Genomic DNA, 57671 nt, shown 5'->3' with positions numbered 1-57671 from the left:
TTTTCATCGTATCGGCGGTCGCTACCGCTCTGATGATGTAAGTCGTCGTCTTGTATTTGGCAGCGGCCACAGTGACGACCAGTTGATGTTTATCCGGTTTTCCCGCCAGATCAAATGGTGTTTCCGGGGTGTAAGGTTTGCCATCAATCAAGACTGTTACCTTCGCCAATCCGCTTCCATCGTCGTCTTTGATTTTCCACGTAATTTGAAGAATTTCCGAGTCCGGTATGTTCATATCACCATTTAAAATTTGTCCGTTAATGAATATATCCGCCTCCGGTGCCGGGCTATTGTGGACGACGTATGTTCCGTTTAAATATTGATACAGCCAGTCATACATTAAACGCAAACTTGGATCCTTGCTTACTCCTAAGTTGTAAACGGCATTATTTCCTTGGTAATAAGCTCTAAAGCCATTTTGCATCAAGCCGGTTGTGGCACCGCTGTTCAAATAGTCGATAAAACGCTCGCGGAGTACGGCGTCCGTCAGCATACCGTCATCAAACTCGATTTCATTCCCCATCCCGTACCGCTTTGCATTATTCGCAGCATCCTCCAGACGGTCAACATCCATTCCACCGAAGAAGTAATTCGGCTGATAAGCAGCAGCATCTATTCCAACGTCTTTCCACATATACATTTTGTATGCCAAAGAGTGAGGAATCCAGAACACCTTCAAATTCATGGCATGTACTTTTTCACTCATCATTCGAGCCGTGTCTGGTCCCGTTTCACCTATATCGATTTGTTCTGGCAGCCAGTACATACCGACAAGCTCAAGATTTGAATAGTTCGCAGCATCCCATCTTTGCTGGACCTGATCGAGCCACCATTGTATCGCTTTTCCCCTGTTTTCAAGCGCTTTATCTCTACCGACAACGGATTCGTTAAAATTCAAGGAACCCGTACCGTCAATGTCGCCAAAATCGGTTAAGGATCCCCCTGGATCCGGAATCATTAACACAACCTTCTCTTTATGATCAGGCTGGTTCAGCTTGGCTCCGACTTCCTTGGTAGCCTCATTCAAGTTCTGCATATCCCCCGTGGCCGCAAAAGTTTTATCTAAATACCATTTCCAGTCTTCTAAGTTCGTTTGCCCTAGGCCGTAATCGCGGCCAGCAGGTGAAGCAAGCCCGAGATATAAAATGCCATCAAAAAGCCAATCAGTAGGCTCGCCATCCTTATTCACATAACTGATGTTAGGAATAATCCGCTCCTTGCTCCAATCACCCAAACCATTTGCATACTGTCCGTTATACAGCAAATTCAGATTCCGGATCCCAGCTGTCGCTTCACCCGGCTCCAGAAAATGAGGCTGCTCAGTAGGAACGGTTACTGCCCCGTCTACCTTGCCGTCCGTACCCGTTATTTCAACTTCGTCAATGTATTCCCATTGTGAAGGATGCATCGTAAAGATGACTTTCACGTAACGGGCATAAGCCAGCCTGCCTTCCGTTTTCCCGCCATTGATTCCGTCTCGGCTCCCGTCCCATATAAAGGTCTCCTGTCTAGGCGGCCCTGACCCCCAGAGCAGCTGAGTGGCGTTATGAGAGAGCAATCCCCAATTCTCCTTATCGTCGGAGACATACATCGATACCTCTAGCGGTACGAGGATAGAGTTTGTGGGGAAATCCTGAAAAAAGCGGGCTGATATCTTGCCGATCGACTTTGCCTCGCCCAAATCGAACACGACTTCACGTGCTTTTCCGCGCACATGTCCTACCCACGCTGGGTAATTCCTATCCAATTCTCCATATTTTCCATCCGTAAGCTTATGGCCGTCGTCCGGATGCGATGCGTCCGGCTGTTCAGACCATTCATAGGGAATACCTAGCGCGAGATTGCGGAATTTCGTCTGATCCTCTGATGATGCTGCTTTTTGATGTACATCCTGTGTTTGATTTGCCTGATCCATTGCCGGCCCTCCGTCATCCGTTGATTGTTCCAATAATTGTGAATTTCCCGCATCATTCCCTTCTGTCTGGATCGCATCTTCCGTCTCTGTTATGGTCACTGTCGGAACAGTTGACTTCGCCTGTGCCACAGAAACTGAGGTCAGCAGCAATACAGCTGCAATCAGGATCGATCCCCATTTTTTATTCAAATTCATTAATCCAGCTCCTCTTCTTATATTATTAAGTGCAGAAATTGCAGAAACCTTTACACCCCTTTCTCTGTTCTGGATGAACTCTCGATTTTTGATCCCTCCTTTCGCAGCATCCGGCATAAACCATTTGGGATCACCTCCAGAAAAAGGAACCTAAAATCCCCAAAACGAGTGAGCGGTAGCTGAGTAAAGATGTACCTGCGTATCAGCCTTCCAAAAACAGTGCTTAGTTAGCGCTTTCAAAATAGAAGGAGTGTTTCGCCTGTTGATCATTTGGAACGCGATCATGGCCCTATACATTGGAATATGGCTGAAAATTGCTTCCGCATGCGTTCATGATAGAGGGGGACTTGCAGGAGAACAAGCAACATAATTTGATACACTGCGCAATTTTTTTCATACGCCATACGAGAACTACTGTCTGTAAAAATACGAAAACTGATATTTTAAAAAAGGCCGGGTCCGAACTGGACACGGCCTATAAGAACCTATATCATTCCACGTGAACTCATTGATTTGACTCAGGCACAGTCACTTCTGTTTGAAGATCCTCATCGTTTATCTTTGTATGAATTTCGGGAGCAGTGTTGTTGTCAGCAATAAATTGGGCGTCCGCCCAATCTCCGTGATCATTGCCAATTCCATCGCCAGCATCGGTAACGATTAACTTTACTTGTTTCTTTCCACTAATATCAACATCAACAAATTTGGCTGGAGTGTCTCGTCTCATCGTCCCGCTGTCAAACAATTTTTCACCATCGGCCCATACTTGAAAAACTATGGATCCGCTATCGTTATTGTGTGATTCGTGATCAAGGCCTACGTAGCTTTGAAAGCGATCATACCCTTTCCCGGCAATGTCGTAAATGATTTCTGAATTCGCATGCGTTCCAATTCCTTTATCATAGGTGACAATGCCCGAATCAGTTAACAATTTAATCGGGTTCCCTCCGACACTAGCATCTCGATGAATCGTTCCCCAGCCAGTCGTCGCATAAATCCACGGAAGGTCGCTTACATACAATTGTGGAGTGATTTTAAAATGAATCTTATACGTTTTCGTCACTGATCCATCTGCCGAGGTTACCGTAATCACGGTGGTACCCGGAAGTTGATCAGCTGGTGAAATATTTACCTGAACATCGCTATTGGCCGGAATGACTTCCACCGTAGGCACATCCGTTATCGTGCCTTCCAAAAATGTCATGTAGTAATCTTGCGTTACCTGATCAAAGCTTGTGAAAGATTCCCCGTTGATCCTGATGTCATCTACCAACACCTCTTTCAACAACTTAGCTCCCGCCCAATCAGCATGTGTTGCACTATTGCCGACAGCACCGTCTATTACTTCCAACGTAAGAACATCGACAGTAGAAACATCAATATTGATATGCTGGGGCTCCGCATTATCTTTTATTACACCACTATCATAGAGCTTTTGCCCGTCTCCCCACACTCGAAAGATGACAGAGCTCCCTTGAGTTTCACTGTCTAGGCCAATATCAGAGATAAACCTTGCAAAGTGTTTGCCAATATAATAGGAAACTTTAGAGTAAGCATGGACGCCTAACCCTTTTTCATACCCTTTACCGTTCAGCGTAATCATATTGCCATCTCCTTGACCACTCCCGCCAACACTTGTATCCTTTTCAACCGGACCCCAACCGTTTGTAACATTGCCGAAAAACTGCATGTCGCTAATAAACGCATCGTCCGTCGGAGGAGAGGATGGAACTTGCACGGAAAATCCTGAGCGTACATGCCCCTGATTTCCGCCACCAGAATTGAACACGGCATCCGCTGAAAGGTGGTTCCAGCCAACCACAGCGTCTTGAGGAGCCGTCACCGCCCAACTCACCGTAACGGAACTGTTATTGCCTTGCGGTGGCATGTTATTAACTGTGGTGGCCGAACTGGGGATTGCTTCCCATCCTGCTGGCACTTGCAGGTTGAGATTCAGGTTATGGACAGCAGCCCTTCCATAATTGGTCATCGTTGTTGTGATCGTTTTGGTCTCACCTGGGGCAATAATCGAAGGTCCGTCAAACGATATACCAACAGCGGAAGGCGCCTGGTTCGGTGTTCCCGTTGCAACACGGTAGGTAACCGCTGAAAATGGTGCAACGTCGGAGACAATTTTGCTGGCGTAACTCATTTTTTCACCAGTCCAATCGTCTTCAGCCAAGTAAACCGGAGCATGTTTGAAACCTAATTTTTCCGGTTCAGCAGTGATTGTTGTCGCTGCAGTAGTCCGGTTGACCAATGTAATCATTTTGCTTCCATTAGATAACGATTTCACCCAAACTTCCTTGCCGTCATTATTGACAACACGCTCAAACCCGTCCGTTGAAATCACATTGCTCGTTTCAGGACTGATGCGATACATCATAATCCCGCGAGCCGGGACAGAAGCACTGATTTTGTCAGTGGTCGTTGTTGTTTCATGTGCCCAAAGATCTCGAACCGTGTAGGTTTGATTGTCTACAGACGGGGTTATGCCCAATTGGCTCAAACTTATCTCCATATTTGTCGGAGCACCATTCGCGTTGAAGAACAATACGGCTTTGTCCCCATTAGCCATCGGTTTCAACAATACATAAGTACCGTCGTTTTGCTGCTTGATGGGACGTCCCTGGAATCCGATTGGATCCTGATTCACCGCAGTCACTTCACCATTGGCGTAAATATCTAAAATTTCTTGGGGGGCATTCAGTAAATCGGTGCCCGAGAGCAATGGCGCAGCCATTATGGACCAAAGACCAAATTCGGTTCGATATTCTTCTAGATTCTTGCCCCCGTTGCCGATTTCCAACATATCGGGATCATTCCAATAGCCCGGACCGGCATACGGATACAGTTCCATATTCCGAAGGATATGGACTAACATTCTTTCATACGAATCACTGATATCACCAGTAACCCGCCACAGATTGCCTACTTGCTTGCCCCATTCCCACGGATTTTCGTTTCCTCCAACGCTCATACTGAAAACAATGTCCCGTCCTGTAGCTGCAAGCGCATCGCGCATCTTCACATAGCGTTCCTGTAGCGGTTGACCCAGTGGGTCGCCACAATTATCATATTTTAAATAGTCGATTCCCCATTCGGCAAAACGTTGGGCATCCTTCTCTTCATAATTGAGACTCCCCGGATACCACGCACAAGTCCTATTCCCTGCGCTTGCGTAAATGCCCATTTTCAGACCGAGAGAGTGAACATAATCGGCGACTTCCTTAATCCCGTCTGGAAACTTTGCCGGATCGGGAACCAAATTGCCGTTTTCATCGCGCTCACTAAGCATCCAACAATCATCGAGATTAACGTATTGGTAGCCCGCTTCTTTCATCCCGGAATCAACCATCTTTTTAGCCGTTTCCTTCACGAGAACGGCATTCACGTCACAATGAAAGGCGTTCCAGCCATTCCAGCCCATCGGAGGCGTTTGCGCAAGCCCATTGTCAAGCGCAAAGGCTTGCGAATAATTGAACCCTAACAAACCAATGCACAGCACAAACAAAAACAAAAGCTTTACTAACGACTTTCGTAACCAAGGGTTGTTCATTATAACTATCATCCTTTCTTTTTTCTTGTCCGGATTGCCAAATGCAACAGTCGGTATAAGAACAGACCAAGCCCCCTTTCTTCTTTACAACGATTTTCTCTGTCCGGGCAAATACTCGATTTTGATCCCCCTTTCATGAAATCCGGAATAAAATAATTTGTAAGCGATTTCAAATTTTTCTTAAAGATGATAGTTAGAAATCAAGTGAGGCAGGTCGGTGATGCAGACGGGTAAAAGCATAGTTGCTAGTTTCCTAATCCTTCAGACGTTTAAGAGAATTTCGGCCATCAATCGCATCGCCCACGCTCCAAATAGCAGGGTGAAATGTGACAACGATCGGACCCATTTCACTGGAAGTTGAGTGAATTAGGTACATGATTGGCATTTCACTCGCGGTAATCTGGTAACTACTGTATATCCTATACGATTGTATAATTAATGATCTGGTAATATCGTTCGTGTTATTCAGCTTATTTTCCGTTATTATTAGAACATGAGCTTAAAGAGAAGTAAGTTGTAATGGCTGCTGTAGAACGAACTATAACTATTGGAGGGGGATTTTTTATAAAAAGAATGTAGCACACTCAGTTGAATCGAATAATAAAGCAGTGCAGATGTATCTTGATTGTGGATTAGGATATAAACGAGTTACAAAGGATTTGAGTATTTCAGAGGCCTTAATAAGACGCTGGGTTAAATATTATGAAAATGAAGACATATCTGGGCTAGAAGAGAAACGTGAGAAATCAAAAAGTTTGATCAAAGGTAGGCCGAGAAAGAACCCACTAAGGTCTGAAGAATTATTTAGACTAAGTGCGGAGAATGAATACTTAAAAAGCTTTGTGCGCTTCAAAAGTCGGAAAGAAAACCGTAAGCAAAATCGCCCAATATGCCGTTATGGAGCAACTCTCAGTCAAGGAATATAGCATCTCAATGCTTTGTGAGATCGCCCATGTATCCAGAAGTGGATGTTACAAATGGCAGCGAAGACGTGGTACGTTTCATTTAAACAACTGGAAGATCAATTATTAAAGGAAGAAATATTAGAAGGGCATCACCGCTTACGTGGTAATTTAGGACATCCACGAATGCAAATTTGGTTGAAGAAGACGTATGGTATACACCAAGCAAATCTCGTAGTACCTTGAATAATAGCCCCTTAACCCTACACTATCACCAATAGATCCATGTCTTTCCTAGTATATTATTCTCTAAAAAAGATTGACCCTATTATAGCAGGTGCGATCCCATATTTTCTTGCGTACTGTTTAATATCTCTGCTATTACTTCTTAAAGCACCTGTCGCATCATTCATCAAATATTAGGAATATTTTACTATGTCAGAAACTCTGATCGAATCATACTCAGTGGCTTATTATTTGCATAGCTATAAACAAATTCAGGAATATAAGTGGAATTAGTTATATTTCTGCTACCCCACATAATCACAAGCACCCAAGTAACACCCTATAATTTCATACGAGGTTGATGAAGGTTTAGTTCTTTCGAGACATGCCGACCGATTCATTCGGCACTGGATGGGGGACACAATCAAAAAAAAGGAAAACCACATGGAGTTGTTACACTCGCATGTGGTCATATAGATTCAACTATTTACCATATTGCTCTAATTAATTTTATCAAGTCATAGTCATAAATACTGAGGTAGCTATTTGGCGTAAAGTAATTTCTAAAAGATGCTCTTCTGATTGGATATACTATTTCCCATTTATCCACATTAAGATCGGCATATAAAACATTAGTTTCCTTATCTTCTTTGAAATGTTCAACTTCACCAATTAGAAGGAATCTGTTCTCTACTTCAAACCAATTAAAATCAAACTCCTTATTAGCTAGGTACTTATTGGGACTATTTCGGAATACCATTACAGCAAGATCTTCTTCTAAATGTGAATTAGTATCTGTTTTTGCAATCCAGCCTGTTTCAAGCACATATTTAGATTCTGTTACACAAATATAATTTCCGGCTTCTAATTTTTGTTGTGCATCTTCGAGTTTAACTGCAAATTTTATTGGAATAAAGTTCAATAAAATTGATATTGTTAATACAGATAACGTTATAGAGAATACTACCCTCTTCACTCCCCTAAATTTATCCAACACCATAACATCACCCTTATCTTGTAAACTTCAACAAAGTCGCTCCGCTATCAGCTTCAGGGTATCGTACAGAGCCAGTTCTGGAAAATCCATATGACTCCCTCGCTAATTCAACAAATTCAGCGTAATCATACCATTTACCGACAAATAATCTGTTGAATTTTGCGTTCCAAGTAAAATATTCTCTTGGATACATCATATATTGATATGTTGTTTTACCTTCATATGCCTGAGTTCTCCCACCAACTTGGTTAACCCAAGCTTGAGCGAAACTTTTACGTCCACCTGTTGCTGTATTGCATGAGTAAAACCATGATAAAGGGGTATCGAACGCTTTGCCATTAATGTTTTTAATATTAGCTACTGTTAAATCCAAATTCGCATTGTATGAAGAGCTATAATTATATCCTAGTGGTATCTTGCCTTTAAGTCCATGTGAGAACAATGTAAAACTGGTTATTTTATCGTTCATCCTGCTATTACCACCAGTTTTTTTGTTAATGTAATTAATGAAATCGTCCGAACTGCTTAACCTAATTGTATTTACATTCAGCGTGCTAACAGCTTTTGAAAAGTTAGCCCAATCTCCATCATTCCACCCTTCATCAGCAACAAGCCATGCAATTGTTTCATTCGGATTACCTTTTCTTAGTTCCCATATCTTTTTAAGTGCCGGTTCGATGAAATTATATTTATATCCTCCATGGGAATCGACAGCATAATTTCCACCCGATACGACTATTCCTTCGTGCCCACTCGGGTCAGTATACCCTATGGGATTATTAGTTACATACGTATAAAGGTTTTGGCTCAACGGATTCGCAATTTCCCCTTCATACGTATCCTCTGTAGTAAACCTCCCTATGTTCGGGTTGTACCAACGGGCGTTATAGTCCATCAACCCCGTCTTCGGATCGAGAATCTGGCCAGTATAGCCGATCGTGTTGTATTCAGGCGTAATCGGGGTCATCAGGCTTCCGAAAGCATCGTAGCGATATTGCTCCAGTGTCTCGCCCGTGCGGTCCGTGATATGGGTCACCGATCCTAGTTGATCGTTCAAGTAATACGTCATATCGCCGCGCAGCATTCCGCGTACCTGCGGTCGGCTCCGCTTGTTCAACGGCACGTCAATGTTGTCCCGACCCGTGTATTGGAACGCTCTTCTGGATATGATCTGACCATTCGCTTCATAATACTGTGCGATAGGCTCCAGATTCTCCCCGTATTCCTTCATCACGTTCAATCCATCGTTAAGGTAGTACATGCGCTGCTTGGTCAGAGCTTCTTCTCGCCCCGCCTGCTGGCGTGGGTCGATTAAGGATTCGGTACGGGCGATCTTTTGCAAGAAAGCGTCATATTCGTATTCGACTTTGGAACGGTCGTCATACTGCACGCTTTTCAGCTTATCGTAGCCTGTATAGCTGTACGTGACATGGCCTTGCCCGCCTCCACTTTGCTCGATCAAGTTTCCGTTAGCATCATACTTGAACTGTTCTTTACCCGCTTGGATCATGCGACCTGCAGGATCGTACTTATAGGCTGTCATCTTACCGTCTTCACTCATCGTCAGGCGGTTTCCGTCTTTGTCGTAGGTGTACTCGACCGTTTGTGACGGAGTCACCATCGCATTGCGGTACGAGTAGGGCGACCAATTACGATATGCTTTCTTGAACGGCAGATCGTAGATTTTCAAAATTTCCGCGTTCTTCGCTTGCGGATATTCAACTTTCGACACACGATCCAGCGGATCGTAGGCGTAGGTCGTTCGTGCACCATCTTCTTCAACTTGAGATTTTTTGTTGCCGACCTTGTCATATTCATAGGTGAAAGAATTATGTGTAAAGTCCCCGCGATTCTCAAGGCCCGTCATCCAATGGTTGGCATTGTAGGTATACGTAGTGTTGATGCCATTCGGACGCTCGATGCTCGTTAGCGCACCTAACTTGTCATACGCAAACTTTGTTGTAAAATCATCCGGATCCGTCATTGACGTGAGTCGGTTCAGCACGTCGTACGTATACGTTATGGACCGTTTTTCTGGATCGGTTACTGCTGTCCGATTGCCAGCGGCATCGTAGGCGAATTGAACTGCTTTGTTCCACGTTTCGTTATTTATTTTTGTGACGCGGCCTAATGCGTCGTAGGAAAGCGACTTCTTGTCCTGCAAAGTGTCGGCCCCTACGAGTTGCCCCCGACCGTCATAGCTGTAATTCAGCAAATTGCCGTCCGGCAGTTTTATTCCTGTAACCGCACCTCGTTTATCGAACGAATAGGTTGTGGTGCGACCAAGCCCATCTTTCTTCTCTGCTAGCTCTGCTGTTGAGCTATAGCAGTACTTCTCCGTTTCGCCGTTCGGATTCGTTTCTTGCGTAAGACGGCCCAGCAGATCGTACGTCCATTGCGTTTTCGCTCCGGAGCCTGTTATTTTTTTCGATAGATTTCCTAATGCATCATAGCTATAGCTCGTTTCCTCGCCCAGAGCATTGATTACTTTCTTGAGTTGCCCCAATGCGTCGTAGCGGTATGAAGTCTCGTGATTGTTCGCATCTATTCTCTTGAGCAGTCGTCCGACTGCATCGTATTCATGCTTCGTCGTATTCCCCAACGGATCGGTGATCGAAATGATCCGTCCGAGTGCGTCGTAGCTATATTTCGTCTCTGCGCCCATGGCGTCTTTGGATGCAACAGCGCGGCCAAGCTCATCCAGCTGAATTGTCGTCACGCTGCCCATCGGATCGATGATTTCCGTCAAAAGCCCACGAGCATCATATCCCATTCTCCAGATCGCTCCGCCAGGCTTAACCGTCTGTTTCAAGCGGCCGACTTTATCATACTCAAACTTGGTTTCTTGCCCAAGCGCATCGGTAACCGTAGTCAATCGGTTGAGTTTGTCGTATGTATACGCCGTCGTTGCCCCAAGCGGGTCGGTTTCTTGTGTCAGGCGTCCGAGCGCATCATGCGCATAGACAGTCACCGCGCCTTCAGGGTCTGTTACCTGCGTTGGCAGGTTGCGCTCATCATACTGAATTTGGGTGATGCCACCGTTCGGATTTTTCTGCCATTCCAAGTTGCCATTCGCATCGAATCGATACTCCGTTACGTAAGCATGCTTCACGCCATGTTCGTCTGTATAATGCTCCCTCATCGTCTCGGTTCGGGTTTTATCGTTATAGCTATACGTTGTCACGGCCCCGTTTGGCGCAATTGTCCTCTTTACCCGGCCGAGCTGGTCATATTCATACGTCGTTTGATAACCCAGATGATCGGTTACCGTATGCACTTTATTGAAGGCGTACGTCATCGTTGTCTTGGAACCGGATGCATCCGTGTACGAAATCAGGTTGCTGTCCTTATCGTAGCCAAAATGCTCGCGATTCCCAAGTGCATCGATCCGCGTTTTGACGCGATCCCGTTGGTCGTATTCCAATTTGGTGATTTGGCCTAACGGATCGATCTGTTCTTTCACACGGTGGAGACCATCGCGAAGCGAGCGCTGCTTAAACCCTGCCGGATCCGTCACATATTCCGCGAAGCCCGCAGAATCATTTCGCAGCTCGACCTTCTCCCCTTGCTCATTCACAATACCGCTTAGCACGCCGTCCGTATCCCGAGTAAAGACGGACTGCTGTCCGAGCGCATCTGTCATGCCGATCGTATTCCCATGTTGGTCGTAGGAAATCGTTGTGACGTTGCCAAGCGCATCTGTAATCGTCTCTGGCATGTTGAATCTGTTGTAGGTGGTGACAGTCGTATGTTGTAAAGGATCGATTGTCTTCGTCAAATTTCCTTTTTCGTCATACTCGTATCCCCAGTTATTCCCTTTCATGTCTACATGAAGGGTCATGTTGTCGTTTTTATCGTAGGCGAACCGTTCAACCGTTCCGTCCGGATAATGGATAGCGGTCTGGCGAAATCTATCATCGTATTCGAACGTTTTCTCTTGACCTAGCGGATCGGTCGTGATTGTCTTCCGTTCATTCAAGAGATATCGAACTGTTCCTGTATTTCCGTTAAAATCTTTTTGTCGGATAACCCGCCCATTATCGTCATATGTATTAACGAGTGTGGAATTCCCCTCTGGGTTCGTCATCTCGGTCATCTGGTGCTTATCATCATATTTGAAGCGAATCACAGCGCCGTCAGACAACTCCATCGAGATTAGGTCATGCGTGTCTTCATCGTACTCATACTTGACCTGACGCCCCGTTTGGTCGGTTACGGTTGCGATTTTTCCTCCCGGACCGTAATCGAACGTCATCGAAGCTCCGACTGTCTCTACTTTTTGTAATACAGTATTTTGGTAAGTCAGTTGGGTCTGGTTGCCGTTATGGTCTGTGATCGAATAGAGCAGTCCGTCTTGACGGAAAATATATTTCCAATTCTGAGGCGTCTCCATGAGATACGTGCCATCTGCCTGCTTGATGAGCGTATTGTAAGTTCCATCGGGCGTACGGTAATGGCCGTCGCTTGTCGGCTTATAGGTGTATTTGGCCCCCTCTGGCGTAACAACATTCACGATCGTCTGATCTTCACGTTCTACACGCCATTCCCACGAATGGTGCCACCCGTATCCGATAGATCCGTTATAGTCGTCCCGGCTATGGTACGTTGCCGTGAAATCGAGCGGCATCTTCGCTTGCAACGACATGTTCGTATGCCTGAAATCGAAGTTGCCCGTTGCCAAGTTGATGGGATCCCACCAGGACGGGTTAGGAAAATTACCGCGTTTTGCAATAGCTTCAGGTGTTAAATCACCTAAAAATTGCTCTAAAATATTCCCTGCCAATTGCAAGTCGTGTTGTTGATTAGCCGGATGATCCTGAAGAATAAGGTTCCAGCCTTTCTCCATTCTCTGTGGGCAAACCACATTTTCCTTACAGATCCCTAGAGGAATAAGATTGTCATTCGCCATCTCTATAATCTTCTTGTCCATCATGGCGATGCTTGTCGCTTTATAATAATACCCTGCCAGCGCACCCCAGCTAACGTCCCAGGCGGGTGCCACAAAACGCTCGACACGCAAATCCGAATAACCTCGCACATCAAAAATGCCGGAACTGTTCGTCAATTCAGATTTATTCGAAGCAGGGTTGTTCGTATTATAGAACGGATTACTTGGCAATCTTTCGGTAGTAGCCGTAATGTCTGCTAGTTCATATTCTCTCAGCTCAATCGGAAGCTGCCACTCCCGTACGTATTTAGCCGGCTTGTTATCATCTCTTTCCGGAAAGTCCGTGAAGTATTTGCTGTAATCAAAATCCTTCGACCATGTCAAGTGCGAGCCGTCGTTCTTCCCATTGTCGTCGAACGGTACGTCGATTTCGTAGTTTACTGTATCACCGCGTACCTGATCATACTTGTTGCCATTTTTCTCTCGTTTCGTGTACTGAATCGACAAACGCACTTTTGTGCCTCGCTCAGCAACCCCTCGAATGATGTGGGACGTCGAATCCAAGTTAGGCAAAACTTGCAGATGAGCAGGTTTAGGAGGAGCAGGGTTATCGATCGTCACATTAGCAAAAGAAAAATATTTCTCTGCTCCGCTCGGAACAACGCATATCGTATAAGATTCGTTCGTGGCTGCAAGCGGCTTATTGTTCACATATCCGTTCCAGCTCTCCTTATAACTTTTCTGTCCGGTATCTGGAACCGTTCGAATTTGCTCCAACGTTGTACGGGAATATGGAGTAGGCGGTTCTGCTCCCTTAGGAGGGGGAGGCAGCTTAATTGGCTTCACCTTGCATATTTCCAATGTTGTGCTGTGAGATCGATCCTGATAGTTCCATGCTATTTCCGTTTTCCCGCTATAGACCAAGTTAAACTTCGATGGGTTAATCGATGCGTTAATCGTCGCGGCATGAGCCTGACCCATTTGGTCTCCGGGGTATAGCGGGATTCCAGAAATGACCATAACAATTGCAATTATACCGCTTAAGAGTGGCTTTACGGCTTTCTTCGCCCATTTATGAAAATAGGCATTTCGAACATTCTTTCGGCCGAATGCCGCTTTGATAGCATTCACGTAATAAGAGCCTCCTTGCAGTGTGAGTAAACTAGGAAGGAAATGAATCAGCGCGCAAGGCGCTGATCCATTTCCTCTTGAAGCTTCTTTAGAATTTATTTAGTTTTGTACGTAAATCCTAAAGGCAAGACTGCATCTTGACCATTCGGATTAACAATCACTATATCTACAGGACCCGCTACTGCTGCTTTCGGTACTCTTGCTCTAATTCTTGTGGCATTAATGAACTCTGCTTCCCCCTCTGTATTGCCAAAGTACACCTTTGCCCCTTTCATAAAGTTTGAACCATCGAAATAAATTGAACTTCCTCCAGCAATCGTATCGCTAGTAAGGGTCATTGATTTAATTGTCGGAGCAGCCGGTTGCTCCGGTAAGTTATAGGTGAACCCGGCTACTACAATGCCTTCTTGACCATCCGGATTTACGATCCGGAAATCTACAGGACCCGCTACTGCTGCTTTCGGTACTTTTACTCTAATTCTTGTGGCATTAATGAACTCTGCTTCCCCCTCTGTATTGCCAAAGTATGCCTTCGCCCCTTTCATAAAGTTTGAACCATCGATATAGATATGACTTCCTCCAGCAATCGTATCGCTAGTAAGGGTCATTGATTTAATTGTCGGAGCAGCCGATTGCTCCGGTAAGTTATAGGTGAACCCGGCTACTACAATGTCTTCTTGACCATCTGGATTTACGATCCGGATATCTACAGGACCCGCTACTGCTGCTTTCGGTACTTTTACTCTAATTCTTGCGGCATTAATGAACTCTGCTTCCCCCTCTGTATTGCCAAAGTATGCCTTCGCCCCTTTCATAAAGTTTGAGCCATCGATATAGATATGACTTCCTCCAGCAATGGTATCGCTAGTAGGGGATATTTTTGAAATTGTCGGGGCGGTCGATGGTACGGAATACGTATACGCCATTGGTTTTACGACTTGCTGGCCGTCCGGATTCACGATTCTAACATCCACAGCTCCACCCTTCATTGCTTTAGGCACCACAACATTTACTTGGGAACTGGATACGCTGTTGACCATGGCTTCTTCGCCACCAAAGTACACTTTCAGTCCTTTAGTGAAGTTAGTACCATGAATTGTAATGATGGTACCTCCAGCAATGTCTCCGCTATTCAACGAAAGATCCGTGATGCCGATCTTCGCTTGTTGACTTGAGCTAGTTGTGGCAAAGCTGATCACATTGGATAATGCTGAAGTATTCCCTGAATCATCCACTGTCTTAAGCGCAAAGAAATACGTCGTATTTTCATTCAATCCCTTAACATCGATCAACTCGCTCTGTCCTGGAGCGTTCGCAAGCGGCATGTAAACAGATTGCGTCACGGTTGTCCAGTTCATCTCATCGATCGGAGCTGTACTGTAACGAAGATTATACTGTTTTGGTGTCTTCACTTGTCTGTCATCCACTGGCGATGTCCAACTCAATTTTATCGATGAATCGGTTGAAGAAATCGGTGACAAGTTCGTAACCTTGCCTAACGGGCTAATCAGCTCATACATTTCAATGTACCCTACGCCCGTTGCCGAAGGATTCCCATTGTTCGATGTGATGCTTAGGGCATATTTGGTATAGCTTCCCGGATTGGCAATCGTGAACTCCTTCTTCGAACCGAGCACCCAGCCCTTCTGGTCAGTGTAGCTTTGAATCGTTATCCATTTGAACCCATCCCAGCCTAGCAGCTCTAAGTCCTTCGGATTCATATCGAGCACTTCAGTTGGATAAATCGCAAACTTAGCGACTTGCTTCGGTTCCCCAAATTCATACCACACGCGTTGCGGTTCCGCTTGCGTTGGAAGGAAACCAGACACCCAACTGTTTCCTATTTGCACGTTCGGCTCAAAAGCCTTCCATGCTGCATAGAAATCTTTAACACTTGTTGCTCCAGCACTGCCGCTTGGTGTCGTACTACCCGTTAGAGTCGGGATGATCGTTGCAGAATATTTCTTCCCATCCGCTGAGGATCCCTTCGGCAATGTTGTAGCCGTTGCGATATTGGATAGCGATGAAATATTGCCCGACTCATCATACGTCCTCATTGCTGCATAGTACATCGTATCTGGTTCAAGACCTGTCAAAGTATAAGATTCGTCTAAGCCTGCCGCACGAGGGAATGGTTCGCCATAAACTGCGTTCGTAACGGACCAGTTCTCCTCTGTAATCGGATCCTTGCTATAACGAATGTCATAGTACTTCGATGTTTTGATCGTTCCGTCATCGCCAGGCGACGTCCATGTTAAATCAATAGTCGTCTCTGTTGGAGAATGAGGCGTTAAATTATAGATCGCATCAATAGCCTTCTTGTACTCGTACATTTCGATAAATCCAATGCCTGTGAAATCGTTGTTTCCATTCGTTGCCGTAATACGAATTGCATATTTGGTATAACTTTGCGGTGCATTAGTCACAATGAATTCTTTCTTGGATCCGAATACCCAGCCGACAACATTCGTGTAGCTTTGAATGGTTACCCACTGGACGCCGTCCCAGCCTTCCAGATCGAAATCTTTCGGGTTGGCATCTAAAATTTCAGTTGGATAAATAGCTAGTTTAGTAATTTGTCTAGGCATTCCGAAATCATACCAAATCCGTTGTGGTTCCAGTTCGGTTGGTGCAAAATTGGAGAGCCAGCTATTACCCGGTTCGCCAAATATTCCGAAGGCCTTCCATGCCGCATGATAAGCCTTGACACTAGTTGCATCTGCTCTGCCAGACGGCTTATCCGGTCCTGTCATAAGCGGAATGACGTTGGTCGTATAGCGCTTAACACCCGGATCTTTAGGCAGCGGCAATGTCGATCCATGTACAACGTTGGAGAGTTCCGAGATGTTGCCTGCCTCATCATAGGTTTTCATTGCGAAGTAATACATTCTGTTCGCATGCAGCCCTTTAACAACCATAGATTCTTCTGTTCCAGGAGCACCAAGGAACGGTTCTCCAATCACTTGAGCAGCTTTCATCCAGTTCGATTCGGTAATCGGGATGGTACTATATCGAATGTCATAGAACTTCTGCGTCTTGACTGTTCCATCGTCTTTCGGTGTTGTCCACTTCAATTTCATCGAAGATTCTGTAGGTGCTTGAGGTGTCAAATCAGTCACAGCCTCAATCGCTTTCTTGAGTTCAAACATTTCGATAAATCCGATGCCTGTATAGGCTGTATTGCCGTTTGTTGCCGTAATACTAATCCCGTATTTAGAGTAGCTGCCGAGCGTGCCTTGCAGCGTAAATTCTTTTTTGGAACCATATACCCAACCTGTCACGTTTGTGAACCTTTGAATCGTTATCCATTGCGTTCCGTCCCAGCCTTGAAGCTCGAAGTCTTTCGGACTTGAATTCAACGCTTCCGTCGGATAAATTGCAAATTTCGCAACTTGCTTTGGCGTATCGAATTCGTACCAGACCCGCTGCGGCTCTGCCAATGTCGGCGCAAAGGCTGACAACCAACTGTGCCCCGCTTGAGTCCCTGGTTCAAACGCTTTCCATGCCGCATAGTAATCTTTCACACTTGTCGCTGCGGCTTTACCTGAAGGCAGAGTTGAACTTGTCATGATTGGAATAATCGAGTTTGTATAGCGCTCAAGGACAGGTCCCTTTTCAATCGTTACGCCTTTAACCACATTAGAAAGAGCGGAACCGTTATTCGCCTTATCATAGGTTTTCAGGGCAAAATAATAGATCATATTAGGATCCAAATCCTGCACAGTAAACTTCTCCAGCTCACCAGCCAAGCTAGGAACCGGCTCACCGGTAGCCTGAGTCGCATCATTCCAGTTCGCTTCCGTGATCGGCGATGTACTGTAACGAATATCATAAAAGGCTGCTTTCCCTTTCATCTCGTCATCGCCAGGCGCTGTCCATTTCAGGCTAACTGCTGTTGGTGACGTCGAACCTATTAGCAGATTATGTACGCTAGCAGGAGGTATAACATCAGAAGGCGTAATGAGACTGCCGCTCAACTGGCCGCCTGCCTGGCTCCCACCGAAATGAATTGGATGAAGACCGTTGATTGTGTCCACCCATCCATTTGCCGAAATTGTACCCGATGTAACCACAAGCTTTCCTGAATATACACGATCTGAACAATTATTCAGATGTCCGCCGTAAGAAATGTGGTAGGTTTCAGTGGAACCTCTTTGTATTGAAAAAGGAATTCCTGGCTCAATCGTAGATTCCAGCCCATCTATACTCGTTCCTTTCTCCGTATACAAGCTACCATCTTTCTTGAATAAAAGTAGAGTTACGACTGCTTCAGTTTCCTGCGTATTCGTAAATTCTAGGGATAAATCGATAAAGCTCGCTTTACTGCAATAGGTGTTGGCAGGTATTTGAAAATATCCCTGCAGCGTACGATCCTGTTCAACGGTTAATGCATGTACTAGATCTGGTTGCATCGTAAGTGCTAATACGCATATGTAGAACATCAACTTACGGATTACTTTTTTCAAAATATACAATCCTTTCCCCTAATCATGATAAATAAAATGAAGACTACTATGTGATTCATTCAATTTTCAATGAAAATTCAACATCCCCTTTTTATAATGATATACAAAAATGGTTTTATAAAGGAAAAACCCATCCTATTTATTTCAGACTTTTCAGCTAAAAATCGACGGTTTTTTAGTGAAAACCTGAAATTTCCCCAAACATTACTAATCTATAGGATAATAGGTCGAATATCAATCTTTTTTTCGATGATGTGTAGGTCAAAATATTCAGTAAAAAAGACTTCGTGCAGTAAAAAAGACTTATATGTCCCGAAAATGGAATATATTTGATTTATTAACTTTAAATTTAAAATTAAAATTGAAGGTAGGTATTCAGTAACGGAATAAGTCGCTTAAACGTGACATGCTTACTAGATCAGTAGATGATCTGAAACTGAAACCTATCGCTAAAAACTTTCGTAAAAAAGAGAACCTCTAAGGTTCTCTAAAATGTAAATATATCTATCTTAACTCCCGATCACATCTAACCTTTAACAAAAACAAGCTCCGCTTTCTTTTCAATCTCTTCCAAGATAATAATCTGATTCATAAATATCACTTCTTAGCCTTGTCAGTCCGGTCGACCTAAACTAAAAATTCTCCTGAGACACCCTCGTCTAAATATTCAAATCTCGATCCTACGATATCTAGAAATAAACATCCCCTTCTTTCTTCAAGAAGGGGATGTTTATGCAGTAGTTATAGTATTCTACAGGGATTATTCCCGGCAGCCTCTTCTCCCAATGCCGACCAACTCGTACAATTCGCAAGGTACCTTCGCGAGAGGAACATGGTTCTGATCCCCTCTACACGCTCGGACTCGCTCATGAACGAATCCAGCGTCAACACCAATCCAAAACAAGAGCATATGGGAGCTCGGCTGATTCCGCAGTTTGCCTCGCTACTTTCAGCCACTCCGCATCTTGATCACAAGGCATCCACCATCACCACTTTCGACTATCTTACACCTGCTTCCTGCAAAGTAATCTCCCATTAGGGATTGTACTTGGTCTGTAATCAGAATGTTTATTTGTGTTCCTCATTGACTCGATTGAATGTGTCGCCTTCCATCCCGCAGATTGTCAATCCTACTATGTCATCCGAATATTATGGTTAGAGAAACGCGTGTTCGCTCCCTTGTACATCGGGAGATGTTTTTACAATATAGCAGATAAGAAAGACACGTCGTTTGTAATCGATACAATTATTCCGATTCAGTCGGGCATGATGATGCTCCATATCAATCAAGGCAGTGTAATTCATATAAAACTAAATAGCCAGTCGCCTATTATTTTCCGACAACTGGCCACTTAAACTTGCAAGGTGTTTTTTTTCTATCTCACATTCGAAAGATTCTTAGTATACTTGTTTACTCCGTGATTAAAACCTATCCACTACATGTGCTGTAGCTTTATCATGTGTACCAGATACCCCTATTGAACCACCGAGTGGTATGGAAATTGAAACAGAGAATCCTAACTCTTCATGAACATAAGCTGCAAATCCATCATATGCTTGTACTGGTGCATTGAAATTCCTTTTTTCCGCTCTTAACAACATAGAGCCCATTACATTTCTTAAATCTTTTTGGCTTCCGCTCTGTACTAAACGAAACGGGTAATAATAGCCTCCAGCTTCAGTTTTAGGTGATTTGAAGGTATCAGACTTTCCTTCCCACCCTGAACCTTCATAATATACCTCCCGCGAGTAGGTTGCATATGAACTACCCGGTTTTATTGACAAATTATTCGAAACGCCTATTGCAATATGATCAGTCAATTTATAGTATGGGGTCTTTAACCATCTGAACTGTGCAAGATACATTATTTCACTATCACTTGGAACAGAGAGTAACTCGAATTTAATCCAGCTCAGATATTCTCCCTCGCTATGTCCTAAAGTAGAACTATTTCCTGAATAAATCTTATTACTTAATGATTTAAGAGCTTCTTCTTCAGTTACAACCGTTGTTTGTACTATCGGTTCTTCACCATTCTCAATAACATCATTAAAATTAATGATTTCGTACCTAAAGTATGAAGTTTGAGTTGAACCTCGTTTGGCATTTTTAAAATCAAAATCTTTGTTGCTTTCGAAAAAAAGCCTTTCATCTTCTGGTGATGTGAAGAAATTATCAAGACCAGTAGCACTAAGAAACTCCTTTTTCTCCATTTCGGACAGTTCATTGTCAGCAAATGAAAATTGTGGCATTATAAGAAATAATAACAATAAAGCCAGTGAAGAAGAAATAATCTTGTTCATTTTTCAAACGCTCCTTTAACAAATTGGTATTCTGCACTAGAACATATATACTGAGGTGATTCTAATGACCCAAACAAAAAAAATGTTAATTGCTTTACTTTCTTCACTCCTCCTCTTATCCGTTATTTTCGGGATTTATAGTCAACATGTTGCTAGCACACTAAGAAATGAGTTAGACAATGACTACAAACGTATCCTATTTCAAATGCACACGACTATCGATAATAATAACGACAAAGAATTGCTTATTCTGGAGTTATTAAAGTTCAACAGCCAACTTGATGTTCTTGGAACGTATACATCCTATAACAACAACCGCAATTCACTTTCCATGTATACCAAACACTTGAATAATTACTTTACAAATTTCTTAATCTTAATCGAAAAGAGAAGCATTGAGGAATTACAATCGCTTTCCACTAGTTTCTATAATCTATCAAAAGATCCTTCCAATATTACCCATATAAATACATTACTATACAAAACAACCAGTGTAAACTATAAATGATCAATTATTTCACATAAGCTATGTGCCATAGACAAAACATAATAACAAAGAAGAGTACAAAGAAAAACCCGCCAACAATGCGTACATTCGTACGTACCGTTAGCGGGTCTATCTTATCTTTATTCCTTGCTCAGCTCGCAACCCCAATGGATCGAAGGCGCTGAACTAGCAAATCAGTGAAGTGTGCGGCATGATCAGCGGCGACATCCAGATTATCATCGAAGCTGTTCGCCGTGACATCGCCATACCCGGCAATGTCCGATACGGCCTTGACGGATAAAACCGGAATTCCATATTGCGCTGCTGACTGTACAATTGCCAGCACTTCCATATCGGACACCTTCACGAGAGGGAAAGTGGATTTAATCCCCTCCACACGCTCGGACTCACTCATGAACGAATCCAATGTTAGCACTAATCCAAAATCAAGAGCGTATGGAAGATCGGCTGATGCCGCAGTTTGCCGCGCCACTTTCAGCCACTCCGCATCCGCCTCGTACTTAGCCGGCATTTGCGGAACCTGACCGGGTTCATACCCAAAACAGGTGGCATCGACGTCGCCATACACATACTGAGTAGCGATAATGACGTCGCCAACGTCCAATCCTGCGCCAAATGCGCCTGACGATCCGGAATTGATGATGACATCCGGCTTATAACGCTCAATCACAAGCGTCGCCGCCACTGCTGCATTGACCTTGCCAATCCCGCTCTCCACTAGAATCAGAGATTGTCCTTGGTACATCGCTTCTTCGATAATAACTTTGCCTACCCGTGTTCTTGCTGTAATTTGTGACTGGCTTCGAAAAGGAGCCATTTCTTCCTCCATCGCTGTTATAATCGCAATCCGCATGAAGCCAGCCTCACTATTCTTTCAGATAGGAGATCGGTTTCTCAACAGGAACTTTTGTGCCTCCGAACTCTTTCTCTATATATTTTTGCGTATCTTCGTTGTGGTATAATTCACCTAATTTCAAAATGCCTGGGTCGTTCTGCTTATCAGAGGTCGTCACGAGCACGTTGATATTATGCTTGGTATCCACAGAGATCTCCTCATGGAACAACGAATCCTTCAATACGTTCAATCCGCCTTCCATCGCAACCGTATTCCCGATCAATACCAAATCCACATCTTGAATGACCCGCGGGCCTGTCGTATCGTCAATTAGCTTGAATTTCAGATGCTTCGGATTTTCTACAACATCACTTTCTGAACCCGTTCCAAGGTCGAACCCCTCTTTCAACTTGATGAGCCCTGCTGCCTGCAGCAAACTTAATCCTCTTGCCGTGTTGGCTGGGTTATCCGCCAGAGCAACAAGAGCGCCGTCTGGAACATCCTTAATATCCTTGATCTTCTGCGAATAGATTCCCATCGGCTCTAGATAGGTTGTCGCTACTGCTGCAAGATCAGCTTTACTGTCTTTATTGTAGCTGACCAAGTACGCCCAAGATTGAAATGCGTTGACGTCCACTTCCCCGTCTTTGGTTGCGTTATTCAGCTCTACGCCGCCATTGATCTCCTTGACTTCGATATCAAGCTTGGCGTCCTTCGCCGCCTGAGATTGCGCGATATGCTTCCAAATCTGAGCGTCCGATCCCTGAGAACCGATCACGATTTTCCCAGCATCGCCTGATGATTTGCCTCCGCAGCCGGCCAGCACCAGTGTCAAAGCCAACCCAACCGCTAATCCGCCCCATACTCTCTTTTTAGTCATACGATTTACTCCCCCCTGTAAAATAAAGATAAGAGCTTTCTTGCTTAATGCATCGTCATCCCGCCTGTTACATTAATCGCCTGACCCGTCATATACGAAGACAACGGACTTGCCAGGAACAGCACTACATTGGCCACATCCTGAACTTCAGCGGTTCTTCCGAGCGGAATCTGCGAACAATCCTCCGCATAGATTTCCTCTGCGGTCATACCGCGGATGACTCCACCTTCAATCCGCTCCCGTTGCTTCATCGGTGTCTCCACAATTCCTGGACATACTGCATTCACGAGAATGTTATGCCGCGCCAGCTCGATCGCCATCACCTTCGTCAAGCCAAGAACAGCGTGCTTAGATGCGCAATACCCGCCCATAGCCCGGTAGCCGTTCTTGCCTGCTTGGGAAGCAATTTGAATGATTCTGCCCGGCTTCCCGGCATCGACCATTGCTTTGGCAAATATTTTGGAAACTAGGTACAGCCCCGTAGCATTAATGGAGAACACCTTCTCCCAGTCCTCCAGTTTGCTGTCAATCACATAATCCATTGTGGATGTACCCGCACAGTTCACGACGATATCGGGAACTCCTGCATTCTCTACAACCAATCTGGACCAGCGATCAATATCCTCGGACTTGGACAAGTCCAATTTCGTCTCGATGAGCTGACCGTCAGCCTCTCGATAATCAGCTTCGTACGCCAGATCAGCAGAGATGACCGTAGCTCCGCTTTCCAGCAAGATTTGCACGATCCCCTGCCCTATGCCTGACTTCCCGCCTGTGACAATCGCTGTCTGATGCGATAGATTGAGCGTAATCATCGCGATTACAGCACTCTTTCAAACGGATCTCTGCTGATTCCCGCTTCCAGCACAATCTTTGCATACTCTTGCGCGGAGAAGAGAGAATGATCCTTGTAGTTGCCGCATTCCAGTGCGGATACAGCAGGAACTTCTGTTGTCTCCAATACACGCTTCAGCGTTCTCTCCAAGGCGGAAGCAATCTCTTCCGGACTGTGCTCGTTCCACAGAATCAGATAGTATCCCGTTCTGCATCCCATCGGGGAAATATCGATAATCCCTTTGATCTCGTCTCTCATATATGTAGCGAGCAGATGCTCCAGCGTGTGAAGCGCTGCCGTTGGAATTGCGTCTTTATTTGGCTGCAAAAAGCGCAGATCGTATTTTTGCACGGTACTGCCCTTCTCATCATGTTCAACTCCAGCTGCTCTTACATAAGGAGCCTTTACGATTGTGTGATCCAGTTGAAAGCTTTCTACTTTTGCCATTGTTCTTCAGTCCTTTGTCTGTAGTTTGTATTTAATCCAATACGCCCTGAGGAGCATACTGCATAAATCGAGTTCACTAATCCGCGGCTAATGCATCGTCTTCTTCGTAAAATAGTCGCCAATGAATTGGCACACAAACACCAGAATTAAGATCAAAATAGTAGCAACTATGGTGATATCATTTTGAAACCGGTTATACCCCTTGCTAATTGCCAGACTGCCCAAGCCGCCTGAGCCAATCGCCCCCGCCATCGTCGTCAGCCCGATCAAGTTAATAACCGTCACAGAAGAAGCGCGGATAATCGCATTCAATCCTTCCTTCAAATAGACACGAAACACGATCTCAATCGGCCCTGATCCCATCGACTGAGCTGCTTCCACAATCCCAGGATCTACTTCCACCAGTGCATTTTGAATCTGTCTCGCATAAAAAGGAACAATTCCGATAACTAATGGTACAATTGCTGCTTGCATGCCGATCGATGTCCCCGCAATCAGGCGGGTAAGTGGAACGACAACCGCGATAAGAATAATGAACGGAATAGAGCGAAATAGATTAATGACTTTGTCCAATACACTATAAACGAGCCTGTTCTCCAAAATCCCGCCCTTATCAACCACAATCAAGGTTACGCCCAGCAAAAGGCCGAAAAGTACCGAGAATAAAGAGGTTACGACCACCATGTATATCGTTTCATAGATGCTGATCAGAATCTCTTCTCTTAAATTCCAAATGTTTGGGAAGTTATTCATCAAAAACTCACTCATACCGTTTCACCTACCTTAACGTTCTGCACAAGACGAGAATCAATCATTTCCACCGCAACTTGAATCGACTGCAAATATTCGAGTGCCGCTTCCAAATCGCTAGTTGATCCCGACATGACCACAATTAAATTGCCAATAGGCGTCTGCTGTAGAATCTCCACATTCGCATATAAGATGTTGGTCGTTACCCGATAACGAGCGGTAAGCGCTGAGATAATCGGCTCGCTTGTGCTATCGCCAATGTAGGATATCTTGCACAAAATATCGTTGTTCTTCAGCTGCACCAATGACGGATACTGGGAGAGCTTCTCCAGCGTCTGTTCAATATGAGTAGCCGTATTGATAAAATCACGAGTTAACGCATTTTGCGGACGGCTAAAGATCGACACGATATCGCCCTGCTCGATAATCCGACCGTCTTCCATTACGGCAACCTTATTGCAAATTTCTTTGACCACTTGCATTTCATGCGTAATGAGCACGATTGTTAACCCTAAGGTTTGGTTCAATTTCTTCAATAATTCCAATATGGATAGTGTGGTTTTGGGGTCTAAGGCGCTTGTCGCTTCATCGCATAATAGGATTTCTGGATCATTCGCCAGCGCTCTAGCAATCGCCACCCTCTGCTTCTGTCCCCCTGACAATTGAGAGGGATACGCGTCCAATTTATCTGACAAGCCTACTAATTCGAGCAAATCCTTCACCTTCTGCGATCGTTCACGCTTCGAAAGCTTGGAGCTCTTTAACGGATAATCTACATTGTCATAGATCGTTCTGGAATTCATCAGGTTGAAGTGCTGAAAGATCATCCCGATCTTCTTCCTAGCTGCCCGCAGTTCCTTGGGGCTCAGAGCCAGCAAGTCCTGACCGTTCACCTCTACAATTCCTGATGCAGGCCGCTGCAGCAAGTTAATGACGCGCACCAAGGTACTCTTCCCCGCTCCGCTGTATCCAACAATGCCGTACACGTCACCCGCGTTCACGTGCAGACTAACATCCTGTACAGCAGTAACCGATTGAGGGCCCGTGTCAAACGTCACCCTAATATTCGATAATGAGATCATGATGTCCAACCCTTCCTGGTCGTTCTGTGTACTGCCGAATTACCGAAAATTTTATTTCCGTCATTATACACCAGAATAGTCGGAATTACTATATGTAAGTATCATCATACCTTCAACTATATTTTTTCGCTGCTTGTTGGGGTCCGTCTTCTAATTTCGTCTCTTTTACTTGTCATATTCCAAAATGAAAGCGATATAAATATGTATCAATAAAACTTGCACTTATTCGATTATAAAGGGGATGTATTGATGTCCAACGTTTCGTATCCGCTTTCAAAGAAATGGATTCGATGCACACTGCTGCTGACACTCAGCTCAACGCTGCTTCTCACCTCGCTTGGATTCACAACTGCCTCTGCCTCGGCTGCTGACGTTACTTCCATTTCAGGCAAAGCTGATATTGTGTACCTGCTAGATGAGAGCTTGTCCGTTGGCGACAGCCGCATTCTGACCAGACAGCAGATTGAATCCCAATGGGATGGAATCGATCCTGACTATACCGCAGACAAGGCGGTTGAGGCTGTCCGTTCCGCACTCCCCGAGAAAGAATACGAAGCATTATTCCCAATGCGCCTTGGTTCGAAAGAGTGGCATGCCTTCAACAAAGATAAGAAAGACTATAATCCCAATCAGACCGACTATTACTCCTATCAAAATCTCATCAATGCCGTCAGCCTTGTAGCCAATGTGAAATACAAAGTTTCGTATCGGGAAGGCAACTATTCTGCTCAAGAAATTTATCGTTTAGAGAAAAAGGGAAAAACCGAAACGCTCATTGTACGCTCCGATGACTTCAATACACCAGAGAACAAGACTAAGCGCATCATCACGCAAATCGTCGATTACGGCGCCTTCTTAAATGAAGGATTGGAGAAGGATCGCAAACGTGATCTCGCGGCACTGCTCGCTAATCTGTCTCATGAGACCGGCGGAGGTTGGGACACGGCTCCGGGAGGCATGCTGCGCTGGGGGCTCTATTGGAATGAGAACATTGCAGGCAGAACGGGACAGAATAAATCGGAGTTCGTAGACCCTGCCAGCAGTAAGGAATATCCGGGTGTTCCAGGCAAGAGATACTACGGCCGTGGGCCAATCATGCTGAGCTGGAATTTCAATTACGGGTTAATGAGTGCCATTATATACGGAGATAAAAATGTGCTGCTTCGAAATCCGGAATGGATTGCGGCCGACGGCAAGCTTGGTTTTGCAACCGCTATCTTATTCTGGATGACACCGCAAGCACCGAAGCCTTCCGCCCATGATGTTATGATTGGCAGATGGAAGCCTGCGGCAGAGGAAAAAGAAAAAGGATTAGGTCCCGCAGGATTCGGGGTTAGCATCATGGTACTCAATGGACTGGAAGCTAATCTGGATGAATCAAATGGAGCCATTAAGCGCCGCATTGGCCACTACTTGGACATCACAAGCAAAATGGGTGTGGATGTTACAGGTGAGAAGCTCAACACACTTGGCATGCAGCCTTTTTGATCGTACGGAGAAGCAAGCTATTAGCGAACTTACCAACAACAAGATCGAGGGGCATTTACATTCAGACATATAATCATTCGGGCATATAATCATTCAAACATCCAATCAATTCAATCATTTAATCAACATCTAATTTACCAAGAAGCACCATCAGATCAGAAACTATCAGCTACCATGTGAACCATGAACAGCCTTCCCTATTGTTAGGAGGAGGCTGTTGTCATGTTTATCATGTTTATCTTCTTTGCTTACTTCTGCAATACCATCGAGATCATTCGATACAGAACTAACGCGGCTTCCGCACGACTCGTAGTTTTTTTCGGCAGAAGCTGCTGATTGGCTCCTTCGATCAATTTCAGCTTCACAAGCGCTGCTGCACTCCGCCGCGCATAATCTGCAATTTGCTCACGATCCGTAAATGTATTCAATTCGTCGCCATTGGCCGATTCATTGATGATTTTCATTTGGCGCAGCGCACGCTCGGTGATGGTCATCCATTGCTCCCGCGTCACTTTTGCCTCAGGCTGGAACTCCTTATCCGTAACCCCCTGAATAAGCCCAGCTTTTTTGGCTATCGCAATGTCATGGTAGTAAGTAGCAGATGGATTGACGTCAACAAAATTCGCATCCGCTTCCGCAGTGAGGCCGAGCATACGAACGAGCATGACGACGAGCTCAGCGCGTGTTATCGCTTGTTCTGGCGCAAATCGATAGGGCGATACGCCATCCAGCACACCGCGTGAGGCAAGTGCTTCAATAGCCTCCTTCGCCCAAGCATGCTTCTGCAAATCCGTGAACTTTGCTACCTTGTATACAACTTTGTAGTCCTCGTCGTCGTAACCAAGGAACTTCATTTTGAGCGCTGAAGGGTCGTAGGTGCTGAATACAACCGGTGTGGTGCTTCCATCCTCATTCACCCGCACGACAGATAAATAGTGTATATGTTGCAGCTGATCGACATTCGGCTCATATGGCAGCTCCATAAGCTTCGGCGCTTGTTGCTCTCTGTTAGGCTGTGGCTTCTTGGATTCTTTCGTTTGCGGCGAGACTGTTGTAGATGTACTGGAACTGCTTCCCCCGCCTGATCCATTGTCTGTTCCGTTCCCAGATCCTTGATCCGCCTTCACCGTAACCGTGGCCTCTGCCTTTAATAGTGTCCCTTCAACAGTTCCATTCACAGTAAAGCTGCCGGTCTTGCTATAAAGACTAGCATCAATCTGATCCCACACCACGGATACCTGCGCCATCGATAAGTCCGAATACGTAGCCGTTACAACAGAAGGCATGGCTGGTGGTGTTCCGACTACTGTCTCTGCGAATACGGGTAATAGACTCGTAATATATGGTGACTGTACAGATGACTCCTTGACATGAATCGTTGCGATCGCTTGAAGATCTGTACCTGCAACCGATCCCGTCACCGTAAATGTTCCCGCCTTCGCATACTGTTCAACCTCAATTGGATTCCATACGACAGATATCTCCGCTACCGTTAAATCCGAATACGTCGCTGTGACGACTGACGGCAGCACTGGTGGTGTTCCGACTTCCGTATCCACAGCTATTGGCGATAAATTCGTAATATATGGTGTGTTTATCGGTTCCTCCGTGACATGAACTGTTGCAACGGCTTGGATATTCGTACTCGCAACCGATCCCGTTACCGTAAATGTTCCCGCCTTCGCATACTGTTCAGCCTCAATCGCATCCCACACGACGGAAATCTCCGCTACTGTCAAATCCGAATACGTCGCAGTGACGACTGTCGGCAGCACTGGAAGCTTTCCGACTACCGTATTTACAACTACCGGTGCAATACTGATTATTTGAGGCTCTCCAGCTATAACGACAGGGATCGCTGCTGTTTCAGCCGTTACGCCATCATAATTTCGTGTCACTTGCAAAATAAGATGAACGATCTGATCCGCAGCTGGACGAACAATCGTACCATCCGGCTGAATAACCATCTCGTTGTCCGACGATTTGATCGAAACCGTGAAGCCTTGCGGCACAGAAGGAAGCGTTACGATCTTATCGTTCTTCCCAGGTTGCTGGATGGATGTAATCCAGTCTGCAATCACGTGTGGAGTGATGGACTTCACAATAATCGATCCCATATCAGGGGCATATTCCGTCGGATTATATAAGGTAATGGAGTTCGAGCCTTTTTTCAACACAATCTGAATGGTTTTGAGCTGTGCTTTATTCCAATCCGTCCCCGTCAATGGCACTTCGATACCTTGCTCCTCATTCGCCCGCACGAACACCGAACGCGGCACGGCAGTTGCATACTCGATCTGCAATTCATAGACGCCATCCCCAGGCACGTTGACTTGTTGAAAAGTAACGGTGTTGTCGTTCCCAGCAGGCCCGCCTACAAATCCAACCACACTCCCAGTCATAAACTGGCCATTGCTTCGCAGTACCGCATTTCCTGTCAATACGGCATTCTTCGCATCATACACGTCGTTAATATTTACAATGCTTCCTGCCGGCACGATAACAGGGATTGCAGCCGTATGGGTACTCACACCGTCAGCCTTCCGCTTTACTTGGAAGATAAGCATAACTTCTTCCGCTTGGCTCGTTGGCAAGATGAGTCCAGTATGATCAATAATATCTGGACGCTTCGATTCAAGCAGCTCGATCTCATAGCCCTCCGGCACTGGTGGCAGCGTTAAACGAGTCGCATTCTTCGCAGGCGCTGGAACTGACTTCAATCCCGCAGCGATTGTCTGTATTGGATCCATTGTTTCCTGATTCGCTGGAGCAAGGAATACTGTCGTTCCCGCTGCTAAGGTTAATGTGACGGTGTCTCCAGCAGTCGGCAGCCCTCGCTCGATCAATCTCGGCAAGCCCAAGCCGATCTCGAATACGTCAACCGCCTGCACGCCCGCCCATCCAGCAGGCAGCTTCCAGCTCCTATCCTTGTAGCCATCCTGGCTAAACGCGAAAATCTCTAGTTTATCCTTGCGCCATAAAGCGGGTACGAACATATCCTTACCATCTGCAATCGTCACATCGCCGTGCATCACAACACGCTTGCCGTTCTGCTCAGAACTCGTCACTCCATCTGAAAATTGCACGGTGCTCGTTGATCCATTATAAGAGAGACGTTCGAATTGATTAAGATACTGCCAGAGCAGCGTAGTTGTACTGAATTCCTGCAAAAATCCCGTTAGCCTCATCTTGTCTTTTTTGACAATGTCTTCGCCATGCATGCTCGTGCCGAACAACTCATTGCCGCCTTTTCCACCGACAGCAAGTGCTGCAGGCAGCTTCATCTGACTGTCGAACGAACGCCAATCCGCCCACCACGCCATCGGCTGCAGACCGAATAACGGATCACCGCGGTAGCCATGGAAATACTCGCTCGTAACATCCATTCCTTTATCGTGCCAGTAACGCATAATCTTTTTCTGAGTTTCACTTTCCTGTCGATACGTTGTCTTATGATATGGATCTGCATTACCAACGGAAGGAGCCCACTCTACTGGACTCGTTACGAATGCATCGATATGAATCGTCTTTCCATGAAGCAGCTCCGGAATCTTCGCAAGCAAGTCATCGATATTGCGCTGGAATAGCCCTGCTTCCCAAGCGCGTGTCAGATTGATTTTGTAGCTCTGGCCGCTTACCCAATGGCCTCCCTTTATAAGCTCACCGTTCTCTTCCTTGCGAATGAGATCCTTATTGACGAATTCCTCCCATTGCGGGCTATCTTGATAGGCGTCCGTCATATTGATGTGGAAGCTGATCGTCGTATTGTACTTCTCCGCCTCATCCATGAACCATTTCAGGCTGTCCAGTGCAGTAGCATCACCTGGTCGCTTCAGCTTCGGATTGACGACATTCCAATCTGGATATTTCGAATCGTGGCCATCATGCTGCCAGCCAACCAAATAGATGATTTTCGGCATGCCGCGCGTCAGGTGATCCATCTTCTTGATCGCTTCCAGCGCTTCATCCAGCGTTAATTCTATTTTCCCGTTGTCTCCCAAATATAGCTTCATCGTTAAAGTGCCCGTGTAATCTCGCAAAAATGGCCGCGCAGGCTCAGGCTTAATCGTCAGCTTCAATGTATCAGTCAAGCGAATACCGTCTCTAACTACTTCCACGCCGATCTGGACTTCACCAACATCCTGTGTCCCTGCCCTTGCTAGTCCATCATCCCCGATGGTGAACATATCGATAGGAGCGCTATATGCAATTGTCGTCTTTGAATCATGCCGCAAGTCAATCTCGCTGCCATCCTTCAGCCAGCCTGTCACCTGCAGCTGCGTCACACCGTCCAAAGGCACTGATGTATCGTCAGCGGATAGCTTAACCGATACAAGTGGATTGTCATTATCAGCTGTCCCTTGGGCTTGAATCATACCGCCGGGAGTGAATAAGCCCAACACCATAGCAAGAACAAGTGCTAATGAAGTGATCCTTGCACTCGATTTCTTCCTGAACATGATTAACCCCCTTCGCATTCCTAGTTGTTGTAGCCCCGTCCTTGTTGCCTTGATCTTGGTTTCTTTGTAACTTGTTTACCTTGACCATACCTCCTTTCTTTGCTGTTGCTGCTACCCTTTAATCGCCCCGTCTACCATCCCTTTCACGAAATATTTTTGCAGAAACAAATACACGACCGTGAGCGGCAGCATCCCAATAAAGCAACCCGCAGCGAGCCAGCTAATATTGCTATGGAACTGCGAGACGAAGCCCGACAGGGCAACCGGAATCGTCATCATCTCTTTCTTCTGCAAGAAGAATACGGAGAATTGATAGTCATTCCACACCTGCACACCGATCAAAATGACCACTGTAGCCGTGATTGGCTTCAGCAAAGGGAAAATAATTCGCAGAAAAATTCCATACCGGCTGCAGCCGTCGATCAGCCCCGCCTCGTCCATCTCTCGCGGAACCGTACTGATAAACCCGGTAAACAAAAATATCGTCATCGGCAGCGCAAAAGTGACTTGTGTCAGAATAATCGCCCAGTATGTATTGATTCCGCCTACGTCTACGATGAATTTGTACAAAGGTACGAGAATCGTCAATGCGGGGACAATTAAGCATGAGATACACAGCGTGTATACGAATCGATTCCATTTGGTCTGATGACGAGCAAGCGGATACGAAGCACACGCACCGATGAACACGACGAGAATAACCGCAGTAACCGTGATAATCCCATTGTTCATAACAGCTCTTCCTAGCTGGGCATCCTGCCATGCATGAATGAAATTATCCACTTGGAGCTGCTGTGAAGGCATCCATTTACTGCTCATATCTTCTATTGGTTTGAAGGACAGATTGACTAAAATGTAAAAAGGGATGCTGTGAATCAGCACGATGAGTACTAGCACTATATATTTGGCAATCTTCACACATCCACTTCCTTCCGACGAAGCAGTACAAGTGATGAAATACTGATGACCGCGATGATGATGAACATCAGATTCCCGAGCGCTGCCGCATAGCCCGCATCCTGACGGGCGAAATACAGATTGTACATCATCGTGGACAAAGACTGCGTCGCATAGCCTGGTCCGCCGTTCGTCATCGCTACTATGACGTCAAACAGCTTCAAACCCCCAATGAGATTAAGCACAATATTGATCGTAATTGCCGGCATAAGCAGCGGAAGCGTAATCCGCATGAATCGGCTCCACCAGCCAGCGCCATCGATATTGGCCGCTTCGTGATACTCTTTCGAAACAGACTGTAAGCCTGCCAAAAAAATAATCATCGCAATCCCCATATACTGGTACGTGTTAACAAGGACAATCATCCATACCGCACGTGAGCCGTTCGACAGCCAATCCACGGCCTCTCCGCCAAATAAACGAATCGCATCATTCAGCGCCCCGCCGTCGTACTGAAAGAAGAAGTAGCTGATGTAGCCCATAATTAAGGGGCTGATAATAACGGGAAGGTACACGATCATACGGATGATGCCCTTCCCTCTTAACTTCTGATCCAGAAACAAGGCGTAAGCAAGCCCCATCACATTTTGAAATAACGTACTTCCGAAGCCGTAAATAAACGTGTTCTGAATCGTCTGAACAATCTTCTTGTCCGACAGCATTAGCTTATATTTTTCGAAGCCGACCCAAGCGTATTGCTGTGAATAGCCGTCCCAATTGGTGAAAGAGATTTTAATCCCCTGGATTAGTGGATAGAAAATGAACACGGCAAACAGCACTAGCGCCGGGACGTACATCAGATTGAGTATTCCAGCAGAATGAACCCATCTGACCATGAAGCCCGAACGCAGCTGCACTCGTCCTTCATGCGTGGATTCTATCTTCGACGGACTTCTAGCCATATGCATCCTCCTAGATGTGAGAAATAGACCCGAAGCAAGACAGATGCAGCCGCGGGTCGATGAATTGCCTATCTGTTATTTAGCAGCACGTAATCTTTCATATTCCTTTTTCATATTTTCCGAGAATTCACGAGGTGTAATGCCGCCAGCCAGCAGATCCTGGCCATTCTTGCACATGACGTCCCACATCCCGTTCGGCAAATACACCCTGTCAAAGTACGGGAACACGCGCAAATCTTTAAACTTCTCAAAGTCAGCAGTCAAGCTGCCCGCGTTGGTGGCTACACCATCAAGCCCAGGAGGGAGCGCATTTGCAGCGGCGACCAAGGCTACGTTCTCCGGCTTGGCGTAATAGGCCACGAATTTACGAGCCGCCTCGCTGTTCGGGGAATCCTTCCACACGCCCCATGTCGTCTTCTCTCCACCTACAAGCGTTGGCGCATCGCCAGCTGCTACCGAATGAATCGGCATCAAGCCTGCTTTCAGATCAGCATTTATTTTCTTTGCTTCTTCGATAAGGAACGGCCCATATATCCCGAATGCAGCTTTTCCTTCTGCGAAGGCTTTAGCGGAATCGCTATATTTCGCAGTCAGCACATCCTTGTTCAGGTACCCTTTCTCTTGCAAGGATAGGAACATTTGCGGCAATGCGTCGAATCGGTTCCAATCGAAGGTTCCGTCGAGCAGTTGTGCTACATTATTCTTCTCAGGGCTTATAAAGACGGACGTCGCATAGAAATCGAAAAATTGTCCGATCGGCCATGAATCCGCGCCTCCGATATGAATTGGCACGACTTCTCCATTGCTCTTCGTCTTGATTTCTTCCGCGGCCTTCATCAATTCATCCCATGTCATCGGAACCTGTATGCCATACTTCTCCAGCACTGCTGCATTGTACACAGGCCCGCCTTTATCTTGATCCATAGGGAGCACGAACACTCTCCCCTGATCGTCGGTTACAGCAGATTTGATGGAGGCGTTAAGCTTGCTTGCCCATTCTTCGCCCTTCAGGTCAGCTAAGTACGCTCCGTAACGAGCCTTGGCCCATCCGTGTGTCGCGAATACATCCGGCAGCTCATTGGATGCCATTTTCATTTTCATAATGTTCTCATACTCCGCACCTGGAGCACTGAAATCCACTTTAATATCTGGATTGTCTTTCATAAATTGATTGGCGATCTCCTGGAGCACCTTCGCTGGCTCGCCAACCACGTTCGTCATAACTGTAAGATTGGCCCCGGTTCCTCCCTTGCTTCCTGCACTCTGACCGGGGTCGCTGCTAGATGCCTTTCCTCCAGCTGCATCCCCGCCCGTACTTCCTGTTCCGCATGCCGCAAGCAGACATGCTGCGATAACAAGCTGTGTGAGCATCTTGAACCAATTGTTCCGTTTCATCTGTATCCCCCTTGCCGACGATATGGTCGTTGATTCCGTTTTCTGTATAGAAGATACCATTTATGATTGCGCTTTCATATGCTATAAACCTACAATTGCTCCGCTCATTTCTACACTGTCGATTTTCGTATTGACGAACCTGCAAGGAGTACATATCCTTTAACTTAAGTGAAGGAGGCTGGCGATTATGGCTGCATTCAAGTCACTACGATCCAAGCTGACGCTCGTATATGGCCTGACCATTGTCACTCCATTTGTCATATTGGCATTTGTTCTTCCCATCTACGCCCAGCACGTGCTCATCAGAGAGACGGAGAAGCTGACGGCAGGAACTCTGCGCGCTATGGCCGGCAATATCGAGACCTATCTGGATGATTTGGAACGGCTGACGGCTTCCCCTTATCTGAATGACAATGTCATACAGGCGCTGAAAATTATTGCCGACAATGTATATGAACATGCAAGCGCATACACGAAGCTTCAGACGGATCGCGCCTTAACAGGCACATTGCCCAATTACTTAATCAATACCCGCAAAGATATTCTCAGCACGCTCATCATTACGATGAACGGGAAAGCCTACCTCACAACCAAGAACAGCAGCATAGACCTCGTTCCCGACTTTCCGTTCCAGTACGAATTATGGTATCAAAAAGCAGTGAAAAGAGATGGGAAAGCTGCATTCATCAGTTCTCATTCGCAGACCTACTTAACGAACCCGTCCAACATTCAGGTATTCTCCGTTTCCCGATTAATTAAAAATCCAGAATCCGGTCAGCCGCTCGCGGTCATATCTGCCGATGCAGATACGAATGTACTCGATCAGATCACGAAGGACATTCCATTTAACGTTAGTTCTGTCGTCGCAATTACGGATGACATGGGAAATGTAATCTATTCAGGCAAGCCGCTGACCGAAGAAATGCTCAAACAACTTCAGACCCGAGGGAATGAAGACGTACAGGACACCAGATTCGTGACCGTAGCCCAGACTATCAAGCCAGCAAATTGGGAAATCACCGTATTCTTATCCAATGACGAGCTTAAGCAAAAGGTACATTGGATTTACATCACGGCAGCATTCATTTCGATTGGCGGCCTCATTGTCACTTTTTTCGTATTCCGCTACTCATCGCAATGGATCGTTAAGCCGATCACGCAGATGAAAGAAGTGATGACGAAAGTCCGCAATGGCAATATGCAGGCGCGTTATGAAGGGGCAGGATCAGACGAGCTGTCTTACCTTGGGCATTCGTTAAATAAAATGGTCATCCAGCTCGATGAGCTCATTAATCGCGAATATAAAGCGGTTCTGGCACAGCAGCATGCAGAATATCGAGCCTTGCAATCGCAAATTCAGCCCCATTTTCTATACAACGTGCTGTCTGGATTCATCGGGTTGAACCGCATCGGCGATACGAAGAGTCTGGAAACGGCCATTCTTTCACTGAGCGGCATGCTGCGCTACATTCTAGAGGATAATCAATGGACAACGGTCGAACACGAATTCAAGTTTCTAACCAAATATGCGCTGCTGCAGCAGCTTCGCTTCCAAGACAGGCTGACGATTCATATTCACTATGATGATGAAGCTGCTGAGTGCCGTATTCCAAAACTGCTCATCCAGCCTCTATTGGAGAACGCCGTCATCCATGGCATTGAACCCGATGATCAAGATCACACCATTCACGTGTCCGCTTCCATCAAGCAGCAAGACAACGACCCGCTTATCTGTATCGAAGTGCGTGACGACGGTGTTGGATTCGATGCGAAGGCGATGCAATCTCAAGCACATGTTGGTCTTGCCAATGTAAATTCGCGATTGAAGCTCGTCTACCCGAACGCACAACTGAGCATTGTAAGCGAGCCTCATATCGGTACTTGCGTAACGATTCAGATTTCGAAGGAGGACAGCTTATCATGAGGATTTTAGTGGCAGACGACGAGGCCTTGGTAAGAGCCAGTTTGCGAAGTATGCTGGCTGAATTGAACTTGCCTGTCCACGTCATCGGAGAAGCCCGTAACGGAGAAGAAGCCCTTCGGTATGTGGCAGAGCGGCAGCCAGACCTTGTGTTCGTCGATATTCGGATGCCGAAGTTGAATGGTCTGGAGGTCATCGCGCAGAGTCGGGATAACTCCCCTCATACGAAGTGGATTATTGTAAGCGGCCATTCGGAATTCCAATATGCGAAGGAAGCGCTGCGTCTTGGCGCATGCAATTATTTATTGAAGCCATTCAGTCTCGATGAGCTTCAGGATAGCCTAATCCGTGCGCAGGAAATCCATGATGCACACATCTTGGATCTCAATCGCAAGCTTGAACATGCCATTCTTTCTTGTATGCATGGCAGCAGCGCCAATCAAGCAGACCTATGTCAGCTTGGGGCACGTCGATACAAAGTCAGCGCGTTCTATTTCGACGGCTGTCTCTCAGAACAAGAGACGCTTTTGCGGCAGCAGCAGTTCCATGAGCAATTGCAGTTGCTCATCCGTAATCAATCTCTTACCACCAGTCTCCATGCCGTCGCATTACCTTTCACTGACGGAAATCCTGCAATCGTATGGTCATGGCCGGCTGCACATCAACAACATGCGGTGGAGTTTCAAAAGGAGATGGAGGATGCTGTCCAGCAAATGTGTAAAGATGAGTTTTCTTCCTCTCCTACCATTACTACCATTCGGATCGAAGAGTGTGCGAAGCTTCAAGAAGCGGCGCAGAAGGTGGAAGAGCTTCAGCGAATCGCTCCCCTTCGCATGCTGTTCCCGATGAAGCACACGTTGGCACTTCACGACCTACTCGAATTGGATCAGCAGCATGAATGGCTCTCTATAAGTCATCTCGGGGAGAGGGTATGCCGATCATTCCGTCAGCAGGACTATCACGGTTATTCTAAAGCCATCGTGTGCATGGAAAAAGAACTTCGCAGAATGCGTGGAACACACTTGGCAGATGGAACCCTTGTTCATCGGATTCAAGAATCCATATCCTATTCGATTGGAATATCGATAGATAAGATAGAAGATCAAGAATGCTGGTTTGTGCAATTGAAAAGTCTCGGGGATCAGATGATAATCCAGCCTCCACGTCATGACAGCATGAACAAAGATATCGTGCAGCAAGTCGTTGCTTTTGTTGACGAGCACTATATGCATAACATTGGAATGAAGCAAATCGCGGATATGTTCCATGTGACGCCGAATTATTTAAGCAGCTTATTTCATAAGAAGCATGGCATACCATTTCTGAAATATGTAACGGAAACAAGAATGTTGAAAGCGAAGGAGTTGCTGCTCAAGGAGCCTCATCTTAAAGTGCAGGAGGTTGCCGAAGCCGTCGGTTATTACAGTGCACGCCATTTTGCAAAGCTGTTCCGGGACTATTATGAGTGCTATCCATCAGAGCTTAAAGAACAGGGAAAATGAAGAAGATGCGATATAAGGTGATGAAAACGTCTGCCGGAGGAGTTTCATGTTAACAACTTAATCATTTGCCAACCTTTGGAACATAGCCTGTAGTTAAAATAGAGAAGTTTCATAGTAACAACTTAATGACTTAGCAACTTTATACGAATTTGGATCGTTAATATATTGATCTACTATATTACTAAATCCCTCTTACTAGGAAGGAGAAAACGTATGCAACCATCCATTACACGCGACTCTCTTACTCACACGTCCTCATCACGACACAAACATACCTTTCGATTGCTGTCTGTCGTTCTCACATTTATGATCCTTTTCACCGCATCGCTAACACCGACTGCCCGTGCTTCCTTAGCAGCCAATTCCACAAAAGAATCTCTGCCAAAATTCATACAAGTCGAGGGAGGATATTATTATTCTATCGCGCTGCGCAGTGACGGCTCTGTATGGGCTTGGGGACGCAATCTCACTGGGGAAATGGGCATCCAAGAAACAGTGACCATTTACGACTCCTATCCGATTCGACTATTTGAGCTGACAGACATCCGTCATATCTCAACGAGCGGAGAAGGTTATCACTTGGCCACGAAAGCCGATGGAACCGTATGGACATGGGGTGCCTCAGGAGACTCTAAAGACGGCCGCCAGCATTCCATTCTGCCACATCAGATTCAAGGAATAAAGCATGCCGTTTCCACAACCGCAACATCCAATAGGGGTGCAGCAGTTCTCGATGACGGGACGGTGTGGTACTGGCCGCGTGCAAAAGGAACAGAGACAGCTCCTGTGAAGCCCGTGCAAGTGAAAGGTCTATCCGAAGTTATTCAAATTGAATCCTCCACAAATAAAATAGTTGCAGTAAAAAAAGATGGTACGGTGTGGAGTTGGTCAGACGCAGCAAAACCAACAAAAATCCAAGGACTTTCTGATATTCGCATGATCTCTGCCGGTCATTCCCTGCTTGCTCTGAACAAGAAGGGAAAGGTATGGAGAATCAAGGAACAAGGGAAGCCTGTCGCCGTTCAGCCCAAGCTGACGATAAAATCGATTCGTACTTATGACGATTACGAACTATTATTAACGACTTCCGGTGAAGTGTACAGCTATGGAGGACGGACACCGACTGGAAAGCAGGGAAAAGTAACCGGTTTGCCTAAAGTTACGGCGATAGCCGCGGGGGCATTCCACAGTCAAGCTATAGCGGAAGATGGAAACGTATGGGGCTGGGGTGGAAATATGTTTTCTTCGATCGGGACAACGAAGAAATTTAAAGACAATATGGTCTATAGCCCTGTTCCTGTAGAACGTACGGCAGACATTTACGTCAATGGCAAGCTCATCAACTCCAGGTATCCTTCTTTCATTCAAACCAATACCGTGCTTCTCCCCGCAGCGACAGTCGCGGCGGCACTCGGTACGAAGCTGCAGTTCAACGCAGAATACGGTGTTGAACTGCCTTACTCTATAACGTACAAGAGCCGAACATTGTCCTTCGGATATGAACAAGATCGCATTGTTTATGACGGTGGGTTCATTGATCGTGAGAAACCTTTAGTCGGTGCAACTGGTACTACCTCCATACCTTATCAGTTGTTAGAAAAAGGACTTGGTCTTCATGTGACCTGGAATCCCAAACTGCTGCAAATTCATATCGACGAAAAAACATCGAACAAATGATTACTAAAACTGAGGATATCGATGGCTGATTCAAATGAACAAGCATGCATTTCCATAAACCTACATATGTATTGGCTGGGTTACGGGAAACTACGGTTAGAAACGATAAAAAAGACGCTGCCTCATTCGGGCAGCGTCTTTTCGCATCCAGATTAACCTTGATTTTGTTCCCAGCGTGCTACTTCTTCTCTTACACGAGGCGCTACTTCTGTTCCAAACAGCCGTATTGCTTCCATAACCTCTTCGTGAGGCATAGTGCCATGCGGCATATGCAGCATGAATCGCGTAACCCCTACGTGCTTACGGAGCTCGATAATTTTTTGGGCTACCGTCTCGGGATCGCCAACATAGAGAGCACCCTCAGGGCTGCAAGCCGCGTCGTAATTCGCTCTCGTATAAGGAGGAGCTCCTTTTTCCTTCGCTCTCACATTCGTTCTTGCAAATGTGGACGGGAAGAACGTCTCGATTGCTTGCTTCTGCTCCTTCGCGACAAATCCATGAGAATGTGAAGCAATCGTTAGACGGCTTACATCGTGGCCTGCTTCCGCAGCAGCTTTCTTGTATAGTTCAGCCTGAGATGCATAATCAAGCGGCTTCACTGGTCCGATGATCGCCAAAACGAATGGAAGTCCCATCTTCCCTGCTCTGACCGCGGATTCCGGACTTCCTGCGCTTCCAATCCACACTGGCAAATGCTCCTGCACAGGACGCGGATAGATGCCTAGTTCATGAATCGCAGGGCGATGCTTCCCGCTCCAGCTTACCTTCTCCGACTTCTGAATCTGCAGCAGCAAATCCAGCTTCTCATCGAACAGCTCTTCATAATCGTTCAGATCACAACCGAACAAAGGGAATGATTCCAGAAACGAACCACGACCAACCATAATTTCTGCACGACCATTAGAGAGGCCATCCACAGTTGCAAAGTCTTGAAATACACGCACAGGATCGGTAGACGACAGGATCGTCACTGCGCTTGTCAACCGAATTCTTGTCGTCTGAGTTGCTGCTGCAGCTAATACAACCGCAGGAGAGGATGCCGCAAAGTCCGGACGATGATGCTCCCCTATCCCATATACATCCAGCCCTACCTGATCTGCGAGGATCATCTCCTCCACCACTTGCCGCAGCCGCTCTGCATGGCTAATCGTGATTCCGGTATTCACATCAGGCGTAGTCTCAACAAACGTGCTTATACCTAGTTCCACTATCCATTTCCTCTTTTCCATTGATGTTCGTGTCGATGTTCATGTTCATATTTACGCACATAGTAGACGGTATATTAATTTATCACTTATTTTCATGATTTCATAGGTTGGAAATGGGATTTCCATTTATTCCCTGTATATAAAAAAGAAATCGAGTTCCATCGTACATGGAACCCTGAATGGCAGCGGCACTATATTCATGAAGAAACGCAGCATCGTTGAGTTTTATGATGACAGAACTACAATGCTGATCAGACGTCAGATTGCCCCTCCCTAATTTCCCATGCGCTTCACGTTTTGGTGTCATTTACCGATACATGATAAGGAAGCTTTTATGAAACCTTCATGATGGAGTGGGAAAATGACCAATCATACAATGGAGTATTGCCCGGAATGCGGGCACAAAATGGAATCCGTGCCGGGGTATGTTACCTGGTGCGAAGAATGCAATTGGAACATCGATCCGGACTGTCGCCCCATCTCTTCACTGGGCCTTGTGGAACGGCTCAATTACCGCATGGGTGTCAAAAAATCACAGCTATTGCTTGAGGAGAATCTGCACACCGAGCGGATTACGTATCCCTTAACCTGGCGTAAAGCGCTCGCTTATTTGTTAGCCGGATGTATCCTTGCAGGTACCTTCAGCCTACCGATTATTGCGGTGTATTGGTTTTTTTATAGCAATTCGTTATTGCTTACCATGCTTGCCATTGTCCCGTTTCTACTATTCATCGGCTTGATGCTGCCCTCCAGGTGGAGACTGTCTGGCCAGCCTTTGCGGCGGGAGGAATATCCCGGATTGTATCGTCTCGCCGATGACATTGCCGCGGCCGTTCAAGCACCTCCGATCGACGAGATTCGGATGACGAATTCATACAATGCGTACTTTACCAAGTTCGGCTGGCGCCGGGCCAAAATCATTGGGATTGGAGTACCTCTATTTTCGGCATTGAGTCTATCGGAGAAGATCGCAATCCTCGCCCACGAGACCGCACATCATGCGCATAAGGATGTGACCCGTTCCTGGTTTATCGTGTCAGCGAGGCGTATTATGGCTTCGTGGTACGATTTCGTATATCCATACTGCGAAGAGGGCGAAGTGCTCAGCCCTATCTCCACACCGTTTCGATATGCCCAGCAGCTGCTGGCCAATCTGATATTCATCCTGTATTACGGGCTCGGTATTACGGTCTGGGATGAGAGCCAGCGCGCCGAGTATTTGGCCGACCGAGTCGCGGGCGAGATTGCAGGAACAGATGCCGCATGCTCGGCCTTAAGCAAATCTCACTTCGCTCCCGTATTCTGGCTGACGGCTGAACAAATCGCACGCTACCGCTTTAATTCGGATTTATTCGGGGAATTCCGCCAAAAGATGGAGCATGTCCCCGCAAGCGAGCAGAAACGAATCCAACGGATTCGCGATTCCATCACTGTACAATTGGATTCCACTCATCCACCGACACCGTACAGATTACAGAGTCTACAGCATCATCAAGTACTGACACCGCGATATGTGCTTGACAGCAACCTGAAAAATCAGCTGGAAGAAGAGTTCGCACGCCTGGAGGAAATAAGCCAGCGCTACTTGCTGAATGATATTCGGGCGGCGTTGTGATGGAGCCTGGTATGAGTAAATAGTAGTAAACAGATGCAAACATTTCAGCCCTTTCGATTTCTATCAGGAAGCCGAAAGGGCTCTGTTCGCAGCTGAAACCGTTATCAATATCCTTGCACTGATCTCTCCTTCGAACTACAATCGAAAGAGCATCCATTTCTTCACATTACTAGATTGAGAGAAGGTTCATCTATGAATGACAAAAGCAAGGAGCTACTGCAGCAAGCCTATGTACATGTCGATGAGCTATCCAAGCATCCTGTCCTCACCCGCTATTGGGATCGATGTTCGCTTGTCGTGAAGGGCAGTGTATCCCGCGGCAACTGCGATCAGTATTCCGATATTGATTTTGTGTTCTTCTGTGACGAAAATATTCGGCAAGCGATTATTCGCGGATATCGGGAAGCAGGACTAAGCACGACAGAAGATGGCGCATTCCAGCCGATTGGAGATTGGGAGGGCCATTATCACTTTGAGTCGTTCACGATGTTAGAAGGATATTACGAGGAAAATAACTATCCGCAAGTGTGGGAATCCCAGCAGGCGATCCCTATTCATGATCCTGAGTCTCGATTCAAGCATACAATTGCGCAGCAATCTGCGCACTTCTTGTCCAATCCGATCAAGGTTATCAAGCCTCTATACCTCAGCTTGCAGCTTACGCTCGATTGGATGCGGCATCCGCTGAAGCGCGGCGATGCGATTTCCACTAGTCTGCACTGCTCCAAGATTGTAAGGGAGCTATGTCAGCTGTCCTATATTTTGGATGGAAAGAGCTATCCACATGACAAGTGGCTGTCTACTTTTTTATCTACTACCCGCTTCGGCAGCTTGCAGGAAGAACGGATTGTATCCTATTTGAGCGTGATACCGACTGGAGGGTCGATTATTCCTCATATGGAGCTGAATGAATATCCATGCTATCAGCGAGCACGGGAGATGATTGACTCCGTGATTCATTTTATCCGCGAGCATTATGGGGATTATCCATGGATTGACGAATGGTACTTATATGGGTAGTTTGTACCTTACCAAGTGGTATACCCAGTTGTTGTATTGATGTCTACAGAGTCTAAAGAGTCGACAGCAGTTTGAGGTTGCACGTACTACTCCGCCATCGACTCTTTCCTCTGCTTCTGAGTAGGTACTGTAGAGGTAGAAGTAGAAGCGAACAATCGTTTTTTTTGATAATCCAGCAAATATACATCTAATTCCTGACTAATCCTCACAACCTCATCATCTTTGAAATCGTTCTTTTCATTGACAATCGAAATAAGTTGCTTTTTAAGTCGTTCGATTTTCTCAAGCATTTGAAGATCATGGGGGCAGTGAAGATAACACATTATGAATCACCTCGCATAATCGGTGTGTAAATGAAGAACATCCCGAATGCTGATTGCAAATCTAGCAACCTACTAACCTTCTCCATGTTGTCTACTCTATCGATGACGCTCATATATTTCGTTTCTTCTTATACGTTGAATATATGTAAAATGTTTCCTGAAAAATAAATGAATTTCGATTTTCAGATACATTCCCTCCATGAGCATCGTTTGCTCCATACAGCAAAAAGACATCGACAGTATCCTTGCTTTGCCGATGCCCTTACCTTCGATTTTCCCGAAATCAATTACTTTTTATCCACATGAAGCAATACCTTCGGATGCACGCTGTACGTGTCTGAAATGCTCTCATCTGAAATGACACCTAGTTGTATCAAGCTCTTTATCTTCGCAGTATCCGGCTTGGACAGCAAGCGCCATACTTCCGGGTCAGGCAGAGCCGCATACAGCTTGGCATCATCATATTGTCTATACTGTTGCTGAACCAGCTTCACATGGAAATTGCCCACGTCTATCTCTGACTCTCCCTGCTCTTCACAGTATTGAATAATATCGCTTCGCAGCGCCGACAGCTCATCCTCAATTTCCTTTTGCTGCTGCTTCAGCTTATAGTATCTCTTTATCTTCTCATTCTCGACCATTGGATCACGCTCCCTCCTTGCACTGTATGCAGGGTGAAGTCGATCTAAGACCGTGTAACCGGGAAAGTGTAAAATTCGATTCGCACGCAAGGGAAGACAATCTGTTCGTCTCCTCAACACTTCGCACTATCTATTCTGTCTGCTAAACTGACACTTGCCTTCATCCTTCCACCACCAGACTCGCCCAAACCTCCTTCATCTTCATAACCCCATAAATTATGTCGTCTTCAGACATTCGAGGGAAATAAAAGTACGCACCATACTGATTCATACCTTTACCAGTTTCTTCCTGAATGCAGGTATCAGACCAGTAAATGCCTTCTTCCGAGCACTTTGTACGAAACGTGACATATTGCTCTATGTTGCCTCGCCACCATCCGAAAATGCTTAATCCGGCATCCGCTTCGATCCAATGGAACAAGTGCGATACATGTGCCGTCAACAGATCCTGCAGCAGCTTGAACTTCTTCCCATACACCCGCTTCATTCTTCGTAGATGCCGTTCATATTGGCCATTGTGCATCCAAGAAGCCAACGTGCGCTGCTCCAGCAAGTTGCTCGGATTCGGCTCGAATACCCCCTTCGCTTTAGCGAACACGGAGACGAGCGATGTCGGCACAACCGCATAACCGATGCGTATATGTGGGAGCAGCGTATTGCTGAAGCTTCCGATATAGATGACTCGACCCTCACTATCTAACACTTTCAACGGCTCCAGCGATTTGCCCCGATGACGGAACACGCTGTCATAATCGTCTTCCAGAATGAGCGCATTATTCTCCGAAGCCCAAGCGAGCAGTTTCTGACGACGCTCCATTGTCAACACAGCCCCTGTCGGAAACTGGCGGTTAGGCGTCACAAGAAGCAGCTTAGCCTGCCAATCGTCCGGTATTATCCCCTGTCCATCAATAGGTGCATGAACACAGCTCGCCCCTAGCGTCTGAAAGATATGTATGGCTCCCGTATATCCCGGATTCTCAACAACTACGCGATCCCCAGGACTAATGAACAACTGTGCCGTCAAAGCGAGTGCCTGCTTCGAACCATTGAACACAATCACCTGACTCGGATCAGCAGCTATGCCCCGTGCTCGTCTTATATATTGGGCAATATTGTCTCTAAGCCTATCATCGCCTAATGTGGACACCAATCGGTTCATTCGGTCACTGCTGTGCAGCAATCTGGCCTGCGCATACAAGCTGCGATTCCACTCTTTATCCGGAAACCATTGTGTACCAGGACCGAACTCTTTGAAATTCGCTACTCTCAAGCCGGCCTTGATGCGCATTCCACTATTTTCATCCCGCCGTTCCTCGATCTCCTTCAGACGCATCCCCCAGTCGGACAATACGTTCAGCTCTTGACAGGGAGTATCAATTCCTCTCTTGGTTGAGGGCTGAAACGCAACAAAGGTTCCCTTTCCCACCCCGCTTGAAATATAACCTTCAGCAGACAACATATCGTACACCTCATTGACAGTTCCCCGAGATAGCCCGAACAGGGCAGCCATTTCCCGGCTCGATGGCAGTCTTGTATCCTTTACAAAGACTTGTGCGGCAATGGAATCTCGGATGGCATGATACAGTGCGAGGCGTTTGGATGGATATTGATCCAGATAGGAATGGTAAGGAATGTGGAATTGCATAAACTCATCCTCCATCACCAATGGTCTAGTAAAACTAATCTAAATTGGATCTTTTTCATTGTCAATTCGTGAGGTAAGCTAAATACTACACAAACAAGATCGAATGGAGTAATCGGAGGAGGCCCTTGTTAATGCGAAGAAAAGAATTCGAAGTCATGGACACAGTGGAAACCGAGCAATTTATGCAAGAAATGAGCTTTGGCATTCTCGGGACGATCAATGAGGATGGATGGCCAGAGCTTACCCCGCTTAATTTTGTATATCACAACGGCTTTATTTATTTTCACGGCAGCGTATCAGGACGCAAGATGAAGAACATCAAGGCAGATCAGCGTGTTACATTCTCTGTGGCGAAGGAGTACGCAATCATTCCCTCCTATTTCACTGAAGCGAAGCTGGCCTGCCCTGCAACAGCATTCTTCAAATCGGTTCTGATCAAAGGCCATGCGGAAAAGGTGTCGGATCTAACAGAGAAAGCGGAAGCATTGACCGCCTTTATGCAGAAGCTGCAGCCAGAGGGGGGCTATGCTCCGATTGATCCAGAGGATCCAGACTATACGGGTCAGATCAAAAGCACCTCCGTTGTCCGCATTAACGTGCATGAGTTATCAGCCAAGTATAAATTCGGGCAAAATATGAAAGAAGAGAAATTTGAAATCGTGTCGAATGGGCTTTTGAACCGTAATGAAGGTCTGGACAAGGAAACCATAGCCATGATGGAAGCATTATGTCCGCATCATCGGAAGAATGACGGCGATTAGATGACGAATTCTAATACGAAGTAAGACACTAAAAATAAAGCCCTGTTGGATTTTATGTAAAATGGAAGTCTTCGCGACACCATTTGTACAGAATAAACCAACAGGGCTATTCACAATTTTTCATTATTAGAGTGCACAGCTTCAAGATGATTTATCAGTGGGTGTCTAACAGCCAACGACTAGAAGAGATAGATATGTAGTAGCTTTGTCTATTGGGAACTCGATACGGTCGTATCTAGAAGTGGAAAATCAACATAATGGTACATCAAACCGCGCGCCAGTCCGGCCTTTGCAGCGATATCACCAACCTCGGCAGCAGAATATCCTTTATCTGCATACACAAGTATGGCTGCTTGCAATATTTCTTGTTTTCGCTGTTTTCGAATTTCTTCGTCCTGTTCCTTTGTACGTGGAGAAAAGACTAACCCTCTTTTCATTGACATTCATGTCATCCAAAGTTATACAAGTATTCATAATAACCATCAACGTAGAGGATGTTTCCAAGAGTGGCTTCTTTAGACGTAGGAAACGAACATATTAGAATAATACCTTTGACGCTTCCTTGGTAAAAGGAAGCAGCTCATCCACTCTTCCATCACGTATTTTTGCAGCCCATGCGGGATCGACGAGCAAAGCCCGGCCTATCGCTACCAAATCAAATTCAGCTTGCTCAAGTCTCTCGATCAAGCCGTCAATGTTTACATTCTGGGCCCCTTTACCCTCCGCAAAGAAACTTAAAAATTCACTGTCTAATCCCACAGAGCCTACAGTTATTACAGGTTTTCCTGTAATCTTCTTCGTCCATCCAGCTAAATTAAGAGAAGAACCTTCGAATTCAGGTTCCCAAAAACGTCGAGTCGAGCAATGAAATACATCTACCCCGGCATCTACCAACGGAGATAAAAATTGAGCCAGCTCATCTGGTGTATAGGCCAATTTAGCCGTAAAGGGTCTTATTTTCCATTGAGAGAAACGGAATATGATCGGGAAGTCTGGGCCAACAGCATCTCTGCAAGCTTTCACAATCTCAACTGCAAAACGCGTCCGTTCTGCGATCCCGCCTCCATACTCGTCCTTTCGTTGGTTCGTTTGTTCCCAGAAAAATTGGTCGATAAGATAGCCATGTGCCCCATGGAGCTCAATACCGTCAAAGCCAATTCTTTGCGCATCTGCTGCACCTTGAGCAAATGCATCCACTACCATGTCAATTTCGTTCTTCGTCATCGGTTCATTCACCTTCAAGCCATCAGCTGTTATACCCGATGGGCCAATAGGCAAAGCCTCTGGATTCGGCGCTTGCCCAACTGCGCGCTGGGTTCCGACATGCCATAGCTGTGGAATAATTCTTCCCCCCGCCTTATGTACCGACTGAACGATCCTAGACCAACCATCTAGTGCGTCTTCTCCATAAAATCTCGGAATATTCGGGTGTGACGCTGCTGCAGGATGATTAATGACTGTACCTTCCGTTATAATAAGCCCAACACCATTCTCTGCACGACGTCTATAGTACGCCTCCACATCCTCCCCTGGAATACCCTCTGGAGAGAACATGCGCGTCATAGGCGCCATGACAATGCGATTGCTCAGCTCTAGTGGGCCAATCGAGAAAGGTTTAAACAAAGCTTCAACTGATGGGGTTTGCTTCATGCTTTTCCTCCTTTTTTCTTTGAAATATACTGCTTGAAATATACTGCCTTTTATCATTATACAATATTTCACATTTAAACTTGACCACGATGGATCCATTTTGTCCACATCATCGGATACAGGATAAAGCCATATCATCTTAGACCCTTCACGACTTCATTCATGTTTATTCTTCCTTAGCTCTATCAGACGACAACACCTCCGACTCAAGGAGTATCGGAGGTGCTTCGTGTTTGATATTTTACACTTGCTCGACAATGACAGCGACGCCGTGGCCGCCGCCGACACACAAGGTGGCGAGCCCAGTGGCTGCTTGCCTGCGCTTCATGGCATGCAACAGCGTCACGAGGATACGCGCGCCGCTGGCGCCAATCGGATGCCCGAGTGCAATGGCGCCGCCGTTCACATTGACGATTGCTGGATCGATCCCAAGCTCACTGATGACGGCAATCGATTGGGCGGCGAAAGCTTCATTTATTTCCGCCAGGTCAATATCCGCCAGTGACATGCCCGCCTTCTTTACCGCCGCCTGCGCGGCTGATACAGGTCCCATGCCCATATAGGCTGGATCCACGCCGGTGCAGGCATAGCCGCGGACGCGCGCCAGCACGGACAGCCCAAGCTGCTTCGCCATACGCCCAGAGCAGACCACTAGCGCTGCCGCCCCATCGTTAATGCCGGAAGCATTTCCGGCTGTTACCGTGCCGTCTGCCTGGAATGCAGGCTTGAGTCGGGCCAGGGCTGCAGCCGTCACATCAGGACGGAAATGCTCATCGGCTTCAATCGTCGCCAGCCCCTTCTTGGTTCGAATCTCCACCGGCACGATTTCAGCGGAGAACTCGCTGCGCTCCCATGCCTCGCGAGCTCGCTGTTGACTCGTCAGAGCGAAGGCATCTTGCTCTTCTCGCGCAATGCCATATTTCGCCGCAATATTTTCCGCAGTTTTGCCCATATGAATGTCACATATCGAACAGGTAAGTCCGTCTTTGAGGATGCTGTCCTCAATTACCCCATTCCCAAGCCGGTATCCCGTTCTGCCTTGCGCCAATACATAGGGCGCAAGCGACATATTTTCCATGCCGCCCGCAACAATGAGATCTGCATCATCAGCCTTGATAGCCTGCGCAGCCATGATGACCGCCTTCAAACCTGAGCCGCATATTTTATTAATCGTAACGGCCGGCACCTCACAGGGAAGCCCTGCCTTCATTGCGGCCAGACGTGCTGGCCCTTGGCCGCTGCCCGCCTGCAGCACATTGCCCATGATCACTTCATGCACCGATCCCGGCTGCACCCCGGCTCGCCCCAGTGCTTCTGCGATAACCCGCGCTCCCAGTTCAACAGCCGGAACTTCGCTCAATCCGCCCATGAACGCACCGATCGGCGTTCGCACAGCGCTTGCAATTACAACGTCAGACAGATCGCCACCCCCATCTGCAATGCATTATTTAGTCACTGATAGTCACCGATAGTTACCGATAGTTACCGATAGACATTGATATTCACTGATAGACATTGATAGTTACTAAGTGCAATAGATAATCATTCAAGTCATCGCTATGCAAACATAGCTCGTTATATCCCAATACCAACCGTTCGAACATAGGTCAGCAATAAAGAAGCGCGCGATTGGTTCAAACCGATTTGACGCAAGGACCAAGAATATGCCGAAGCGCCTCGATGAACACCTGATTTTCCTGCTCCGTCCCTATGGATACACGAATCGTATCTGGATAGCCGAGCAAACTGCCCGCGCGCACCACCACGCCCCGCTCCAGTAACGAGCGGAATACGTCGTCACCAGAACAATTCAGCTTCACCATCAGGAAGTTGGCGTGCGATGGATAGCAGGACAGACCCAACTGCTTCAATTCCGCAACCAGCTTGGTTCTCTCCGCCTCATTCCGCCGGGCACAGTCTTCGGCGAACGTCGTATCTTCCAGTGAGGCAAGAGCCGCAGCTTGCGCCATCCGATTCGAATTGAACGGCTCCTTTACCTTGATCAGCTCCTGCACGATGCTCGGATGCATCATACCATAGCCTGCTCGCAGCGCAGCCAAGCCATAAATCTTAGAGAACGTGCGCAAGATGACCAGATTTGGATAGCTGGCAAGCAGAGGTATGGTCTGTAAGTTGTCCGGGTCGGATACATACTCGTAATATGCCTCGTCGATGACCAGCAAAATATGACGCGGTACCTGCTCGATGAAGGCAAGCAGCTCGCTTCGCTCTACAATTGTCCCGGTTGGATTGTTCGGGTTGCATATGAAGATCATCTTCGTCCTGCTGCCGATCGCCTTCAACATGCCGTCCAGATCATGAACGCCCTCGATGAGCGGCACCGCAACGGGAACGCCTCCCTCAATACGAACGTTCGTATCGTAACGAGGGAATGTGACATCGGCCATGATCGCCTCGTCCCCTGCGGCGATATAACTCCGCGTTAGTAAACGGATAATTTCGTCGGAACCATTGCCGACAATGAAATATTCAGGCTCCACGCCCAGATGAGCTGACAGCTTCGCCGCCAATTCGGGAGCGGTTCCTTCCGGATACAAGGCGCACTTCTCCATTTCGCGTACAATAGCCTGAGCGGCCAATTCCGAACAGCCGTACGGATTTTCATTGGACGCGAGCTTGATGATCTCTGTAAGGCCGAACTCCCTTTTTACCTCTTCAATCGGTTTTCCCGGCACGTACACGCCGAGCGGCTCGATTTCTTTTCTTGTCGGGATCTTGACAGACACTTGCATACACGCTCCTCCTTAGCCCTTTACTCCGATGCCCGAGGCGTTGCGTTCGCCGCGTTCAACGCTGGGCTTATTCGGAACGTCGCCTCGGTTTTGTGACGAATCTCTTCTACGTCAGCTCCTTGCTGTGTCTCGATCAAAACCATGCCTTCTTCGGTAAAATCAAATACGGCCAAATCGGTAATTAACCGATCGACGACTCGTTTGCCTGTCAGCGGCAAACTGCACTCGCGCTTAATTTTAGATTCACCATGCTTGTTCACATGCTCCATAATGACGACGATGCGCCGGGCACCATTCACCAGATCCATGGCGCCTCCCATGCCTTTAATCATTTTGCCGGGAATCATCCAATTCGCCAGATCGCCCTGTTCCGATACTTCCATCCCGCCCAGAATGGCGAGATCGATATGACCACCGCGGATCATGGCGAACGATTCGGCACTGTCGAAGTAGGACGCCCCCTCCACAGCGCTAACCGTCTCCTTGCCTGCGTTAATCAGATCCGGATCCTCGCTCCCCTCCAATGGGTATGGCCCGATGCCGAGCAGGCCGTTCTCCGAATGGAGCATCACATCGAACTCTGGCGGAATGATGCCTGCAATGAGGGTCGGCATGCCGATGCCGAGATTGACTGTCATCCCGTCCGCAATCTCCAGCACTGCTCGCCGCACGATGGCTTGACGTGCATCACTCATGCGAATCCCTCCGTTCCTTGCTGCGCCGCCGACTGGACAACGCGCCGTTCCACCCGCTTTTCATATCCGGTTCCGTGAAGTATCCGCTGCACATAGATACCAGGCGTATGAATATGATTCGGATCCAATTGTCCCGGCTCAACCAGCTCCTCCACCTCGGCAATCGTAATTTTACCTGCTGCTGCTGCCAACGGATTGAAGTTCTGGGCTGTCTTCCGGTAGATCAGATTTCCGAGCGTATCCCCCTTCCACGCCTTCACGAACGCAAAATCTCCGACAATCGCCTCTTCCATCAGGTATGTGCGGCCGTTGAACTCTTTAAGCTCCTTGCCTTCCGCTATCGGCGTGCCGACACCGGTAGCCGTATAGAAGGCCGGGATACCGGCTCCGCCCGCGCGAATGCGCTCAGCCAGTGTGCCCTGCGGAACGAGCTCAACCTCCAGCTCACCGTTCAGAAGCTGGCGTTCGAATATTTTGTTCTCTCCAACATACGAAGAGATCATCTTCTTAATCTGGCGGTTCGCGAGCAGGAGACCGAGCCCCCAATCATCCACGCCGCAATTGTTGCTCACAACGGTCAGATTCTTCACACCGCAGTCTCTCAGCGCCGCAATAGCCAGCTCGGGGATCCCGCATAGGCCGAATCCACCTACTATCAAGGTAGCGCCGTCTTGAATTCCCTTTATCGCCTCAGCGGCGGAATGCACGACTTTCCTATCCTTCATGCCATGCGCTCCTTTCATCAGCGTAACTTGAAGCTCTTACATCTTGCAGTCATTAACGAGCTTACACGGTTCGAGATGCTTCCGGCGACCCCTCGCACCAGCTGTACATGTATTGACTATCCTCGTAGGACAGTGCTTGCTTGACAACGCGCAGCGGACGGAACGTGTCGATCATGACCGCAAGCTCTGTCGTTTCCTTTTTGCCGATGCTGTCTTCGATCTTGCCAGGATGCGGTCCGTGCGGGATGCCTGATGGATGCAAGGTAATGGAACTTTCCTTCACTCCCTTGCGGCTCATGAAGTTGCCCCTGACATAATAGAGCACCTCGTCGCTGTCTACATTGCTGTGGAAATAGGGGGCAGGAATTCCATCGGGATGATAATCGTATAATCGAGGCACGAAGGAGCAAATGACAAAGTTATTCCCCTCGAAGGTCTGGTGAATCGGCGGCGGCATATGAATGCGGCCAGTTATCGGCTCGAAATCGGCAATATTGAAAATCCACGGGTACAAATACCCATCCCAGCCTACAACATCAAAAGGATGATGGTTGAATATATGCAGATGGATATATCCCCTAGACTTCGTTCTTACTTCGAATTCACCAAGCTGAGCGTAAGTCTCCAGCTTATCCGGCCCGCGGAAATCCCGTTCGCAGAACGGACTATGCTCCAAAAGCTGTCCATGCGGGTTGCGATAGCGCTTCGGCGTTGTAATCCAACTGTTCGTTTCCACGACCAGGAGCTTTGTACGTCCGCCCCCCAGCTCCGGTATGACGCGATAGATCGTGCCGATCGGTATGTTGATATAATCCCCTGGACGGTAATGGAGCGTGCCGAACATCGTCTCCACGGCACCCTCTCCTTCATGTACGAACAACAGTTCATCCCCGTCCCCGTTCCGGTAGAAATAATCCATCGGCCGATCGACGTTCACAGTCGCGATTAGCAGATCCTCATTGCCAAGCATATAGCGTCTGCCAGCGACAGCGTCGTCCGCATCCATGCAATCGCCAGTCAATAGATGACGGTGGCGAAGCGCCCCCTGCTCTTCGAACTCAATATCGAAGACGGCATGCACTTCCGCCTTGCTGATAGCCGTCGGTGGATAATGGTGATACAAGATCGACTGAATGCCAGAGAACCCCTTCGTTCCCATCACTTGCTCACGGTACAGGGTGCCGTCCGGCTTGCGGAACATCGTATGCCTCTTTCCAGGGATATCTCCCATTCGGCGGTAATAGGCCATGACACGAATCCTCCTCTTTCCAATTCAATACCGGTTGAGCGGCTTCTTCGCCTAACCGATGGTATTACGCAGCAAGCCAAGTCCCGTGACCTCTAATTCGACGACATCGCCGGGCTCCAGCCAGCGGTGAACCTCCGGCCCCAGTTCGAGAAGGCAGCCGGTTCCGACCGTACCCGATCCAATAATATCCCCAGGAAACAAAGTGACGTCTGACGATGCCCGCGCGAGCATGTCCCCGAACGTATAGTGGAGGTCGCGCATATTCCCTCGTGACAACTCGGCACCATTAACGCGAGCCGTCATCTCCAAGTCATGGCGCTCTCCTGTACGATACCGTTCGAGCTCGTCCTTGGTGACTAGATAGGGTCCTAGCGAGGTGGCAAAATCCTTGCCCTTGGCTGGGCCGAGGCCGACCTTCACTTCTTCCCGCTGGATATCGCGCGCACTCCAGTCGTTCATGATGCAATAGCCGAATATATAGGAATCAGCCTCTTCGGCAGTAATATCGCGTCCTTCCTTGCCGATGACGCAGGCCACCTCCAGCTCGTAATCCAGAGCGGAGGTGGCGGTCGGTTTGCGGATAAGCGCGTTCGGGCCTACAATGGCCTGATGGTTGCTAAAATAAAACACTGGGAACTGGTACCATTCCGGCATGATATCAAGTCCCCGTCTCCGCCTCGCCCCGATCACATGTGCTTCGAAGGCGTAGAAATCGCGGACGCTCGGCGGCTTCGGAAGCGGCGCGAGCAAGGCGACATCGGATACCGGATAGATGCCCTTAAGCGCGAGCATTGCCTTCGCATCAGAGCCAATGCGGCTGTCGATTCGCTCGGCCTCCTCCATATAATCCTCATGGCGGCGCACAAATTCCAGCAATTCGCTCGGCAGCCGCCCTGCACTGACCTCATGCATGTCGACGACGCAGCCTTCCCGCAGCCAACCAGAACGCGGCGAGCCGGTTCCAGTGTCAAATGTCACGAACTTCATAGAACCTCCCGCTCTCCGTATACCACTACTTTTTTCTTTCCAATATGAAGGTGTCAGAAGCGGCACGGGTGTAAACTTGGCCGGCCATGCGTCCAATCGGAAGCAGCTTCTCCATGTCGATTTTGCCATCGGCATACAGCTCGTCGCTGATATGCATCATTACGACCTTGCCGATAACAAGGCTGCCAGCGCCCGGCTGATCGCCGAAATGCAGGATATCATGGAGAACGCACTCCATGTGAATGGCACTTTCCTGAACCCGGTAGGGGCGAATGAGCTCGCTAGGGATCGGGGTCAAGCCCGTGACTTGGAATTCATCCACCTCAGGATCGAATTCAGCAGCTGTCTCATTCATCGGCTCGACAATCTGTTCCCCAACAATATTGACCACGAATTCACCGGTTGCTTCAATATTGACGAGCGTGTCCTTCTTGCATCCGTCCGTCCCTCGGCGCATCGGGGCGAAGCAGATCATAAGCGGGTCCGCGCAGATTGCTGTGAAAAAACTGAACGGCGCCAGGTTCGCCATACCGTTCGAATCGATCGTGGACACAAAAGCAATCGGTCGCGGCAGGATGGAGCCTATCATCAGCTTATAAGCGTCTCTCCAATGCAGATCATGCGGTGTAATATTCATGCGGCTTCTACTCCTTCCTGCGGCGCGGGGCTACAAGTTGCCGCGGCGCTCCTGCTCCCGTTCGATCGATTCGAACAAGGCCTTGAAATTGCCTTCGCCGAAGCCAATAGCTCCTTTGCGTTGAATAATCTCGAAAAACAACGTCGGTCTATCGACAAGTGGCTTCGTGAAGATTTGCAGCAAATAGCCTTCATCATCGCGATCCACCAAAATTTTCAATTCCTGAAGCTTGGCAATATCTTCGTCAATGCTTCCAACCCGTTCCGTCAGCATTTCATAGTAGGAATCGGGCGTGCTCAGGAACTCTACCCCGTTCTCGCGAAGCGCCGTAACCGTAGAGACAATATCGTTCGTCAGCAGGGCTAGATGCTGCACGCCTGCTCCTTTATAATATTCCAGATACTCCTGAATCTGCGATTTGCGCTTGGCAGTCGCCGGCTCGTTGATCGGGAATTTAATTCTGCCGCCGTTATGCATCACTTTAGACATCAAGGCCGAATATTCCGTGCTGATATCCTTGTCATCGAAATGAATCATTTGCTTGAAGCCCATCACATTTTCATAGTAAGCTACCCATTCTTCCATTTGTTCCACGTTGCCGACGACATGATCGATGCCGATCAGTCCGGACGATTGATGTGGTAGGGTGTCTTCGATAGATTGATAGCCAGGAAGGAATAATCCCTCGTAATTATCCCGCTCGATCAGCGTATGAATCGTATCTCCATATGTGCCGATGATTGCTTTTTTGACCTTGCCGTGCTCATCCGAATATTCGACCGGCTCCATAATGGGAATTCCGCCGCGTGAGACCGCATCCTTGTAAGCCTTTTCAACATTACTAACCCGCAATGCAACATCCTTGACCCCGTCCCCGTGCAATTTAACGAACTCGGCAATTGGATGGTCGTCAGAGAGAGCGCCAGAGAGTACGAACCGAATTTTATTCTGCTCGATTACATACGATACTTGCTCTCGGTTTCCGGTTTCCAGTCCAGAGTAGGCAATAGGGCGGAATCCATACCCTTTTACGAAATAGTGCATCGCTTGCTTTGCGTTCCCTGTATAAAGTTCAATGTAGTCGATTTCTTGAATTGGGAAAATCTCTTTCTCCGTTAATTCGAAAACCTCTTGTCTCTTCATTCAACATCCTCCTACACTCACATGGATTGCTTCCATTGAGAGTATATGATGGATACCAATATCTAGCAAAAGTGTACTCGAACGCGCCCATGCTCCAACGCACGGCGGAAGAACCGCGGCTGAACTGATACGCATGAATTCGGCGGGGATAAACCGCATCGACGCACTATCGCAGTGAGGAAGCTAACAAGTTGAGCGTATCTTCATTGAATTGAATGTGAAAGTTTTTTGAACAAATAGAAGGAAATAGACGTCTTCTTGTCAAAAAGTAAAGCGTAAGCGCATTCGTGGTATTCATTTCGAATTGGAGTTGATCGACGATATGTGTGCCAAGCGTTCCGGCGACCCGGCGATTGAGCAATTGCTGGAGGCCATTATGAAGCTGCAAAGCATTGAGG

The 57671-nt window shown here is 47.1% G+C and carries 39 protein-coding genes (2 of these 39 running past the window's edge); 9 read left to right on the top strand and 30 right to left on the bottom strand.

All coding sequences use genetic code 11. The features are described 5' to 3' along the window. Positions 1 to 2110: the 5' portion of a DUF4855 domain-containing protein gene (locus ABN764_RS17465; RefSeq protein ID WP_446672640.1), read on the bottom strand. Its footprint begins 926 nt before the window's first position; 2110 of the gene's 3036 nt are visible here — the first part of the coding sequence; its start codon is at positions 2108 to 2110; its stop codon lies off the left edge, out of view. Positions 2111 to 2615: 505 nt separating this feature from the next. Beyond that, positions 2616 to 5669, bottom strand: a complete 3054-nt coding sequence (locus tag ABN764_RS17460; RefSeq protein WP_446672639.1) for an NPCBM/NEW2 domain-containing protein — start codon at positions 5667 to 5669, stop codon at positions 2616 to 2618. Positions 5670 to 6226: 557 nt separating this feature from the next. Between ABN764_RS17460 and ABN764_RS29565 the strand changes: the two genes are divergently transcribed. Further along, positions 6227 to 6595, top strand: coding sequence for a transposase (locus tag ABN764_RS29565; RefSeq protein ID WP_512699560.1), 369 nt, complete (start codon positions 6227 to 6229; stop codon positions 6593 to 6595). 688 nt (positions 6596 to 7283) lie between these two features. On the opposite strand, the gene ABN764_RS17455 is transcribed toward ABN764_RS29565, so the two are convergent. The 10 genes from ABN764_RS17455 to ABN764_RS17410 all read right to left on the bottom strand — a co-directional run bounded on the left by ABN764_RS17455 (position 7284) and on the right by ABN764_RS17410 (position 25919). Beyond that, complete coding sequence (locus tag ABN764_RS17455) at positions 7284 to 7796, bottom strand: hypothetical protein (protein ID WP_446672638.1); 513 nt, start codon at positions 7794 to 7796, stop codon at positions 7284 to 7286. Positions 7797 to 7806: 10 nt separating this feature from the next. Continuing rightward, a complete protein-coding gene (locus tag ABN764_RS17450; RefSeq protein WP_446672637.1) occupies positions 7807 to 13812 on the bottom strand; it encodes an RHS repeat-associated core domain-containing protein in 6006 nt (2001 codons plus the stop codon). A gap of 95 nt (positions 13813 to 13907) precedes the next feature. Further along, complete coding sequence (locus tag ABN764_RS17445) at positions 13908 to 18278, bottom strand: choice-of-anchor Z repeating domain-containing protein (RefSeq protein WP_446672636.1); 4371 nt, start codon at positions 18276 to 18278, stop codon at positions 13908 to 13910. A gap of 1422 nt (positions 18279 to 19700) precedes the next feature. Beyond that, entirely contained in the window at positions 19701 to 20582 is an 882-nt protein-coding gene (locus ABN764_RS17440; protein ID WP_021256867.1) for a hypothetical protein, read from the bottom strand. 638 nt (positions 20583 to 21220) lie between these two features. Then, positions 21221 to 21943 carry a 5'-methylthioadenosine/S-adenosylhomocysteine nucleosidase gene (mtnN, locus tag ABN764_RS17435; RefSeq protein WP_446672635.1) on the bottom strand — a complete coding sequence of 241 codons (723 nt, stop codon included), beginning with the start codon at positions 21941 to 21943 and terminating at the stop codon, positions 21221 to 21223. Positions 21944 to 21956: 13 nt separating this feature from the next. Continuing rightward, positions 21957 to 22805 (bottom strand): MetQ/NlpA family ABC transporter substrate-binding protein, encoded by an 849-nt coding sequence (locus ABN764_RS17430; RefSeq protein WP_446672634.1) that lies wholly within the window; start codon positions 22803 to 22805, stop codon positions 21957 to 21959. Between the two features lie 44 nt (positions 22806 to 22849). Next, positions 22850 to 23620 carry an SDR family NAD(P)-dependent oxidoreductase gene (locus tag ABN764_RS17425; RefSeq protein ID WP_446672633.1) on the bottom strand — a complete coding sequence of 257 codons (771 nt, stop codon included), beginning with the start codon at positions 23618 to 23620 and terminating at the stop codon, positions 22850 to 22852. Positions 23621 to 23625: 5 nt separating this feature from the next. After that, positions 23626 to 24087: an S-ribosylhomocysteine lyase gene (locus tag ABN764_RS17420; protein WP_021256872.1), complete on the bottom strand. Its 462-nt coding sequence runs from the start codon at positions 24085 to 24087 to the stop codon at positions 23626 to 23628. A gap of 87 nt (positions 24088 to 24174) precedes the next feature. Beyond that, positions 24175 to 24855, bottom strand: a complete 681-nt coding sequence (locus tag ABN764_RS17415) for a methionine ABC transporter permease (protein WP_446672632.1) — start codon at positions 24853 to 24855, stop codon at positions 24175 to 24177. After that, positions 24852 to 25919, bottom strand: a complete 1068-nt coding sequence (locus ABN764_RS17410) for a methionine ABC transporter ATP-binding protein (protein WP_446672631.1) — start codon at positions 25917 to 25919, stop codon at positions 24852 to 24854. The genes ABN764_RS17415 and ABN764_RS17410 overlap by 4 nt, the downstream gene beginning before the upstream one ends. Before the next feature lie 249 nt (positions 25920 to 26168). Between ABN764_RS17410 and ABN764_RS17405 the strand changes: the two genes are divergently transcribed. Beyond that, complete coding sequence (locus ABN764_RS17405; protein ID WP_446672630.1) at positions 26169 to 27407, top strand: chitinase; 1239 nt, start codon at positions 26169 to 26171, stop codon at positions 27405 to 27407. Between the two features lie 248 nt (positions 27408 to 27655). On the opposite strand, the gene ABN764_RS17400 is transcribed toward ABN764_RS17405, so the two are convergent. The 4 genes from ABN764_RS17400 to ABN764_RS17385 form a co-directional block, all read right to left on the bottom strand. Beyond that, complete coding sequence (locus ABN764_RS17400) at positions 27656 to 31867, bottom strand: Ig-like domain-containing protein (RefSeq protein ID WP_446672629.1); 4212 nt, start codon at positions 31865 to 31867, stop codon at positions 27656 to 27658. Positions 31868 to 31978: 111 nt separating this feature from the next. Further along, complete coding sequence (locus tag ABN764_RS17395) at positions 31979 to 32785, bottom strand: carbohydrate ABC transporter permease (protein WP_446672628.1); 807 nt, start codon at positions 32783 to 32785, stop codon at positions 31979 to 31981. Continuing rightward, entirely contained in the window at positions 32782 to 33660 is an 879-nt protein-coding gene (locus tag ABN764_RS17390; protein WP_446672728.1) for a carbohydrate ABC transporter permease, read from the bottom strand. The genes ABN764_RS17395 and ABN764_RS17390 overlap by 4 nt, the downstream gene beginning before the upstream one ends. Before the next feature lie 141 nt (positions 33661 to 33801). Further along, a complete protein-coding gene (locus ABN764_RS17385) occupies positions 33802 to 35121 on the bottom strand; it encodes an ABC transporter substrate-binding protein (protein ID WP_446672627.1) in 1320 nt (439 codons plus the stop codon). 187 nt (positions 35122 to 35308) lie between these two features. On the opposite strand from ABN764_RS17385, the gene ABN764_RS17380 reads away from it, so the two are divergent. The 3 genes from ABN764_RS17380 (at position 35309) to ABN764_RS17370 (ending at position 40221) form a co-directional block, all read left to right on the top strand. Further along, a complete protein-coding gene (locus ABN764_RS17380) occupies positions 35309 to 37045 on the top strand; it encodes a cache domain-containing sensor histidine kinase (protein ID WP_446672626.1) in 1737 nt (578 codons plus the stop codon). Continuing rightward, positions 37042 to 38544, top strand: a complete 1503-nt coding sequence (locus tag ABN764_RS17375; protein WP_446672625.1) for a response regulator — start codon at positions 37042 to 37044, stop codon at positions 38542 to 38544. The genes ABN764_RS17380 and ABN764_RS17375 overlap by 4 nt, the downstream gene beginning before the upstream one ends. Before the next feature lie 213 nt (positions 38545 to 38757). Further along, positions 38758 to 40221: an RCC1 domain-containing protein gene (locus ABN764_RS17370; protein WP_446672624.1), complete on the top strand. Its 1464-nt coding sequence runs from the start codon at positions 38758 to 38760 to the stop codon at positions 40219 to 40221. A gap of 152 nt (positions 40222 to 40373) precedes the next feature. Here ABN764_RS17370 and ABN764_RS17365 read toward each other — a convergent pair whose 3' ends face one another. Beyond that, complete coding sequence (locus ABN764_RS17365; protein WP_021257802.1) at positions 40374 to 41429, bottom strand: LLM class flavin-dependent oxidoreductase; 1056 nt, start codon at positions 41427 to 41429, stop codon at positions 40374 to 40376. A 361-nt stretch (positions 41430 to 41790) separates the two neighbouring features. On the opposite strand from ABN764_RS17365, the gene ABN764_RS17360 reads away from it, so the two are divergent. Beyond that, on the top strand, positions 41791 to 43044 hold the full coding sequence (locus ABN764_RS17360) for a M48 family metallopeptidase (protein ID WP_268625871.1): 1254 nt from the start codon (positions 41791 to 41793) through the stop codon (positions 43042 to 43044). A 192-nt stretch (positions 43045 to 43236) separates the two neighbouring features. Beyond that, complete coding sequence (locus ABN764_RS17355; RefSeq protein ID WP_446672623.1) at positions 43237 to 44064, top strand: hypothetical protein; 828 nt, start codon at positions 43237 to 43239, stop codon at positions 44062 to 44064. An 86-nt stretch (positions 44065 to 44150) separates the two neighbouring features. On the opposite strand, the gene ABN764_RS17350 is transcribed toward ABN764_RS17355, so the two are convergent. The 3 genes from ABN764_RS17350 to pdxR form a co-directional block, all read right to left on the bottom strand. Continuing rightward, positions 44151 to 44354, bottom strand: coding sequence for an aspartyl-phosphate phosphatase Spo0E family protein (locus ABN764_RS17350; protein WP_315745673.1), 204 nt, complete (start codon positions 44352 to 44354; stop codon positions 44151 to 44153). Positions 44355 to 44674: 320 nt separating this feature from the next. Then, on the bottom strand, positions 44675 to 45028 hold the full coding sequence (locus ABN764_RS17345) for a hypothetical protein (RefSeq protein WP_174810894.1): 354 nt from the start codon (positions 45026 to 45028) through the stop codon (positions 44675 to 44677). 160 nt (positions 45029 to 45188) lie between these two features. Then, a complete protein-coding gene (pdxR, locus tag ABN764_RS17340) occupies positions 45189 to 46673 on the bottom strand; it encodes a MocR-like pyridoxine biosynthesis transcription factor PdxR (RefSeq protein ID WP_446672622.1) in 1485 nt (494 codons plus the stop codon). 131 nt (positions 46674 to 46804) lie between these two features. On the opposite strand from pdxR, the gene ABN764_RS17335 reads away from it, so the two are divergent. Further along, positions 46805 to 47434, top strand: a complete 630-nt coding sequence (locus tag ABN764_RS17335; protein WP_268625875.1) for a pyridoxamine 5'-phosphate oxidase family protein — start codon at positions 46805 to 46807, stop codon at positions 47432 to 47434. A 209-nt stretch (positions 47435 to 47643) separates the two neighbouring features. On the opposite strand, the gene ABN764_RS17330 is transcribed toward ABN764_RS17335, so the two are convergent. The 10 genes from ABN764_RS17330 to hppD form a co-directional block, all read right to left on the bottom strand. Continuing rightward, positions 47644 to 47877: a TetR/AcrR family transcriptional regulator gene (locus tag ABN764_RS17330; RefSeq protein ID WP_446672621.1), complete on the bottom strand. Its 234-nt coding sequence runs from the start codon at positions 47875 to 47877 to the stop codon at positions 47644 to 47646. Positions 47878 to 47971: 94 nt separating this feature from the next. Next, positions 47972 to 49084 (bottom strand): NADH:flavin oxidoreductase, encoded by a 1113-nt coding sequence (locus ABN764_RS17325; protein WP_446672620.1) that lies wholly within the window; start codon positions 49082 to 49084, stop codon positions 47972 to 47974. Positions 49085 to 49325: 241 nt separating this feature from the next. After that, on the bottom strand, positions 49326 to 50504 hold the full coding sequence (locus tag ABN764_RS17320; protein WP_446672727.1) for an acetyl-CoA C-acetyltransferase: 1179 nt from the start codon (positions 50502 to 50504) through the stop codon (positions 49326 to 49328). Positions 50505 to 50718: 214 nt separating this feature from the next. Then, positions 50719 to 51837 carry a histidinol-phosphate transaminase gene (gene hisC, locus ABN764_RS17315; protein WP_446672619.1) on the bottom strand — a complete coding sequence of 373 codons (1119 nt, stop codon included), beginning with the start codon at positions 51835 to 51837 and terminating at the stop codon, positions 50719 to 50721. A gap of 20 nt (positions 51838 to 51857) precedes the next feature. Next, positions 51858 to 52532 (bottom strand): 3-oxoacid CoA-transferase subunit B, encoded by a 675-nt coding sequence (locus tag ABN764_RS17310; RefSeq protein WP_021256894.1) that lies wholly within the window; start codon positions 52530 to 52532, stop codon positions 51858 to 51860. Continuing rightward, positions 52529 to 53257: a CoA transferase subunit A gene (locus tag ABN764_RS17305; protein WP_446672618.1), complete on the bottom strand. Its 729-nt coding sequence runs from the start codon at positions 53255 to 53257 to the stop codon at positions 52529 to 52531. The genes ABN764_RS17310 and ABN764_RS17305 overlap by 4 nt, the downstream gene beginning before the upstream one ends. Positions 53258 to 53318: 61 nt before the next feature. Further along, a complete protein-coding gene (locus ABN764_RS17300) occupies positions 53319 to 54506 on the bottom strand; it encodes a homogentisate 1,2-dioxygenase (protein ID WP_446672617.1) in 1188 nt (395 codons plus the stop codon). Positions 54507 to 54557: 51 nt separating this feature from the next. Further along, positions 54558 to 55493 (bottom strand): fumarylacetoacetate hydrolase family protein, encoded by a 936-nt coding sequence (locus ABN764_RS17295; protein ID WP_446672726.1) that lies wholly within the window; start codon positions 55491 to 55493, stop codon positions 54558 to 54560. A 25-nt stretch (positions 55494 to 55518) separates the two neighbouring features. Continuing rightward, positions 55519 to 56130 (bottom strand): flavin reductase family protein, encoded by a 612-nt coding sequence (locus ABN764_RS17290; RefSeq protein WP_021256898.1) that lies wholly within the window; start codon positions 56128 to 56130, stop codon positions 55519 to 55521. 30 nt (positions 56131 to 56160) lie between these two features. Further along, positions 56161 to 57273 carry a 4-hydroxyphenylpyruvate dioxygenase gene (gene hppD, locus ABN764_RS17285; RefSeq protein ID WP_072730438.1) on the bottom strand — a complete coding sequence of 371 codons (1113 nt, stop codon included), beginning with the start codon at positions 57271 to 57273 and terminating at the stop codon, positions 56161 to 56163. 322 nt (positions 57274 to 57595) lie between these two features. Here hppD and ABN764_RS17280 point away from each other — a divergent pair, with 322 nt between their 5' ends. Beyond that, positions 57596 to 57671: the beginning of a YerC/YecD family TrpR-related protein gene (locus ABN764_RS17280; RefSeq protein WP_021256900.1), read on the top strand. Its footprint extends 221 nt past the window's final position; the window shows 76 of its 297 coding nt (coding positions 1-76); the start codon lies at positions 57596 to 57598; its stop codon lies beyond the right edge, outside the window.

This window comes from Paenibacillus wuxiensis (genome assembly GCF_040195695.1).
Lineage (GTDB): Bacteria > Bacillota > Bacilli > Paenibacillales > Paenibacillaceae > Paenibacillus_B > Paenibacillus_B suaedae.
The sequence above is the reverse complement of the archived record's forward strand: the minus strand, read 5'-3'. Positions and strand labels throughout refer to the sequence as shown.

Excerpts from the sequence above, each read along its gene's own strand:
- ABN764_RS17460 (WP_446672639.1), bottom strand. The coding sequence starts at position 5,669 with ATGAACAACCCTTGGTTACGAAAGTCGTTAGTAAAGCTTTTGTTTTTG.
- ABN764_RS17455 (WP_446672638.1), bottom strand. The coding sequence starts at position 7,796 with ATGGTGTTGGATAAATTTAGGGGAGTGAAGAGGGTAGTATTCTCTATA.
- ABN764_RS17440 (WP_021256867.1), bottom strand. The coding sequence starts at position 20,582 with ATGAACAAGATTATTTCTTCTTCACTGGCTTTATTGTTATTATTTCTT.
- mtnN (WP_446672635.1), bottom strand. The coding sequence starts at position 21,943 with ATGCGGATTGCGATTATAACAGCGATGGAGGAAGAAATGGCTCCTTTT.
- ABN764_RS17430 (WP_446672634.1), bottom strand. The coding sequence starts at position 22,805 with ATGACTAAAAAGAGAGTATGGGGCGGATTAGCGGTTGGGTTGGCTTTG.
- ABN764_RS17425 (WP_446672633.1), bottom strand. The coding sequence starts at position 23,620 with ATGATTACGCTCAATCTATCGCATCAGACAGCGATTGTCACAGGCGGG.
- ABN764_RS17420 (WP_021256872.1), bottom strand. The coding sequence starts at position 24,087 with ATGGCAAAAGTAGAAAGCTTTCAACTGGATCACACAATCGTAAAGGCT.
- ABN764_RS17415 (WP_446672632.1), bottom strand. The coding sequence starts at position 24,855 with ATGAGTGAGTTTTTGATGAATAACTTCCCAAACATTTGGAATTTAAGA.
- ABN764_RS17410 (WP_446672631.1), bottom strand. The coding sequence starts at position 25,919 with ATGATCTCATTATCGAATATTAGGGTGACGTTTGACACGGGCCCTCAA.
- ABN764_RS17405 (WP_446672630.1), top strand. The coding sequence starts at position 26,169 with ATGTCCAACGTTTCGTATCCGCTTTCAAAGAAATGGATTCGATGCACA.
- ABN764_RS17400 (WP_446672629.1), bottom strand. The coding sequence starts at position 31,867 with ATGTTCAGGAAGAAATCGAGTGCAAGGATCACTTCATTAGCACTTGTT.
- ABN764_RS17390 (WP_446672728.1), bottom strand. The coding sequence starts at position 33,660 with ATGGTCAGATGGGTTCATTCTGCTGGAATACTCAATCTGATGTACGTC.
- ABN764_RS17385 (WP_446672627.1), bottom strand. The coding sequence starts at position 35,121 with ATGAAACGGAACAATTGGTTCAAGATGCTCACACAGCTTGTTATCGCA.
- ABN764_RS17380 (WP_446672626.1), top strand. The coding sequence starts at position 35,309 with ATGGCTGCATTCAAGTCACTACGATCCAAGCTGACGCTCGTATATGGC.
- ABN764_RS17375 (WP_446672625.1), top strand. The coding sequence starts at position 37,042 with ATGAGGATTTTAGTGGCAGACGACGAGGCCTTGGTAAGAGCCAGTTTG.
- ABN764_RS17370 (WP_446672624.1), top strand. The coding sequence starts at position 38,758 with ATGCAACCATCCATTACACGCGACTCTCTTACTCACACGTCCTCATCA.
- ABN764_RS17360 (WP_268625871.1), top strand. The coding sequence starts at position 41,791 with ATGACCAATCATACAATGGAGTATTGCCCGGAATGCGGGCACAAAATG.
- ABN764_RS17355 (WP_446672623.1), top strand. The coding sequence starts at position 43,237 with ATGAATGACAAAAGCAAGGAGCTACTGCAGCAAGCCTATGTACATGTC.
- ABN764_RS17350 (WP_315745673.1), bottom strand. The coding sequence starts at position 44,354 with ATGCTTGAGAAAATCGAACGACTTAAAAAGCAACTTATTTCGATTGTC.
- ABN764_RS17345 (WP_174810894.1), bottom strand. The coding sequence starts at position 45,028 with ATGGTCGAGAATGAGAAGATAAAGAGATACTATAAGCTGAAGCAGCAG.
- pdxR (WP_446672622.1), bottom strand. The coding sequence starts at position 46,673 with ATGCAATTCCACATTCCTTACCATTCCTATCTGGATCAATATCCATCC.
- ABN764_RS17335 (WP_268625875.1), top strand. The coding sequence starts at position 46,805 with ATGCGAAGAAAAGAATTCGAAGTCATGGACACAGTGGAAACCGAGCAA.
- ABN764_RS17330 (WP_446672621.1), bottom strand. The coding sequence starts at position 47,877 with ATGTCAATGAAAAGAGGGTTAGTCTTTTCTCCACGTACAAAGGAACAG.
- ABN764_RS17325 (WP_446672620.1), bottom strand. The coding sequence starts at position 49,084 with ATGAAGCAAACCCCATCAGTTGAAGCTTTGTTTAAACCTTTCTCGATT.
- hisC (WP_446672619.1), bottom strand. The coding sequence starts at position 51,837 with ATGCAAGTGTCTGTCAAGATCCCGACAAGAAAAGAAATCGAGCCGCTC.
- ABN764_RS17310 (WP_021256894.1), bottom strand. The coding sequence starts at position 52,532 with ATGAGTGATGCACGTCAAGCCATCGTGCGGCGAGCAGTGCTGGAGATT.
- ABN764_RS17305 (WP_446672618.1), bottom strand. The coding sequence starts at position 53,257 with ATGAAGGATAGGAAAGTCGTGCATTCCGCCGCTGAGGCGATAAAGGGA.
- ABN764_RS17300 (WP_446672617.1), bottom strand. The coding sequence starts at position 54,506 with ATGGCCTATTACCGCCGAATGGGAGATATCCCTGGAAAGAGGCATACG.
- ABN764_RS17295 (WP_446672726.1), bottom strand. The coding sequence starts at position 55,493 with ATGAAGTTCGTGACATTTGACACTGGAACCGGCTCGCCGCGTTCTGGT.
- ABN764_RS17290 (WP_021256898.1), bottom strand. The coding sequence starts at position 56,130 with ATGAATATTACACCGCATGATCTGCATTGGAGAGACGCTTATAAGCTG.
- hppD (WP_072730438.1), bottom strand. The coding sequence starts at position 57,273 with ATGAAGAGACAAGAGGTTTTCGAATTAACGGAGAAAGAGATTTTCCCA.